Below are 57,671 nucleotides of genomic sequence, written 5' to 3' on the forward strand. Positions count from 1 at the left end.
GTGATGCCTTGCAGGTAGCCAACATCGCGCTTGGACTGGCGCCCGACGATCCCCTGTTGCTCCACAGCCTCGGCACCACGTATACGCAATGCCACGCTCACGAGCGGGCCGCCGCGGCGTTTCGCCAGGCAGCCACGCTGGCGCCGAACAACCCCGCATACCGCTTCAGCTTCGCCACGTCATTGATCTTTTCCGGCGAGGTTGCCCAGGCCGAGGCTGAGCTGGAGGCTTGCCTGGCGCTGGCACCGGGGCACTGGCACGCCCACGCCACGCTTTCGCGCATCCGCCGCCAGACCCCGGCCCACAACCACATCGACAGACTGCTCGCGCTGGCCGCGGAAGTCGGCGATGAGCCGGTGGCCTCGATGCATACGCACGTGGCGCTCAGCAAGGAGTACGAGGATCTCGGCGATTTCGCGAAAGCCTTCGATCACCTGGTGATAGGCAAGTCCGCGGTCAAAGCGGCCACCGGCTACACGGTCGATCGCGACCAGGCCATCGTGGACGCCTTGATCCGCGCGTTTCCCGAACCACGACCGCAACCGGCGGGCCACCCGTTGGCCGAGCCCATCTTCGTGATGGGCATGCCGCGCAGCGGCACCACGCTGGTAGAGCGCATCCTCTGCAGCCATCCGGAGGTCTACGCCGCCGGCGAACTGGAGAACTTTGGCGTCGCGCTGGAACGCCTCTCTGGCGCCAACTCACCGGTGATGCTGAGCCCGGATGTGATCCGTCGCGCCGGCAGTATTTCGTGGGAAACCCTGGGCGAGGTCTACATCGCCAGCACGCGCCCGGCGACCAGCCTGAAACCGCGTTTCATCGACAAGCTGCCGCACAATTTTCTCTATGCCGGCTTCATCGCCAACGCCTTGCCGAACGCCCGCATCATCTGCCTGCGGCGCAATCCTCTGGACAGCTGCCTCAGCAATTTCCGCGAGCCGTTCTCGGAGACGTCGCCGCTGCATGGCTACTCGTTCGACCTGCTCGACACCGGCCGCTATTACGTATTGTTCGACCGCCTGATGGCGCATTGGAAAAGGGTCCTGCCCGGTCGCATCCTGGAAGTGGATTACGAAACCCTGGTGGCCACGCAAGAGGCCAGCACACGCCAGCTGCTGGAGCATTGCGACCTGCCATGGAACGACGCCTGCCTGCACTTCGAACGCAACCAGGCGCCGTCCACCACGGCCAGCTCGGTGCAGGTGCGCGCGCCCATGCATCGCGACGCCGTGAGGCGCTGGACGAAGTACGAGGACCAACTGAAGGACTTGCGTACCCTGCTGAGCGATGCAGGGATCGATTGCGACCGCTAGCCTTGAACCCGGCGGTCGATCAGACCGTCTGCTGCAGCATCTGCCCCTGCTGCAGGATCGGCTCCACCAGCCAGTGGTCGGCCAGCAGGAACGCGAACAGCGCCATCAGGTAGACGATCGAATAACTGAACACCTTCATCGCGAAGCGCTCGTCGGGCGGGTTCAGCAGGCGCACCGCGTAATACAGGAAGGCCCCGCCAAGCACGGCCGCGCCGCCCAGGTAGATCAGCCCGCTCATGCCGGTCAGCGCCGGCAGCAGGGTCACCAGCACCAGCAGCACGGTGTAGAACAGGATGTGCCAGCGCGTGTAGACCACGCCATGCGTCACCGGCAGCATCGGCACCTGGGCGCGCGAGTAATCGTCGCGGCGGAAGATCGCCAGCGCCCAGAAATGGGGCGGCGTCCACACGAAGATGATCAGGCACAGCTGCAACGCATACGGGTGCAGCGAACCGGTGACGGCGGTCCAGCCCAGCACGGGCGGAATCGCGCCGGCCAGCCCGCCGATCACGATGTTCTGCGGCGTCGCGCGCTTGAGAAACGCGGTGTAGATCACCGCATAGCCGATCAGGCCCGCGAAGGTCAGCACCGCAGTCAGCGTGTTGACCAGCAGCACCAGCACCACCATCGAGGCGATGCCCAGCGCCATCGCGAAGACGAACACCTGACGCGGGTTGAGGTTGCCAGTGGCCAGCGGCCGGTTCGCGGTGCGCACCATCACCTTGTCGATGCGCTGGTCGATCAGCTGGTTGAATGCCGCCGCCGACGATGACGCCAGCCAGATGCCCAGCGTGCCGAACACCAGCGCACGCCATGGCGGCATGCCGGGCACGGCCAGGAACATGCCGATCACCGCGCAGAACACCAGCAGCGCCACGATGCGCGGCTTGGTCAGTTGCAGGTATTGGGATAAGGACAGCTTCACGGGCAACTCGGCAACGGGCGACTGCCTAGTGTAATGCCTGACGATGCCGGCGGCATGGCGTGTGGCAGTTCAATCCCCACGCACCGGTTCGTCCGCGGCGACCGCAGCCCGGCGCTGGGTGCGCGCCAGCGTGGCCAGCAAGGCGAACAGCAACAGCGCCGCCATGCCGTTGTGCGCAGTGGCCACGGGCAACGGCAGGCCGAAATGCACGTTGCTGATGCCCAGCAGCACCTGGCAGACCAGGGTCACCGCGATGGCGATGCCAAACCCGCGCAGGCCCTGCCGCGACGCCTTGAACGACAGCCATGCCAGATAGCAGAACACCACCAGCGCCCCCAAGCGGTGCACCAGCTGGATCGCGCTGCGCGCCGGCAGATCCAGCACGCCGCCCTCGTAATTGACGCCAATGCCGCGCCACAGGATGAAGCCCTGCTTGAAATCCGTCGCCGGCATCCATTGGCCAAGGCATTCGGGGAACGAGCCCGGGCCGTAGCCGCAGGCCAGCGCCGCGTAATTCGCCGAGGTCCAGCCGCCCAGCGCGATCTGGCAGGCCAGCAACACCACGCCGATCACCACCAGCTTGCGCAGGCTGGCCAGGCCATTGTCCGCCGCGCCCACGCCGGCAAAGCGCAGCGCCGCCCAGGCCAGCAGGCCGAACGTGGTCATGCCGCCGAGCAGGTGGCTGGTCACCACCACCGGCTTCAGCAGCAGGGTCACCGTCCACATGCCCAACATGGCCTGGAAGATGATCACCGCCAGCGCGAACACGCTGATCTTCCACGCGCCCGGCCGATGCAGGCCCAGCGACGCAAACAGCGGCAGCGCGATGGCACAGGCGGCCAACGCGGACGACCACAGGTGTTCGCCCTGCATGTACATGCCCACGCCGACGGCCGCGAATGCGGCGCCGGTAACCACCGCCGCCAGCGCGCGGCGACGGCGCCAGCTGGCCAGCAAGGCCAGCACGAGCACCATCACGCCGAGCGTGCCGGCAAGAAAGCGGTGCACCTGCTCACGCCAGGCCTTGTGCGCCTCGTAGGGACGATCCGGGAAACTGGCGTCGGCATGCGCCACCGCCTGCGCGTGCTGCGGCCAGGTGACCTGGCCATAACAGGTCGGCCAATCCGGGCACGACAGGCCAGCGTTGGACAGCCGCACGAAGGCGCCGAACATCACCAGCCCGAACGCGAACAGGGCCGCAAAGGCCGCCAGCCAGCGCAACCATCCCTTCATTCGCAGCGACATCACTTGACCACCTTCTGCAGATCACGCGCCAACCCGGGGCCATCGAAGCCGGCGGGGTAATACGACAGCGCGGTGCCGTTGGATTCCACCAGCACCACGCTGAGGCTGTCCGGCGCGGACGGGCGGAACTTGGCCAGCTTGTCGCCCACGTCGTTGCCCAGCAGCCAGAACGGCTGCATCGCCTCGCGGCGTTGCGGGTCGGCCGGCGGCGCACCGAGATAGAGCAGGCGCAGACGTCCCTGGTTGCGGTTGAGCATCACCCGCGCCTTGGCCAGGCCGGTGAGCAGGTCGAAACACTGCGCTGCGCAATCAGGCCCCGGCAGCGCCACCAGGGTCATCCGCGGCTTGCTGTCGCGCCAGGCATACGGATGGCCATCCGCCAGTTGCACGTCGAGCTTCTCCGCCACGAAATTCCGCTGCGGCACGATGGGCTCGCCGTTGCCCTTGGTGCCGGGCTGCCACCCCGCCAGGGTCAGCAAGCCGGCCACTAGCATGGGCGCGGCAAACACCAGCGCGATCAGCACCAGATACAGTCGGCTTCGCTTGCGCGAATGGGGCGACGAAGGGGAGCGGGTTTCATTCATGGTCAGGCATCTTCAAGGGGAGCGGCGGCGCTTGTCGCGATTCAACACCAGCAGGATCGCCACCGCCGCCAGCGCAAACGAGAACCACTGGAACGCATAGGCGCGATGGCGCGCGGGCGTCATCGAAAGTTCAAGCGAATGCTGGCGGATGTAGCCGGAAGCGGGGTCTGCATCCAGCGCCAGCACGCGTGGAAACAGCGGGCGACCCAGATCGGCGGCGAGCTCGGTCGGGTCGAGAAAAATGCTTTCCTTCGGCCAGTGCGTCTGCCGCGCCAGCGCGTTGCCGCCCATCTCGAAACCAACCGGCGGCGGCGGCACGTACAACCCCTGCAGCGTGGTTTCCTCTTTCGGCAAGGCTGGCAGCGTTGGCGTGGCGCCGTTGGCGCCGGGGTGCAGGAAGCCCGCGTCGACCAGCAGCAAACTGGTTTCACCCTCGACCGCAAACGGTACGAACACCTCGACGCCACCGCGATGATCGTGGTGCGGGTTGTCCAGCAGATAGATGCGATCGAGCAGATAGCGGCCGCGAGCGCGAACGCGCGGAAAGCTGTCCGTCGGCGGCCGCACCGCGACGCCGGCAAAGTCCTGCGGCGCGGCCGAAACGGATGTGGCATAGCGCCGCAGAAGCGCTTCCTTGTAGTCGGCCCGATGCAGCTGCCAGACGCCCAGATACACGAACAGCGCCGCTCCGGCCACGGCAAGCAGCAGCGCCCACCAGGGCGGACGACGCAGCCGCATCATGCGGAACGCCTGCCGTCGGTGGTTATACTGGCGATGTCGAATTCCTTCGGATCAATCACGTGGAAACCATCTACAAATATGCGCTGGTGGTGATGCTGCTGGTGGTGATTTTCAGCCTCGGCCAGGCGCTGTACTTCATGATGACCGACAAGGACGACGACAAGCGCACGGTGTGGGCGCTGACCCGGCGCATCGGCCTGTCGATCGTGTTGATCGGCATGGTCGCGTTCGGCATCTGGATGGGATGGCTGCAACCGCACGCCGTCGGCGGCTGATTGTACTGCCCCCGCGGCGCCCGCGCGCCGCACGCGACATTCGCGCACGCTTTCGCAACGCACCCACCCCACACGCACGAACCGCCCCTTGCAGAACGCGCCGGATCACCGGCCAAAAAAAACCCGCCGACATGGCGGGTTTTTTCATGCGGCGGATCTGTCGTTCAGAGGATGTAGACGAACAGGAACAGGCACAGCCAGACCACGTCGACGAAGTGCCAGTACCACGCCACCGCCTCGAAACCGAAGTGGTGATCCTTGTTGAAATGACCTTTCAACACGCGGAACCAGATCACCAGAAGCATGATCGTGCCCAGCGTCACGTGCAGGCCGTGGAAACCGGTCAGCATGAAGAAGGTGGCACCGTAGACGCCGCTGCGCAGGGTGAGGTTCAGCTCGTTGTAGGCCTCCATGTACTCGTGCGCCTGGAAATACAGGAACGTGGCGCCGAGCAGAACAGTGAGGCCCAGGAACAGCAGGATCTTGCCGCGTTGCCCCGCGCGCAGCGCGTGATGGGCGATCGTCACGGTGACGCTGGAGGTGAGCAGCAGCATCGTATTGAGCAGCGGCAGGCCCCACGCCGGCACGGTGCGGAACGCGCCACCGACCTGCTCCGGGCCGCCGCCACCATTGGCGCCCCAGGAGGCGACGTAATCGCTCCAGAGGAACTGGTGGGTCAGTACACCGTGGCCATGGCCACCGAGCCACGGCAGCGAGTACATGCGGACGTAGAACAGGGCACCGAAGAAGGCGCCGAAGAACATCACTTCGGAAAAGATGAACCACATCATGCCCATGCGGAACGAGGTGTCCACCTGAGCGTTGTAGCTGCCAGCCAGCGATTCGTTGATCACCGAGCGGAACCAGCCGAAGAACATGCCGATGATGCCGATCACGCCGATCGTCAGCACACCCTTGCCGAAGCCGGCTTCGCCGGGGCCGGCGTTCAACCAGTGCGCGGCACCGAACACGGTGATGAACATGACTACTGCGGCCACGATCGGCCAGTAGCTCTTGGTCGGAACGAAATACGCGTCGTGCTGCTGACCCATGGTGAGACCCCGTGGATTTCTCTTGATGACTTTTGCCCCGTCGTGCCGCCCGGGGAACTGCATGCCGGTCAGTAACCGACCGGTTGAAAGGAAAGATGTGGCAACCGCTACTTCATCAGCAGGATCTGCACGAACGACAGCGCGAAGAACACCAGCACGATGACGAGAAGTATCTTCACGGTGCGATTCACACCCTTGCGGCTTTCGTCGTCTTGTTGATGCTCGCTCATGTCCTCGGCTCTCTTTGCACCCTTGCAGCCACGAAGGCGCAAGGGTGCGGGAAGAATCAGTCGTTCACGTGGCCGTGGGCCAGTTCTTCGTCACGAACCACCGGCGGCAACTCGAAGGTGTGATACGGCGCCGGCGACGGCACGGTCCACTCCAGCCCCTTGGCACCTTCCCACACGCGGTCGGTGGCCTTCTTCTTCGAGAAGAACACGCAATGGATCAGCACGCCGATGAAGATCAACTGCGAGGCGCCGAACAGGAAACCGCCGATCGAGCTGATCATGTTGAAGTTGGCGAACGCCACGTTGTAGTCGGGGATGCGGCGCGGCATGCCGGCCAGGCCCAGAAAGTGCTGCGGGAAGAACAGCACGTTCACCCAGATCACGCTGTTCCAGAAATGCACCTTGCCCCAGAACTCGCTGTACATGTTGCCGGTCCACTTCGGCATCCAGTAATACGCGGCGGCGATGATCGCGAACAGCGCACCGGTCACCAGCACGTAGTGGAAGTGCGCCACGATGAAGTAGGTGTCGTGATATTGGAAGTCGGCCGGCACCAGCGCCATCATCAGGCCGGAGAAGCCGCCGATGGTGAACAGGATGATGAAGGCGATCGAGAACAGCATCGGCGTCTCGAACGTCATCGAACCGCCCCACATGGTGGCGACCCAGTTGAACACCTTCACACCGGTCGGCACCGAGATCAGCATGGTGGCGTACATGAAGAAGATTTCGGCGCCCAGCGGCAGGCCCACCGCGAACATGTGGTGCGCCCACACGATGAACGACAGGAACGCGATGCAGGCGATCGCGAACACCATCGCCTTGTAGCCGAAGATGGGCTTGCGGGCGAAGGTCGGCACGATTTCCGAGATGATCCCGAACGCGGGCAGGATCATGATGTAGACCTCGGGGTGGCCGAAGAACCAGAAAATGTGTTGATACAGGACGGGGTCGCCGCCGCCGCCCGGATTGAAGAAGTTGGTGCCGAAGTACTTGTCGGTGAGCAGCATCGTCACCGCGCCGGCCAGTGCCGGCATCACGGCGATCAGCAGGAACGCGGTGATCAGCCAGCTCCACACGAACACCGGCATCTTCATCAGGTCCATGCCGGGCGCGCGCATGTTGAGGATGGTGGCGATGATGTTGATCGCGCCCATGATCGAGCTGATGCCCATCAGGTGGATCGCGAACACCACATACGCCAGCGAGTTGCTCTGCAGCGACAGCGGCGGGTACATCGTCCAGCCACCGGCCGGGCCACCGCCGGGCAGGAACAGGGTGGACAGCATCAGGATGAAGGCGAACGGCAGGATCCAGAACGACAGGTTGTTCATGCGCGGCAGCGCCATGTCCGGCGCGCCGACCATCAACGGGATCATCCAGTTACCCAGGCCCACGAAGGCCGGCATGATCGCGCCGAAGATCATCACCAGCGCATGCATGGTGGTCAGCTCGTTGAAGAAGTACGGCTGCATCAGCTGCAAGCCGGGCTTGAACAACTCGGCACGGATGCCCATGGCGAACGAGCCGCCGATGAAGAACATCGTCAGCGCGAAAACCAGATACAGCGTGCCGATGTCCTTGTGGTTGGTGGACATGCACCAGCGCTGGAAGAAACTTTTCGGCGCGCCGTGGTGATCGTCGTGCTGATCATGGGTGGCTGCGTAGGACATGGCCGTGCACCTCTAACCTGAAATATTGAATGCGACTGCGTGAAACTGCGGAGGGCGAAAAGAGTGCGGAGCGATCAGCCCTGCCCGCCAGCGGATACCGGTGCGGGTGCGGCCACTTGCGCGGTCTGCGGCGCCGCTGCCGGCGCGCCGGAAGCGGCTTCCTGCGCGGCCAGCCAGGTGGCGAAATCCGCCTTGGACTTGACCACCACCACGATCGGCATGAAGCCATGATCCTGGCCGCACAGTTCGGCGCACTGGCCGCGGTACGTGCCCGGCGTGGTGAAGTTGGCCCATGCCGAGTTGACGATGCCGGGGATCGCGTCGATCTTCCAGCCGGTTGCCGGGACCCACCATGAGTGGATCACGTCGCCGCTGGTGATCACGAAACGGATCTTGGTGTCGACCGGAACCACCAGCGGCTTGTCGACATTCAGCAGGTAGGTGTTTTCGTCACCGACCTTGACCGCGTACGGGTCCATGCCCGAATCGAGCTGGCGGGTGTCGTCGCTCTGCTGGTCCAGCTTGGACATGAAGCCGACCTTGGCGACCGGCTTGCCCATGTAATCGACGTAGTCGTAGCGCCATTTCCACTGGTAGCCAGTGACCTTGACCGTCATCTGCGAGCCGGTGGTGTCCGCCCACGAGGTGACGCCGGTGGTGGCAAGCCAGGCCAGCGTGATCAGGATCAGCACCGGAATCGTGGTCCAGACCACTTCGACCATGGTGTTGTGCGACCACTTCTCGGCCACGGCGCCGCGTGATTTGCGGAAGCGGAACATCGCGACGAACATCGCGCCGAACACCAGCAGGCCGATCACCGTGCAAACGGCCAGCGAGATGTTGTTCAAGTGATATGGCACCGGAGACCAGGTGCTCGCGCCGCGAGTCAGGTTCAACTGCCAGGAGTGCGGATTGGCCTGGGCGGCGCCACCGAACAGCGCGAGCGCGCCAATGGTCAGTGTGGTGAATGCCCGCCTGATGCCGTGATGCCTGATGCTGCCAGATGTCATGTCTTGCACCTTTGTTGTACCTACTTGCGCGGCTGGCCGTGAATGGCGGACAGCAACACCATGAGTTTCTTCGACAGCTCGGCACGCTCCTGTTCGGCCAGGAACGCACCAATTTCCAACGCGTTTCCGTGCGATGCCAGCAAAAGCCGATGGCGTCCTTCGCCCGGCTCCAGCACCACGCGCACCCAGTACGACTGGAATCGCGTGCAACGCCGCCCAGGCAGCGATTGCACCTCCAGCGACGATTCGTCGAGGGTGATGCGTTCGCCGCGATCGCCAGCACGCCAGGCCACGCTCAGCGCGCAGGCCACGGCGACCGACTCGATCACGGCAAACAGCGGGGCAAACACATTCCCCTGCCACACGCCAAGCCCCGCCGACATCAACGCCAGAACCACCAGAGCCACGATGAGCCGTACCAGCCCCCTCCGGCTCAGCATGCGATTGGGCCGAAGCCACATCGTCACGCACGGCAGCCCGGCGGCGGTTGGTCGAAGCACGATCATGAACATCCGGCGCGCCTGGAACGACGGAATGATAGGCCGCGGCGAGGCAGTGGGCAAGAATGTCGCACCCTGCTGACCTGGATCAGCCCGAAAGACGCGCCGTCGCGCAACGCCAATAGCGCCCGGCGTCGCCCGTCAGGCGCATGCATGACAGCACGCCATACCCCCCCTTTTGGCAGGGGTCCGGGCGGTCATGCCGCGGCGTACAATCCGGCGATTCCCGCCCCTCCCCGGCGGATTCCCCAGCATACCTGCGGTCCTTCCGTGAACTACCCTCCCCCTGCATCACCCATCCTCAGCCCCGAATTGCCGGAGACTGTCGAACCCGCCCGCGCCCGCATCACCGCCGCCTGGCTGCGCGACGAAACCGAAGCGGTGAACGACCTGCTGGCGCAGGCCACGTTGCCGCCAGTCGAACGCGAACAGGTGATCGACGTCGCCGCCGGCCTGGTCACGCGCGTGCGTGCGCGATCGAATGACCAGAGCGCAATCGAATCCTTCATGCGCCAGTACGACCTCTCCTCCGAGGAAGGCGTGCTGCTGATGTGCGTGGCCGAGGCATTGCTGCGCATTCCCGACAAGGGCACCGCCGACAAGCTGATCCGCGACAAGCTGGGCGACGCCGACTGGAAAAAGCACCTGGGCCAGAGCGAGTCGCTGTTCGTCAACGCCTCCACCTGGGGACTGATGCTGACCGGCCGGCTGGTGAACCTCAGCGAGGACACCCGCCATGACTTCGCCGGGTCGTTGCGCCGGCTGGTGGGCCGCGCGGGCGAGCCGGCGATCCGCCTGGCGGTGCGCCAGGCGATGCGCATCATGGGCCACCAGTTCGTGATGGGCCGAACCATCGACGAAGCGCTGGACCGTTGCGCGAAGAAGGAAAACGCGCGTTATCGCTATTCGTACGACATGCTCGGCGAATCGGCGATCACCGCCGAAACCGCCGAGCGCTACCAGGAGGACTACCGCCGCGCCATCGCCGCCATCGGCGCACGCGGCCCGTTCGCCAACCACACCGACGCGCCGTCGATCTCGGTGAAGCTGTCGGCGCTGTACCCGCGCTACGAAGTGGCCAAGCGCGAGCTGGCCCGTCGCGCGCTCGGCGAAAAACTGCTGGAGCTGTCGCAGCTGGCGATGAAGCACGGCATCGCGTTGTCGGTCGATGCCGAGGAGGCCGATCGACTGGAGCTGTCGCTGGACATCATCGGCGACGTCTTCGCCCACCCGTCGCTGGAAGGCTGGAACGGCCTGGGCATCGTGGTGCAGGCCTACGCCAAGCGCACCCCGTTCGTGATCGACTGGCTGATCGAAACCGCGCGCGCTGCCAACCGCCGCTGGTACGTGCGCCTGGTGAAGGGCGCCTACTGGGATGCCGAAATCAAGCGCGCGCAGGAAACCGGCCTGGCCGGCTACCCCGTCTACACGCGCAAGCCGAACACCGACGTGTCCTACCTGGCCTGCGCGCGTCGCCTGTTCGATGGCGGCAGCGAGCTGATCTATCCGCAGTTCGCCACCCACAACGCGCACACCATCGCCGCCGTGCATCACATCGCCCAGGGTCGCGCGTTCGAATACCAGCGCCTGCACGGCATGGGCACCGACCTGTACGCCGAGGTGATCGGGCCGGACAACTTGAACGTGCCCTGCCGCGTGTACGCGCCGGTGGGCACGCACGAAGACCTGCTCCCCTACCTGGTACGCCGCCTGCTGGAAAACGGCGCCAACACCAGTTTCGTCAACCGCGTGGTGGACGAGAGCGTGCCGGTGCGCGACCTGGTGGCCGACCCGTGCGAGACGGTGCGCGCGTTCGCCTCGATCCCGCATCCGCGCATTCCCCTGCCGGTGAATCTCTACGCCGAGAGCACGGCGCTTGCGCAGAATCCCAACGCTGTCTCCAGGAAGAATTCCATGGGCGTCAACTTTTCCAACGACAACGAATTGAAGGCGATGGCCGAGGCGGTCAACGCGCATACCGGTCCGTGGACGGCCACACCGCTGGTGCCCGGCGCCGCCGCCGGCAACGTGACCGTGCCGGTGACCAACCCCGCCGACCGCCGCCAGAGCCTGGGCAGCTACCTCAGCGCCGATGCCGCCACCGTCGACAAGGCGCTGAACAACGCGCTGGCCGCGCAACTGGGCTGGGACCGCCTGCCCGCCGCCAGCCGCGCCGCGATCCTCGAGCACGCCGCCGATCTGCTGGAAGCGCGTCGCGGCGAATTCATCGCGCTGTGCGTGCGCGAGGCGGGCAAGAACCTGCCCGACGCGATCGCCGAAATCCGCGAGGCGGCCGATTTCCTGCGCTACTACGCCGCCATGGCGCGGCGCCTGTTTGGCCAGCCGGAGCAACTGCCCGGCCCCACCGGCGAAAGCAACCAGTTGTTCCTCAACGGCCGCGGCGTGTTCGTCTGCATCAGCCCGTGGAATTTCCCGCTGGCGATTTTCCTGGGCCAGGTCAGCGCGGCACTGGCCGCGGGCAACGCGGTGATCGCCAAGCCCGCCGAGCAGACCAGCCTGATCGGCTACCTGGCGGTGAAGCTGCTGCACGAAGCGGGCGTGCCCGCCGAAGTGCTGCAGTTCGTGCCGGGCGATGGCGCCGTGGTGGGCGTGGCGCTGACGAAGGACCCGCGCGTGTCCGGCGTGGCCTTCACCGGCTCCACCGACACCGCGTGGGCGATCAACCGCGCGCTGGCCGCGCGCAACGCGCCGATCGCCGCCCTGATCGCCGAAACCGGCGGCCAGAACGCGATGATCGCCGACTCCTCCGCGCTGCCCGAGCAGATCGTGAAGGACGTGATGGCGTCCTCGTTCCAGTCCGCCGGCCAGCGCTGCTCGGCCGCCCGCGTGCTGTTCGTGCAGGACGACATCGCCGACAAGGTCGTGGCGATGCTGGCCGGCGCGATGGCCGAGCTGGAGGTGGGCGACCCCGGCCTGCTGTCCACCGACCTGGGACCGGTGATCGACGAGGACGCGCTGAAGATCCTGGTCGACCATGCCGCGCGGATGGATCGCGAGGCGAAGAAAATCGCCGAGGTGACGCTCGATCCCGCACGCACGGAGCACGGCAGCTTCTTCGCGCCGCGCGCCTACGAGATCGCATCGCTCGATGTCCTGCAGCGCGAAATCTTCGGCCCGGTGCTGCACGTGATCCGCTGGAAGGCCAACGACCTGGCCGGCGTGGTGGCACAGATCAACGCCGCCGGCTACGGCCTCACCCTGGGCATCCACAGCCGCATCAACGATACCGTCGACTACCTGGCCACGCACACCCGCGTGGGCAACTGCTACGTCAACCGCAACCAGATCGGCGCGGTGGTGGGCGTGCAGCCGTTCGGTGGCGAGAACCTCTCCGGCACCGGCCCCAAGGCCGGCGGCCCGCATTACCTGCTGCGTTTCGCCACCGAGCGCACGCTGACCATCAACACCACCGCCGCCGGCGGCAATGCGTCGTTGTTGACCATCGGCGAGTAAACAGCCACGTGTCGCGTTGCCGACTGGCACGCGACACGTCGGCTCGGCCTCAATCCGGCAACGGTTCCAACGTCAACGGCTCGCGTTCCACCGGGAATGTCGCCCACAGCTCGGCCATGCGCTGGCCGCTGATCGGATGGCGGAAATCCGGTGCGATATCGGCGATCGGCCGCAGCACGAACGCGTGCTTCAACTCCTTGCGCGGCAGTTGCAGGTGGCCCGGACCGTCGATCACCAGCGCGTCGTAGAACACGATGTCCAGATCCAGCGTGCGATCCGAATAACGCGGGCCGTCGCGGCGGCGGCCGTGGCGATCCTCCAGCGCGTGCAGCCAGTCGTTCAGCGCGGCCGGCGACAGCGGCGTATCCAGCCCCACCGCCAGGTTCACGAAATCCGCGCCATCGAAACCCACCGAGCGGCTGCGGTACGCCGGCGATACCGTGATCGGGCCGAACGCCTGCCGCAATTCCGCCAACGCGGCGGGCAGGTAGTGCTGCGGCTCGATATTGGAGCCCAGGCTCAGATAGACACGTGCCATCAAGCGGGCCGCTCGCCGCGTTCGATCCGCACGCCCACCGCATGCGCGCCGCGCACCGCGCCCGGCTTGGACAATTTCAGCCGCACCCAGCTCACCCCGAATTCCTCGCGGATGATCGCCGCGCAACGCTCGGCCAGCGTCTCCACCAGGCCGAAACTGGACTCGCCCACGTAGGCGCTGAGGCGCTTGGCGATGTCCTTGTAGTTGAGCGTCTTCTCGATGTCGTCGTCGGCGGCGGGCACGGTGTTGTCGAACGCCATCTCCACATCCAGCGACAGGGTCTGGCGCACGCGGCGCTCCCAGTCGTAGATGCCGATGACGGTATCGACGCGCAGGTCCTCGATGAAAACGATATCCATGGCGGTGACCACTGATGACGGTAGCCGCACAGGGTCGGTCAGTGCGCGGGCGGATGCAAGCGTGGCGATGCATGCTCTTCGACTCCGCTGCGCTCAGGGCCATCGGCGTGTAGCGCTGCAATCCAACCACCGTTCTCCCTGAGCGTAGCGCAGCGGAGTCGAAGGGCCGCCAGCCGCACACCCAACGAGCGCGCGGCATAGATGCGATCATGCACACATGACTTCCTTCAACACGCTCCCGCTCAAACCCGCCCTGCTCGCCAGCGTGGAAACCCTCGGCTACACCGAAATGACCCCGGTACAGGCGCAAAGCCTGCCGCCGATGCTCGAGGGCCGCGACGTGATTGCGCAGGCGCAGACCGGCAGCGGCAAGACCGCCGCGTTCGGGCTGAGCCTGCTGCAGGCGATCGACGTGGATACGATCCGGCTGCAGGCGCTGGTGCTCTGCCCCACCCGCGAGCTGGCCGACCAGGTCAGCAAGGCGATCCGCAAGCTGGCCGCCAACATCCCCAACGTGAAGCTGCTGACCCTGTGCGGCGGCATGCCGCTGGGGCCGCAACTGGCCTCGCTCGCACACGACCCGCACATCGTGGTGGGTACGCCCGGCCGCGTGCAGGAGCACCTGAAACGGCAGAGCCTGCACGGCGGCGGCATCAAGGTGCTGGTGCTGGACGAGGCCGACCGCATGCTGGACATGGGCTTCACCGAAGCCATCGACGACATCATCGGGCGCATCGCCAAGCATCATCAGACCTTGCTGTTCTCGGCCACCTACCCTGATGAAATCCGCGCCGTGAGCCAGCGCGTGCAGAACGATCCGGTGGAAGTGACGGTGGAAGCGCCGGCCGATGAAAAGCCGGCCATCGAGCAGCGTTTCCACGAAGTGGAGCCGGCGCAGAAGATCGACGCGCTGACCCAATTGCTGGGTGGCGCGCACGCCGAGCAGGCGCTGGTGTTCTGCAACATGCGCCGCGAGGTGGATGCGGTGGCGCAGGAGCTTGATCGCCGCGGCTTCTCCGCGCTGGCCCTGCACGGCGACATGGAACAGCGCGATCGTGATGAAGTGCTGGTGCGTTTCGCCAACCACAGCTGCGCGGTGCTGGTCGCCACCGACGTGGCGGCGCGCGGCCTGGACATCGCCGCGCTGCCGCTGGTGGTCAGCTACGACATCGCGCACGATCCGGAAACCCACACCCACCGCATCGGCCGCACCGGCCGCGCCGGCCAGGCCGGGCTCGCGATCACCCTGTGCGCGCCGCGCGAGCGGCCGAAAGCCGCCAACATCGAAGAACTCAGCGGCGCGCCGCTGCCGTGGCGTCCGCTGAAAGTCGCGCCGTCGCGCGGCAAGACCCTGCACCTGGCACCGATGAAAACCCTGGTGATCGACGCCGGCCGACAGGACAAACTGCGCCCCGGCGACATCCTGGGCGCGCTCACCGGCGAGGCGGGATTGGCGGCGAAAGACATCGGCAAGATCGACGTGTTCGCCACCCGCGCTTATGTGGCGATCAGCCGCGCGCTGGCGAACAAGGCGCTGGAACGGCTGCGCGCTGGCAGGATCAAGGGGCGGAATTTCCGGGTAAGGCCGTTGGGGTGATGAGAGCCGCGAACGAAGGCCTGTCCTTCGCTTCCCGACAACAGAGAAGCCCGAAGGGACCTTAATCTCCTCTCCCCATTGGGGAGAGGACACAGGAGAGGGGGCGGTGCTTGCGGAGAGGTCGGGCGGAGCTTTTCGGCGTCGTGAATGGCTTCGTTGAAGCTTCCCGCGGCGTGTCCCCCTCTCCCTGCCCTCTCCCCGCCAGGGAGAGGGTATTACGGCTTTTTTGGGGGCTGAGGTGCAGCGGTTACGGTTCTGATTTGCTGCGCGCCTGTTCCTGCAACCACTGCGCGGCGCCGCGGCCGGCGATCAGGCCACTGGCGAAGCAGGCGGTCAGCAGGTAGCCGCCGGTGGGGGCTTCCCAGTCCAGCATTTCGCCGGCGCAGAACACGCCGGGGCGCGTGCGCAGCATCAGCGCCCCGTCCAACGATTCCAGCCGCACGCCGCCGGCAGTGCTGATGGTTTCGGCCAGTGGGCGCGGTGCGCATAGCTGCAGCGGCAGCGCTTTCAACTGCACGGCCAGCGCGACGGGGTCGGCCAGGGTGGGCTTGTCGGTCAGCTCGAATACCAGCGCCGCCTTGGCGCCATCGAGCCCTGCCCGCCGTCGCAGCCAGTCGCCGATGCTGTGCTTGCCGCGCGGTGCCGCCAGCCGTTCGGCCAGCACGCTCTGGCTGTAGCCGGGGACCAGATCCAGCATGAGCTGCGCTTCGCCGCGCGTGGCCAGTTGCTCGCGCAGTTCGGCGCCGATGGCATAGATGAGACTGCCCTCGATGCCGTACTCGCTGATCACGCACTCGCCCTGGCGCGCGTGCGTCTGCCCGGCGCGATCGCGCCAGTGCACCACCACCGGTTTCAATGGCGCGCCGGCGAAACGCTGGATCAGGTATTCGCTCCAGCGCACCTCGAAACCGCCGTTGGCCGGTTGCAGCGGCGCCACTTCGGCGCCGAGTTGTTCCAGCGCGCCGACCCAGGCGCCGTCGGAACCCAGCCGTGGCCAACTGGCGCCCCCCAACGCCAGCAGCACGGCATCGGCTTGTCGTTCCTGTTCTCCCGCGGGTGTGGCGAAGCGCAGTGCGCCGGAGGCGTTCCAGCCCAGCCAGCGATGGTGCATGTGAAAGCCCACGCCCGATTCGCGCAGGCGCCGCAGCCACGCGCGCAGCAGCGGGGCGGCCTTCATGTCGCGCGGGAATACCCGACCGGAACTGCCGACGAAGGTTTCCACGCCCAGCCCGCGCGCCCACTCACGCAGCGCGTCGGCATCGAACGCCGCCAGCCATGACGCCACGGCGTGCTGGCGTTCGCCATAGCGCTGCACGAAAGCGGCCAGTGGCTCGCCGTGGGTGAGGTTGAGGCCACCCTTGCCGGCGAGCAGGAATTTGCGCCCGACCGAACCCATCGCGTCGTACACGTCGACTGCCACGCCCGCCGCGACGGCGGCCTCCGCCGCCATCAATCCGGCGGGGCCGCCGCCGATGATGGTCAGGTGCGGTGAATGGTTTTCTTGCGTCATGCGTCCATGGTCGCACGAGCGCCCGCGATGGCATCCGTGCCATCAACATCAGCGTTGCTTGGGCGCAACGGCGCCCGCGGGATCAATGACCGGCGGTGGATGCCGGTGCCGGCTCGCTGCCCTTGGCGCTGTCGTCATTCATCGGCATGGCCGGGCTGGCCGGGCTGTCGCTGGTCGGGCTCGAAGCGCTGACGGCGCCGCGCGTGTAGACGATCTGCTGGTCACCCTGGCAATGCCCCACCACCTTGCCCGACGCTGCCTCCTGCCCCGCCGGCACGACGGCCAGCGTGTAGTCGGCCACGCCGTTGGCCTTGATCTTGGCGTCGATATCCGCCTTCACCGTGTCGCAGGACGCGTGGGCAAGCAGCGGCATCATCGCCAGCGCCAGTACTCCCAATCCGATACGCATGTTCATGGCGACCTCTCCTGGGTGGAATCTCGCCATCAGACGACAGCCGCGATGAACGCCGCGTCTAGGAACGTTGCATGACCTGGCCACGCCTGCGCATCACGGTGCAGGCGGATGCACCGTTCCGCCGGACTGGAATCGCGCCGGCTCCGGCGCATGCAGGCTGAAACCTTGCGCGTGGCCGACGCCCATCGCAGTGAGCACGCGCAGCGTTTCCTCGTCGGCCACCCACTCGGCCACCACTTCCAGCCCCAGCCGCTGGCCGATGTCGGCGACCGCACGCACGATGGCGTGGCTGACCGGGTCGGTGAGCATGTCGCGGATGAAGCTGCCATCGATCTTGATGATGTCGATCGGCAGGTTCTTCAGATACGCGAACGACGACATGCCGACGCCGAAATCGTCCAGCGCGGTCTTGCAGCCGACCTGGCGCAGTTGCTCCATGAAACGGGCCACGCGCGACAGGTTGCGCACCGCCACGGTTTCGGTGATCTCGAAACACACCCGCGACGGCGCCACCCCGTGTTTCTTCAGCAAGGCGATGATCAGGTCGGCCAGCGCGTCGTCCTCGACGCTGGCGCCGGACAGGTTGATCGTCGCCAGCCGCAGGTCGGCCCCAGCCGGGTGCAACTGGTCGAAATGCGCCAGCGCGGTCTCGACCACCCAGCGATCGAGCATCGGCATCAGGCTGTAGCGCTCGGCCGCGGGCATGAACACGCCCGGCAGCACCAGCGCGCCGGAATCGTCACGGAAGCGCAGCAGCAACTCCACCCGGGGGCCCGAGCCGGGCCGCGGCGACAGCGGTATCAGTTCCTGGTAGACCAGCACCAGACGCTTTTCATCGATGGCCCAGCGCAGGCGATTGGCCCACTCCATCTCGCCGCGGCGACGCGCGGCCTCGTCGTCGCGCTCGGAATAGAAATGCACGCGGTTGCGGCCCAGCTCCTTGGCCATGTAGCAGGCGGTGTCGGCGCGCGCCAGCAGGTCCTTCATGGTCATGCCCGGCTGGTCGATCATCACCACGCCGATGCTGGCGCTGACCGTGTAGCTGCGCTGCTCCCACACGAAGATCCACTCGTCGATGCAGTGGCGCACGCGCTCGGCCAACGCTTCGGCGTCCTCGCGATCGCGCACGCCCAGCGCCAGCACGCCGAACTCGTCGCCACCCAGCCGCGCCAGCACGTCGGTGGCCGAAAGCTGCTTGTGCATGGTGGCGGCCAATTGCGCCAGCAGGTGATCGCCGGCGATATGGCCGGAGGTGTCGTTGATCAGCTTGAACTGGTCCAGGTCGATGTACAGCAGCACCGCCATCGGCGCACCGGTTTCGGTGGCGTTGAGGATGCTTTGCAGGCGGCTCTCGAATTCGCGCCGGTTGTACAGCTCGGTCAGCGCGTCGTGGCTGGCCTGGAAGCTCAGCATCTCGTTCAACTGCCGCTGTTCGGTGACGTCGATCGCCACCATCAGCAACTTGTCGGCGCCGTCCAGAACCACCTTGGAGATGGCCACGTCGGCCCAGAACCGGTAACCCTGCTCATCGCACAGCTGGGCGCTGAGGCGGTGGAAATCGCGTTGGTCCGGTTGCCCCATGTCGGGATACAGACGCGGGTCCTCGAACAGGTCCGACAGCCGCCGCTCACCCACGTTTTCGCCAAGCCGCTCGCGGGACGCGCGGTTGGCATAGGTGATGGCGCCGTCATGCCCGTCGGCCAGCAGGACCAGCGCCGGCAGCAGATCGTTCAGCGCGCGAAAGCGCTCTTCGCTCTCGCGGTAACGACTGGTCATGTGCCACGCCAGGGCGATCGCCCGCTGGCGGGTGCTGGCGATGGTGAACACCAGCATCGCCAGCAGGATGCTGGCCAGCACGCCGACAGGCAGCGCCGAGTCGCCCAGGTCGAAGCCGGCCCGGGCGGTCGCGCGCGGTTGCAGGTCCAGGCGCCACACCCGCCCGCCATAGGCAAGCCGACGGTGGAAATCCTTGTCGTCATCGACCTTCGCCGTCGCGGCCGAGTCGAACAGAAGTTGCTGCCCGGCATCGGTGACGTCGGTGATGCGCACGCGGAACATCTGCGTGACGTCTTGCGAAATCGCATTGCCGATCAGGCCGCTGACCCGAAACGACACCGCCAGCGACCCGGCCTCGCGCCGACGCCGCTCCTCCACCGACGCCGGTGGCGACCCGGGGTTGAAGATCGGCATGCGCAGGGTGATGCCGTCGTTGCGCGGCAACGCACCCGTCTGCTGCGCCAGCCGGAACGGGGCCGACAAGGTGGGCAGGTCGGTATCACGCGAGGCGATCACGCCTTGCAGGTTGTTCGGCTGCGCGTTGATGTCCAGCCCGGCCAGGGCGGCATTGCCCGACAGCGGTTGCACCCAGGTAGTGACGTAGTGGACGCCATCCGCCTTTATCTCTTTTCGCGCATAGGCAAGCGCCTGCAGCGAAGGGAAGCGGCGGCGTGGCTGCAGGTTGGCGTAGATGTTGGCGAACTCCTGCTCGCTTACCTCGTCGGAGGAAAGGAACAGGCTCTGCACCGCGCGCAGCAGGCTTTCCGCCGCATGCAACTGCGTTATCAATGCGACCGAGCTCTTGTCGACCAGGGCGCTGCGGGTGAGCTCCAGCGCGGCTTGCTCCCGCTGGATCTGCTGGTAACGCAGCAGCATCGTCAGCGCCAGGCCCAGCAACAACGCCAGCAGGCTCCACCCGTAAGCGGAGGATCGCCGAGGCCCCGGCGCGGGCATACCCCGATCCGGGCCGAAGACTGCGGTGTCCGGCGCTGCTGGAGCAATGGAGCGTTTGGTTGTACGCAAGACGTCCCCCATGGATAGCCATGGCGTGATCGATGGTACAGATAACCACGCAGCGCGAACACCGCAGTTGACCGGCCACGCAGCCCGGTGAAGGTCGCCAGAATTCCTCGACAATCGTCAGCGCGGGCGAGGTTTGGCGCGATGGGTCGGTGGCGCCGTCCATGGATCGTCCGGCCACGGGTGGCGCGGATAGCGACCTTTCAGTTCGCGCCGGACCTCGGGATAGGTGCGCTGCCAGAAACCGTGCAGGTCCTGGGTCACCTGGATCGGCCGGCCGGCCGGCGACAGCAGATGCAGCGTGACTGGAATGCGTCCACCACCGATGCGCGGCGTGTCGGCCAGGCCGAACAGTTCCTGCAGTTTCACCGCCAGCACCGGTGGTTCGCCGGGCACATAGTCGAGCCGCCGCTGCTGGCCACTGGGCACGGTGAGGCTTTCGGGCGCGTGCTGGTCCAGCGCCTGACGCTGCGCATGATCGAGCATCGCCGACAGCGCCTGCGACAGCGTGTCGGCGCGCAACGCATCGAGCCGGTGCACGCCGTCCAGATACGGCGCCAGCCACTGTTCCAGCGTGGCCAGCAACGCGGTGTCGGCAACGTCGGGCAGACCCAGCGCCGGCATCCATGCGCGCAATGCCTGCATGCGGGCGCGCAAGCGGCGCGCCGATTCACTCCACGGCAGCAGGTCAAGCCCGCCGTTGCGCACGGCGGCGAGCAAGGCCGGCAACGCATCGCGCGCGTCCACCAGCACGCTGCGGCGCTCCAGCACGATGGCGCCGAAGCGGCGTTCCTCGAACGCCTCCACTGCACCGCGCTCGTCGTTCCAGCGCTGCGTGCGCTGGCGGGTGAATTGTTCCGGGTAATCGCGCTCCAGCACGTCCGGATCCAGCGGTGCGGCGGCCAGGATCAGGCTGTCGCGCGCCTCGTGGCGCAGATCCAGCGCCACCAGCCATGGTTCGCCATGCAGGGCGGTGTTCTCATGCAATCGTGCACCACGGCCGTTGGCCAGCGTGTAGCGCAGCGGATCGCTGCCGCTGCGATGCGCCACCCGATCGGGAAACGCGTGCAGAAGGAGGTCGCCGACGGCATGGCTTCCCGGCGTACCGCTGGCGGACGTATGGACGTCCAGACGTCTGCGCCAGCCCTTGCTGGCCTGCTCGATCGCGGCCAGCGCGCCGGCATCCACCGCGCCCCGCGCCAGCGCGCCGCGCCGGTCGCGCCAGGCATGCAGGGCGGTGACCCGGTCGCGGAAATCATCGCTGCGCGACTGCTCGCCGCGCAGCGGCGAGCGCGCCTCCATCAGCGCCAGCAGGTCGGCGATCAGCGGACGCAGCGTGGCCGGCGCGCGCAAGGCAGCGGCGCCCAGCCGCGGCGTGGCACCCAGTTCCAGCAGGTCGCGGCCCAGCGCGGTGATGCGGTGGTCGTTGTCCACCGCCGCCAGGGCGCGCAGCAGTTCGCGCGCCTGCGCCAATGCACCGGGCGGCGGCGGGTCCAGCCACGGCAGTGCGGCGCTGCCCCATGCGGCCAGTTCCAGCGCCAGGCCGGACAGGTCGGCCTGCGCGATCTCCGGCGTGCGCGCGGTTTCCAGCCGCCTGCTCTGCGGCCACAGCCGGTACGCCGTACCCGCGGCCACGCGGCCGGCACGGCCCGCGCGCTGGTCGGCGGAGGCCTGCGAGATGTTCACCGTTTCCAGGCGGCTGAAGCCGGAGTTCGGATCGAAACGCGGCTCGCGCGCCAGCCCGCTGTCGATCACTGCGCGGATGCCCGGCAGCGTGATGCTGGACTCGGCCACGTTGGTGGCCAGCACCACGCGGCGCGTCCCCGGCTCCGCATCGCTCAAGGCCGCCTGCTGTTCGGCCAGCGAAAGCTCGCCATGCAGCGGCACGATCTCCAACGCGGGGTAGTCATCGGCCACCGCTGCCAGCAAGGCCTGCGCCCGCGCGATCTCGCGCCGGCCGGGCAGGAAGGCCAGCACGTCGCCGGCGTTCTCCTGCAGCGCCAGCCGCGTCACCCGGGCCAGCTGCTGCTCCACGCTCTCCTGCGCGCGCGCGGGCGGATGCACGATGTGCACGGGAAAACTGCGGCCGGGGCTGGTGATGCGCGGCGCATCCAGCCACTGCGCGATGCGCTCGCCGTCCAGCGTGGCCGACATCAGCAGCAGCCGCAGGTCGGGCCGCAGGGTGGCCTGGATGTCCAGCGCCAGCGCCGCGCCCAGGTCGCCGGCCAGATGCCGCTCGTGGAATTCGTCGAACACGATCGCACCGATGCCGGCCAACTCCGGATCGCGCTGGATCAACCGGGTGAGGATGCCCTCGGTGATCACCTCGATCCGCGTGGCGGGACCGACCTTCGCCTCGAAACGGATGCGATAGCCCACCGTCTGCCCCACCGCCTCGCCCAACTGCTGCGCCATGTATTGCGCCGCCGCGCGCGCCGCGATGCGGCGCGGCTCCAGCATCAGTATTTTTCCACCCGCCAACCACGGCTGGTCGAGCAACGCCAGCGGCACCTGCGTCGTCTTGCCCGCTCCCGGCGGCGCCTCCAGCACCAGCCGCGGATGATCGGCGAGCGAGGCACGAATGCCGGGCAGCAGCGGAGTGATGGGAAAGACGGTCATTCAGTGAATGATAACGGCGAGGGGTGTGGCTACCCCGCGCCCCGCCTCAACGCTGGAAGAATCCGTAATTCCCTCTCCCCTTGGGGAGAGGGCTGGGGAGAGGGGACACGCCGCGGGGAAGCCCCAACGAAGTCGCCCACGACGCCGAGAACCCCGTCACCAACTTCACCGCAAGCCCCGCCCCTCTCCTCAATCCTCTCCCCGCAGGGGAGAGGAAGCGAAGCTCACTCGCCGCGGCTACGAGCTACTTCGCCCGCAGCGGCGCCAGCGATTCGAACTTGCGCTGGTACTCGTCGGTGACTGGCCGTGCGTCCTTGCCGCTGGTGATCACGCGGGGTGATCACCAGCGGTTCGGTACGGTCGCAATCGGTCCTGCCGAACAGGCGGCCGAATCGGGGCCAAGGACTATTTCCCGCCAGCCATGCACTGCGTCATCCACCGGCGCGCCGTTTCCGCGCCCCCGGTGTCGCCCAGATGCGTGCGTACGCTGGCGATGAGCTGCCAGTTGCGTGCGCACAGCTCGCCATCCTGCGGGCCGTTGCGCCAGGACTCCAGCGCCAGGCGCTGCGCGGTGGCGTAATCGGCCCGCGCCAGCGCGGCGGCAGCCTGATCAGTGAGCTGCCCGGGCGTCATCGGCGGCCTGGGAAGCGGCACGTCCGCCGGCGAGGCGGCCGGCGGTGGTGGCTGTCGCGCCCGCTCGGCACGCAGCGGCGCGAGGGATTCGAACTTGGCCTGGTATTCATCGGTAATGCGCCTGGCGTCCTCGCTGGACCCGATCACGCGCGGCGTGATCAGCACGATCAGCTCCGAACGGTTGCGATGGCGGTCGGTGCTGCCGAACAGACGCCCGACCAGCGGAATGCGGTTGAGTCCGGGGATGCCCGTGTCCGTGTTGCCCTCGTCCTGGCGGATCAGGCCACCGAGCAGCACGGTCTGACCGCTCTGCACGCCGACCTTGGTGGAGATCTCCCGCTGCTGGATCGTGTAATTGCCGTTGGCATCCTTGGTGCCGGGCACGCTCACCTGCTGCTTGATGTTGAGGTAAACCAACCCGCCGGGATTGATCCGCGGCTGCACGTCCAGAATCACGCCGGTGCTGATGTATTGCACCTGGCCGATGGTGGTCGGGGCGCCGTTGGTGACCGAACCCAGACCGGGGGTGAAATAGGTCTGATTGACGGGGATCTGGTCGCCTGCCTGGATACGTGCCACCTGGTTGTTCATCACCACCAGCGAAGGAGCCGACAGCGTCTTGACGTTGCCGTTTTCCTCCTGGGCATGCAGCGCGACCTGCAGGTTGTTGTTGAGGAAGGAGTAGAAGAACGAGTCTCCCGTCGGGTTGTAGATCATGCCGCCCTTGCCCAGCGCCCACTGCCGCCGGTTACCGGGCTGGCCGGGGTTGATGCCGCCGCTGCTGTTGGCGGCACCGCCAGCCAAGCCTTCCAGGTACCACTGCACCCCGAACTGGAACTGGCCGGTCAGCTGCACTTCCAGGATGCGCGTCTCGATCTGTACCTGGAGCGGCACCGTATCCAGCCGTTTGATCGCCGTCTCGATTTCCGACCACTGCGTCGGCCGCGCACGCACCAGCAGCTGGTTGTTGGCATCGACGGAGGAGATCCGGATCGAACCATCGGACGAGTTGAACTGCTGGTCGTTGGCGGCGCTGGTGGCATTGGCCAGGCCACCGCTGTCGCCGAACCCGCCGCCGACGTTGGCGCCGCCGGTGCCCGTACCGTTGTCGTAACCACTGCTCCCCAGGCTGCCGCTTGCACCACCCATGGCTGTGCCGTTGGCGTTGTCGGCGTTGCCCAGCGTGCCGGCGGTCAGCCCCGGGCCGACCTCGCCGCTGTTGCCACCGCCACCGGGCGAGGCGTTGGTGTAGATCTGCGCCAGGTAGCGGGCCAGGTCCGAGGCCTTGATGTTGCGCACGTCATATACGAACAGTTGCGGCTCGTTGCCGCCGCCGCGGTCGATGCGGGCGATCCAGTCGCCCACTTCGCGCAGGTAGTCGGGTTGGGTGCTGATCACCACCAGTGCATTGGTGCGCTCGATCGGGATGAAACGCAGCATGCCGGCCAGCGGCGTGTCGCCCTTGGGACCGAACATGCTGTCCAGTTTCGGCATCAGCTCACCGACGCTGGCGCGCTGCAGGCTGAATACGCCCACGGACATGCCGCGCAGCCAGTCCACGTCGAAGGTGCGCACGGTGCGTTGGTAATTGGCCAGCTCCTGCGAGGTACCGGACATCACCAGCAGGTTGCGCGCCGGATCGACCAGCAGGATCGAATCCGGCCGCGCGAACGGCTTGATCAGTTTCTGCATCTCGGTGGCCGAGATGTAACGCAACGGAAACAGCCGCGCCTGCAAGCCGCCCTGCGGTGCCGATGCGCCCAGGCTGGGTACCAGGTTGCCACCCAGCGCATCCTTCGCCGGCAGCACCACGTAGCTGCCGCCGCGCTGTACCAGCGCGTTGCCGGTCCACGACAGCAGCGTCTCCAGGATCGGCAGCGCCTCGCTGGTATCGACAGGCTCGGCGGTGGAGAACGAGATGTTGCCCTGCACGCCCGGCACGATGGTGTAGTTCTTGTTGAGCAGGTCGCCCAGGATCGCCTTCACCACCGCCTGCACCGGTTGGTTCTCGAAATTGAAGGTGACGCCCTGGGGCCCGGCCGCCGATGCGCGTGGCGTGGCCAGGCCGGAGGGGCGGATGAACTGGCCGCTGCCCTGGTTCAGTTGCGGGCGCACCGCCGAGGCCGCATCCGGCACCCGGGTGGTTGGCAGCGGCAGCGGTGCGGGTACCGGATCGTACGTGCCGGCCACAGCCTCGCGTTGCAACGCGTTGTCGTCGCGTGGTTGCGGCAGGCTGGAGCAGCCCACCAGCCATACCGCCAGGGCGAGCGCCAACGCGCGTAGCAACCGCCGCGGCGGTGCATGTCTGTGCGTGCGATGCATGCTCAGTGTTCTCCTTCGTGAACCGCGGCAGCCTGGGCGGCACGGCGTTTCTGGATGATCTGGCGCAGCGCGCGGATGCGTTGCGCCTGGGTATCGTCGGGCGCGCGGCCCGCAGCGGGAGCATCCGTCGCGGGTGTCGAGGCCGGCTCGGCAGGCACCACGTCCGGTCCCGTGGCCGGTGCGTTGGCGTCGATCGGTGCCCCGGCAGGCAAGTGCAGCTCCACGCGGCCGTTGGTGGTGTCGAAGACGGCCGAACGCGGTTTCACCTCGACCAGGGTGACATTGCCGCCCGGCGCGGATTCACCACGGTGCAGACGCAGTTCCCGATCGTCCTGGCGATCATGCAGCAGCACCATCTGCAGGGTGGGCGTGAGGATGACGCCGGTGAGTTGCAGTTCGCCGATGCTGCTGCCCTGCACGGCCTGCGCGGCGGGTCGGCGCTGGGGATCGAACAGCGGGCGCTGCCAGATCACCGCGAACTGGCTGCGCGGCACCGGCGGCGGCAACGGCGCCGTGCGATCGGTCAGCGGCGCTGGCTTCGCGGATTGCACCGCGGACCATCGCGGCTCGTTGCCCCATCCGCCCAGCAAGGCCAGCCACAGGCCACCGAGCGCTGCCAGCGCCAGCGTCATGATCGGTGTCAGCCGACGCTGGCCGGCGGCGTTCATGGTTGCACCTGCGCGGCGGTTGCACGTGCGGGGCGCACATAGCCGGATACGGTGAACTGCACCTCCAGCGGCGCGCGACGATCCTGCTGCACCGCCACCGGGTTGCGGTAGATGCTGAGGTCGTCGATGAACAGGTAGGGTGTGCCCTGCTCCAGCGCATGCAACACCGCGGCCAGCGATTCGATCGAACAACTCAGGCTGATGCTGGCGGCGGCCTTGCGATACGGCTCGCCGGGCGTGGCCGGCGGGTTGGCGATGGGCGTTTTCTGGCTGACCACGCAGCCGCCGTCGGCGGTCTGCGCGCTCACCACATCGACTACGCGCTGCATCAACCCGGCCGCCGCGGTATTCGTGTCGTCTTCGGGCAGGAAGGCACTGCTGGCGGCCTGCCCCGCGCCCAGCGCGGCGATGCGCTGCTGCAACCGCGGTTTTTCGGCAATCGCGGCGGCGTATTGGGCGTGGGTCTGTTGCAACTCGTCGATCCGCGCATCGATCTGCCGCAGCGGCGCCACCAGCCACCAGTGCAGCAGCAAAACATAGGCCAGCACCAACGCCAGCAGCAGCAACAGCACGGCGCCGATGCGACGCTGGCGCGCAGTGGCGGGCACCGGCCTCATGGCGCACTGCCGCTGGCGGCGGGTGCGTTACCGGCGGCGGGCGCCTGCCGCCATTGCGCCACCAGGTAGAACCGCTCCTTGCCGGTGGTGGCGTCGGGCTGGATCGCGCCCTGGAAGGCGGCGCCGGTGATCAGCGGCGAACCTTTCAGCGCATCCAGCAAACCGGCGGCCCGCTGACTCTGTCCCTGCAGGCCCACCTGGCCAGCGGCATCGATGCTCAGCCGTTCCAGCCAGGCACTGTCGGGCAGGCGTCGGGTGAGGTCGGCCAGCAGCGCCAGCATGGTGGGCGAGCGCTGTTTGCGTTGCACCAGGAAACCGGCGGCACCGGCGTTGTCCTGCAATTGCTGGCGCAGCGCCACCACCTCCTGCGCATCGGTGCGCATGCTTTCGACCTGCGCCTGCATGCGGTTCAGTACCTGCCGGCGGTTGTGCAGGTATTGGCCCAATGCCAGCAGCAACAATACGACGCAGGCGGCGGCGAGCATGCCGTTCAAGCGGCGTCGCGGATCGGCGCGGCGTGGGCGGCGCGTGGGCGGCAGCAGGTTGATGCCCAGGCGATGATCACCCTCGGCCAGATCCACCGCATCGATGACGATGCCGCTGGCGGCCAGCCGCGCCAGCAGCGGGTCGAGCTTGCGCCGCGGCGTGACCAGAAGCTCGGCCCGGAAATGGCCGGCCGGGCTGGCCGTGACGGGCGCCAGTTCGCGCACGGCGTAATACACCTGGTCGACCGTGAACGGCGTCTGCCGATCCATCTCGAACGCCATCACTTGGGCCAGATGCCCACGCGCGGCCAGCGGCAGGCTGACGGCACGCTGCAATACCTCGTGCGGATCCAGCAGCAGCAAGAGGCGACGGTCTTCGCGATCCACGGCCTGCAACGCGGCATGCATCGCAGCCTGTTGCGCCGCGGCGTCGTCACCGGCGCGCCAGCGGGCCAGCGGCTGCGCCTGCCCCATGCGGTACAAGACCCAATCCTGTTCGTCGCGCCGCAAACCATGCCATACGGCGCCAGAGCCAACCCAAGCACGCCAGCGCGGCGGCAACACCGTCTGCAATTCGGCGCCCCACCATGCCAGGAAGGCCGGTACGCGCGAGCCCTGCCATGCCTGGCGCACGCGCTCGCGTCCCAACGGCGGCGATGGCGGCAGCGTACTCATTCCGGATCTCCCTCCTGCCAGCGCAGCACTGCGTAAGGTGGTCCATTGCTACGCTCCGCCTGCCATCGGATGGTGGCGCGCAACACGGCCCGTGTACCGTCTGCTAGCGTAGCTTGCGAACGCACGCTGTGGGTAACACCCATGCCCACCGTCAACGCCGGATCATCCACGTTGCGCTGCCTGGCCGCGATGATTTCCTGCATGCGCGCCGTGGTCATGCCGGGGATCGCGGCCAACGCCAGCGAAGTGGCGACATTCGGGTCCGGGCTGGGCTGGCCCGACCACAGCGTGAGGTGAGGGGCCAGCTTGCGATACAGCGCGGGGGTCATCCCCAGCACCATCTGCAACTCCTCGACGCTGGCGAACGGCCCGTAGCGCGGCGCGTAGTGCCGCCCCGCCGCCGCGTAATCGGCGGCATCGCTGGCGACGCCCTCGAACGCGGATCGGGTGCGCCATGCCACCACGTGCGCCGCCAATGCCTGGGCGTCCCCTGGTGCCATTCCCGCGGCCTGGAACAAGCCCTGCAACACCGCTGGCGTGGCGCTGTTCAAATCCACCTTGCCGCTCTCGTCCACGGCACGAATCCGCACCTCGGCGCCGTCGTAAGACATCGTGTACAGACGGCCATCACCGATCCAGCGCTGTTTGGCGCGCGTATCGTGCAACCCGCGCAAGGCGTGCATGAGGCCCGCCTCGGCGGCGTAATGGGCGCGGGTCTGCGCCAGTTGATGGCGCGCCAGCACCGCCTCGGTATGCACCACGGCGGCGTAACCGCCCAGCAGCACGGCCAGCAGCGCGCACGCCCACAACACCAGCAGCAAGGCCACGCCGCGTTGCCGTCGAGGTGATGGACATGCGCGCATCACTGCGTCCCCATGCGACGGATCGGGAGGGTCGACGCATCGCGACGGGTATCGCCAGCCTCCACGCGCAGCGGTACCTCCAGTGTGGGCCAGGGCACCATGCCATCCAGCTGCAATTCCACCCGCACCAGCCGCGGCAACACGCGGCCATCGGGCCAGCTGGCGAGCCACGGCGTGGCGCGCCCCCGCACGTCGACGCCGCGATAGCTGAAACGGCCGGCACGCACATGATCGACCAACACCTGCGGTTCACCCACCGGCTGCGGCTCACTGCCATCGGGCGGCAACAAGGTCAGGCCAAGTTCCAGCCGGAAGCCGCCCGTGCCGTCATCAACCAGGCGCAAGGTTTGCAGCTGCGGCCCCAACTGGCCGAGGTAACCCGGCAACGGCGCTACGTAACGCAACCGCTGCGGCGCGCCATCGACAACCAGCGGCGCGCCGTGGTCATCGTGATCAATGGTCTGATTCAACGCCTGCGCCAGCTCGCGACGCAACAGCTGCTGCGCCGCGCGCACCTGGTCGAGCCGGTCGACCCGCGTATTGCCGGCATGCACGCTGCGCGTGGCAATGTGCACGCCGGCGTAGACACCCAGCATCAGCAAGGCCAGCAAGGCCAGCGAGGCCAGGACTTCCAGGAGGGTGAAGCCTTGTTGGAGCCGGGATTGGGGATTCGGGATTCGGGATTTGTTAGAGCAACGGCACCTTTCGGCAAGCCGTGAGGTTGGCGTAACACCTTGGGCTTGGGCGTCGAGCGCTTTCCGAATCCCGAATCCCGAATCCCCAATCCCGGGCGCGCCTCGCCAAACTCCGGTTCTCATCGCACCAACACCGCGCCCAATCATGGCTTCGGCGCCATCGGATTGGCATCCGCGCCAGTCGAGAGCAGACGCAGGGTGCGGAAATTCGCCGTGTGCGGATGTGCGGCAACACCCCAACTGACCTGCAGATCCAGTTGGTAGAGCTGCAGCGGCGTCTGGTCATTGGCCGTAGCGGCAGCGTTCCATGGCGTCACGTCCAGTTGCCACTGGAATTTGCGATTGAAACGACCGGCACTGTGACCCGGGCGCAGCGGCTCAACCACGTACACGCTGTCGAGCTTGCTGCGCGCCCACATCGCCGCCTCACTGGCATCGGCCGCCTGCCCGGTGAGACCGATGGCGCCACCGACGACCTGCATGAGTACTGCGAACGCGATGCCGAGCAGCGCAATGGCGGCCAGGACTTCGAGGAGGGTGAAGCCGTTGGCGCGCGCAGCGCGCCTGGGATTCGGGATGACCAGACATTCGTCTGTTGAAAGCCGGGATTCGGGATTCGTTAGAGCAAAGGCGCCTCCCGGCAAGCCGTGGCGCTGAGGCTGTGCCAGCGGGCTGGGTGCCGAGTGCTTTTCGAATCCCAAATCCCAAATCCCGAATCCCGGCTTCATCGCACCACCACCGCGCCCGTCAGCCACGCCACATCGATGCGCCATTGACGCTCACCGCGCTGCACCACGATGTGGCCGCCGGTGGAGCTGCCGTCGGGAAAGAAGCGGATGCGGCCGGTGTGGTCGTCGGGGGCATCTTCGCGGGCGCTGGTGATGCTCAACTGCATGCCGGGCGGCAGTTGCACGCTTTGCCCGCGGGCATTGCGCCAGCGGTTGTCGCGGGTATCGAGGTCGAACACCTGCGCCTTGCCGCGCACGATCGCCTGGGCGCGGGTGGCGCGCAGCGCGGCGGCCAGGTCGGCGCTGGCCGCTGCGGCACGGGCGCCGGCCAGGCCCTGCGTCACCGAGAATGCCACCGCCGCCGTGGCCACGCCGATCAGCAGGATCACGGCCAGCATTTCAAGGAGGGTGAAGCCACGGGCGCGCGAAGCGCGCCGGGGATTCGGGATTGGGGATTGGGGATTCGTCAGAGCAAACGCGCTTGTCGGCAAGCCGTGGCGTTGGCGGCCCGCCGGCAGCTTGGGTGCCGCGCGCTTTCCGAATCCCCAATCCCCAATCCCGAATCCCGGCTTCATTGCCAGCTACCCACATCCTGGCTGTAACCGTCGCCGCCGGGCTTGCCGTCCTGGCCATAGAAGACCAGGTCGAAATTGCCGTGTTCGCCGGGCACGGTGTAGCCGAACGCATGGCCCCAGGGATCCAGCAACTGCGACGGCTTGACGTACGGGCGCTGCCAGTTCGGCGCGTTGGCGGGCTTGGTCACCAGGTCCTGCAGTTGGCGCGGCGGTGAGCCGTTGTCCAGCGCATAGCTGTCGATGGCCTGGCCCAGCACCTGCAACTGCACCTTGCCCGCGCCGTACTTGCCCTTGTCCACACTGTTGCCCACCTGCCGCACCACGATGGTGCCCACGATGCCGATCAACACGATCACGGCCAGCATTTCCAGGAGGGTGAAGCCTTTGGCGCGCGAAGCGCGCCCGGGATTCGGGATTCGGGATTCGGGATTTGCAAAAGCGCTCCACGTCCAAGCTCGTGATATTGCGCTGACTTCCCGGTGTGCCGGAAGCCGCTTTTGCTCTGACGAATCCGCAATCCCCAATCCCGAATCCCCGGTCTGTTCACCCATGTCTCTCTCCAGATTCATTGAATATTGCTGGTCAAACTCAACAGCGGCAGCAGGATCGCGGCCATGATGATCGCCACCAGCACCGTCATCACGATGGTCAGCGCGGGCACCAGGGCGGCCAGCAGGCGGTCGATGGCGCGGCGCGATTCGATCTCGAAAGTGTCGGCCACTTTCAGCAGCATGGTGTCGAGCTGGCCGGCTTCCTCGCCCACCTGCACCATCTGCAGCGCCAGCCTTGGAAACAGGGCCGGTTGCGCCAGCGCCAGGCTCAGGCCGGAGCCGCCCTTGACCTGCTCGTGGGCGCTGGCCAGCGCCGCATCCAGTGCGCGGTTGCCGGTGACCTGGCGCGCGATGGCCAGCGCGCTCAGCAGCGGCACGCCGTTTTTCAGCAGGGTGCCCAGGGTGCGGGCGATGCGCGCGGTTTCCACTTTCAGCAGCAGCGGGCCGATCCAGCGCAGGTGCAGCAGGCGGGCATGCCACGCCAGCCGTGCCTGCGGATCGCGCAGCCGCGCGCGCCACGCCAGCGCGCCACCGATCAGCAACAGCGCGATCAGCCACCACCACGCCTGCAAGGTATTGCCCAACAGCAGCACCGCGCGGGTGATCCAGGGAATCGGCACCTGCATGTCCTGGAAGATCGGCACGAATTGCGGCACCACGTAGGCCAGCAGCAGCACCAGCGAACCGAGCACGCCCACCAGCAGGAACGCCGGGTAGATCAGCGCGTTGATGACGCTGCCACGCAGTTGCTGGGCGCGCTCCAGGTAGTCGGCCAGCCGGCGCAGGGTTTCCTCCAGCGAACCGCCGGCCTCGCCCGCGCGCACCAGGCTCACGTACAGGCGGGGAAACACGCCGTGCTCCTCGTCCAGCGCCGAAGACAACGTATTGCCGCCCCGCACCCGCTCGCGCACGCGCTCGATCAGTTTCCTGGCCCGCTCGCTTTCGGGCAAATCCAGCAGGATGCCCAACGCCCGGTCCAGCGGCTGGCCGGCGCCCAGCAAGGTCGCCAACTGATGGGTGAACTGGGCCAGTTGGTCGCCGCTGAACGGGCCGCGGGCGAACAGGGCCGAGACGCCAGCGCCACCGTCGGCCGTATCGGCCGGTTGCGCTTCCAGCGGGGTGTGGCCCTGATCCTGCAGGTGGCTGATCACCTCCTCCACGCTGGTCGCTTGCATCTGGCCACGCAGGGGTTCCCCCGCGCCAGTGATGGCGCGGTATCTGAAAAGGGTCATGGAACCCACTCCCCGCACGGCGCCGCGAACTCACCCAGAAGCGAAACTGCACGGCACGTTTGCCCCCTCTCCCCGTGGGGGAGAGGGTTGGGGAGAGGGGCCGGGGCTTGCGGGGAAAGCGGATAGGAAACTTTCCCGCAGCGTGCGTCGCTTCGTTGAGCTTCCCCGCGGCGTGTTTTGCTTCGATGAGCTTCCCCGCGGCATGCCCCCCTCTCCCTGCCCTCTCCCCGCAGGGGAGAGGGGATTACGGCGCTTTTCAGCGGTGAGGATGTTTGCCGATCAACCCTCCTGCGTAACACGCAGCACCTCCTCCAGCGTGGTCACGCCGGCGACGGCCTTGGCGATGCCGTCTTCGTACATGGTGCGCATGCCTTCGGCGCGGGCGGCGTGTTCGATGGCGCCGGCGTCAGCCTTTTGCATCACCAGGCGGCGCAGCGGGTCGGTCATGGGCAGGAATTCCATGATCGCCTGGCGGCCGCGGTAGCCGCTGGGGTTCGCGGTGCTGCTGCCCGGTTTCCACAGGCGGATGGGGCGCTGGTCGGTGTATTTCTCCAGCTCGAACTGGGCGATGACTTCGGGCGCGGGCTCGTACGCCACGGCGGTTTCCGGGTCGAGCGTGCGCACCAGCCGCTGCGCCAGGATGCCGTTGACGGTGGAGCCGAGCAGGTAGTCCTCCACGCCCATGTCCAGCAGCCGGGTGATGCCGCCGGCGGCCGAGTTGGTGTGCAGGGTGGACAGCACCAGGTGACCGGTGAGCGCGGACTGGATCGCGATGCGGCAGGTTTCCAGATCGCGCATTTCGCCGATCATGATCACGTCCGGGTCCTGGCGCACGATCGAACGCAGCGCGCCGGCGAAATCCAGCCCGATCTGCGGTTTCACCTGGATCTGGTTGATGCCTTCGATCTGGTATTCGACCGGGTCCTCGACGGTGATGATTTTCACGTCGGGCGTGTTGATCCGCGACAGCGCGGTGTACAGCGTGGTGGTCTTGCCCGAGCCGGTGGGGCCGGTGACCAGCAGGATGCCGTGCGGGCGCTGCAGCACGTCGACGAAACGCTGCTGGAAGCTGTCGGTGAAGCCCAGTGCTGCGAAATCGAACACCACCGATTCGCGATCCAGGATACGCATCACCACCGACTCGCCGAAGCTGGTCGGCATGGTGGACACGCGCAGGTCCAGCTCCTTGCCCTGCACCCGCAACTGGATGCGGCCATCCTGCGGCAGGCGACGCTCGGCGATGTTCATGCGCGCCATGATCTTCACCCGCGAGATCACCGCGGCGGTGGAGGACGCGGGCGGCGCCTCCACGTCGTGCAACACACCGTCGATGCGATAGCGCACTTTCAGCTGGTTTTCGAACGGCTCGACATGGACGTCCGAAGCACGCTGCTCCACCGCGCGCTGCAGGATCAGGTTGACCAGCCGAATGACGGGAGCCTCGGAGGCCAGGTCGCGCAGATGCTCGACGTCGTCTTCCTCGGCCGCACCGCCGTCGAGGTTTTCCACGATGGTGCCCATCGCCGAACGACCGCTGCCGTAATAGCGCTCGATCAGGCCGTCGATGTCCGAGCGCAGACCGATGCGCAACGCCACCGGCCGCCCCGCGGCCAGCTCCACCGCCTGGCGCGGATAGGGATCGGCCGGATCGGCCACCACCAGGGCCAGCCCTGTTTCGTCATGCACCGGCACCACGTGCTGCTGTTTGAGGAAGCGCAGCGACACTTCCAGCTCCGCTGGCGGCAACTCCGGCGCATCGCGCGCGGCCAGTAGCGGCACCTGCAGCAGCTCGGCCCAGGCTTCGGCCAGGTCGCGCTCGGACACCAACCCCAGCCGCGCCAGCAAGGATGTCAGCGTGCCCTCGGGCGACTCCTCGTGCAGCCGCCGGGCGCGGCCCAGGTCGGACTCCTTCAAGCGCCCCCGTGCCACCAGCAACGCGCACGCCTGCACGTCGTCGACGGCCGTATCGCGTGGTTGCGCAGGGCTGGACAAGGCCGACATGGGTTCCTCCGGTGGGGCAACGCTCCAACGCGCCGCGAACCCGCATTGGTAGCACAACGCGGCGGCGGCGGCGATGGCATGGGTGTTGGCGTTGCAGCCTGATGAAGGCGACCCGACCCAGCCGCTGGCTGACGGCTGGGGAATCGAAAGAAGCGGCGGGCTCGCCGGGTGCGAGCCCGCCTGGTTCAACGGTGAATCAACGCGGCGCCCGGAAGCTGCCCACCACGTTCATCCCGGTAAACGCCGTCTCGCCCACCACGGTCACGTACCAGCTGCCTGCCGCGGGGCGCGGCACCACCACCGACTCGCGATTGCCCGGCCGTGCGGACTTGTAGTCATAGTCCGAGGCGCCGCCGGCGGCGCCGGCCTTGACGTACATCGACACGTTGCCGCGCCCGCCATCGGCGCGCAGGCTCAGCGTATGCACGCCGGCCGGCACCGACAGCATGTAGACGGTGCTGCTGCCGGTGCTGCCGGACTGGCCCATCAGCGGCACGCCGTTGGTCAGCACGGTGGCGTCGCCGTCGCCGACGGCGGCTCGCACCGCCGCGTCGGCATCGACGATGCCGGCACCGATGCGGCGGTTGGCCGGCGGCTTCACGCTGGGCGCGTGCGCCGTTTGCTGCAAGGTGGCCAGCACCTCGGCCGGCGTCATCAAGGCCATGCCGGCGGCCAGCCGCGCGCTCTGCATCAAGGCCACGACGCCAGCCACGTGCGGGGTGGCCTGGGAGGTGCCGGCATAGCCGCCGTAAAGTGTGTCGTTGGGCACAGGCGTGGTGGCACCGCTGTTCAGCGCCTGCCAGATGAAGCCGTCGTTGACCGGGGTGCCGCTGTCGGCATCGTTTTCGTACACGCCACCGCCGGGTGCGGCGATCTCCACCGCCTTGCCGTAGTTGGAATAGAAGGCGCGCCTGCTGGTGATGCCGGTGGAGGCCACGGTGATCACGCCGGGGCAGCTGGCGGGCGAGGTTTTCGAGGCATCGATATCCTCGTTGCCCGCCGCCACCACCACCACCGCGCCCAGCGCGTTGGCCGCGGCCACCGCCTGCGCCGCCGGATCCTTGGCCTTGCATGTGCCGGGGCCGCCGAGGCTGAGGTTGATCACTTTCGCCGGGTGCGTGTTGTCCGGCACGCCGTCCACGTGGCCGCCCGCCGCCCACACGATGGCGTCGTTGATGTCGCTGTCATAGCCGCCGCAATGGCCGAGCACGCGCACCGGCAGGATCTTCGCGCCGTGGGCGATGCCGGCCATGCCCCGCGCGTTGTTGGTGAGCTCCGCACCGGCGGTGCTGGCCACGTGGGTGCCGTGCCAGGAGCTGTCTTCCGGCGGGTGGGTGGCGTCAGTGCATTCGGTGAGCCAGGGCTCCTCGGTGGTCCAGTCGCCAGTGTCCCAGCCGCCCGGCACGCGGCCGTCGGTGGCGCGGCCGGAGACGAAACTGTCCACGATGAAGTCATAGCCGGCGTCGCCCAGCGAGGTGTCCACGTCCACGTGCGTGGTGATGCCGGTATCCAGCACGGCGATCACCACGCCGGTGCCATCGGCCAGGTCCCACGCGTTGTTGACGTTGGTGCCGCCCAGGTTGGGGTAACCCCCGGCGGTGACGGTGCCGTCGGGCGCTTTCAGGTTCCACTGGTATTTGGCGTAGTAGGTGTCGTTCGGCGTCACGGTTTGCGGTTGCAGCAGCGTCGAGGCCGCCACGTCGCGCACGCGATGGCGCATCACGTCGGGCACCACGTAGGCCACCGCCGGGTCGGTCGACAACTGACGGATCAGCGCCTCCGCCTCGGTGCGGTCGAGCGACCGCGACGTGCGCAACAGGTCGCCGCCCACTGCCAGCTTGCGCTGGAAACGCATGCTGACCGAGGCCGGTGCGCCGGCGACGCTACGCCCGGCGCGCACCAGCCCGGCCCGGTTCAGCGCCGCGGTGGCGGTCTGCACGGCAGCCGCGTGGTTGGCGCGCTCGCTGCTGCCCTGGCGGTAAGTGACGATGAAGCGGTTGAATGTTGGCTGGCCCTGCAGCGAGGTGAGATCCATCCGCGCCGGATCGCCGGTCGGCGAAACCGCGGCGGCAAAGCTGACCGTGCTGGCCATGGCGGCGGCCAGCGCAGCGGCGAGTACTCCCCTGCGAAAAACGTTGTTGTTCATGTGAACTCCCAGACGGTGGTGATCGCTGTATCAAGCGGATGGCCGCTGCGTTGCCGCATGCGGAGGGCTGCTGTTGGCGAGCGGCGGCCCGCGGATGACGCCTTCTCCCGGCACCGCGCGGCTCGTCGTGCCGGGCGACAAGGGATACGGGTGGGCTGCGTGCCGCGAGCGTGGTCGATACGCCGCCAACGGCAAACGACGCCACCGCGAAGGCCGCGGAACGATGCGCAACGACAGGCATGGCCGGGCCATGAGCAGGAAAGCCGACGACAACCGGGGACGACAACGCGCCGCGATGACCACGGCCGCCACCGCCCGGACTGTCAGTCAGCTCTCAGCGCAGCAGCACCATGGGTCGGCGGCGAAGGGTTTGCGATACGGCGGAAACGGAAACCTGGCTACGCATGATGTCTCTCTCCCAGACAACGGTATGCGGCTCGACACGAAAGCCGTCGGACGACGCCTCGTGCACTCTGTTGCAACCCCGAATGCCGCTTGCGATGCACGACCGCGCGAACGCTGTCGACCCCTTCACCGCTTGCGGTACCGGGTTTTTATACGCAGCCCACCGTGATGAATCTGCATGCAGGTTTTCACGTCTTCCTGCACTTGCGCCGCCGCACCGGCACGCCACAATGGGCGTTTTGCCAGGACGCGGATCGCATGGATCTTGTCGACATCGGCGCCAACCTCGGCCACGAATCGTTCCAGCACGACATGGACGCGGTACTGCAACGCGCCGCCGCCCAGGGCGTGAATCGACTGGTGGTCACCGGCGCCTCGCGCGAAGGCAGCGAGCACGCGCTGGCATTGGCCACCACCCATCCCGGTCGCCTGTACGCCACCGCCGGCGTGCATCCGCACCACGCCATCGACTACGACGACGCCACTGACGCGCGACTGCGCGAGTTGTCACTCGACCCGATCGTGCGCGCCATCGGCGAAACCGGGCTGGACTACAACCGCAACTATTCGCCGCGCGATGTGCAACTGCGCGTATTCGAACGCCAGCTGCAGATCGCGGCCGATCGCGGCATGCCGCTGTTCCTGCACCAGCGCGACGCCCACGCCGATTTCCTGGCCCTGCTGCGCCGCTACCGCGACCGCGTGCCGGCCGCCGTGGTGCATTGCTTCACCGACACCGCCGACGCCTTGCGCGACTACCTGGCGCTGGACTGCCACATCGGCATCACCGGCTGGATCTGCGACGAACGCCGCGGCATGCACCTGCGCGAACTGGTGCGCGAGATTCCCGCCAACCGGCTGATGATCGAAACCGACGCACCGTACCTGCTCCCGCGCACCGTGCGACCGCCGCCCGCGCACCGGCGCAACGAACCGATGTACCTGCGACACATCTGCGAGGAGATCGCCCGCGACCGCGGCGAGAGCGCCGAGGTGACGGCGGCGAACAGCACGGCCACCGCGGAAGCGTTCTTCGGGCTGGCGGGCCTGTAAGGCGGCTCCGATGTGGGAGCGACTTCAGTCGCGATGCTTCTTCTTTGGAGCTCCAGAACAAGAGCATCGCGACTGAAGTCGCTCCCACAAAAAAGTCGCGCCTACAGAAGTCGGTTCTACCGTTGCAACACGCGGGTCTGGCCAGGCGCCAAACCCTCCAGCGCGTAGTCGCCGATGCGCACGCGGATCAGCCGCAACGTGGGAAAACCCACCGCCGCCGTCATGCGCCGCACCTGGCGGTTGCGGCCTTCGCGCAGGGTGAGGCTGAGCCAGCTGGTGGGGATGCTTTTGCGGAAGCGCACGGGCGGATCACGCGGCCACAGCCAGTCGGGTTCGGCCGCGTATTCGGCCAGCGCCGGCAACGTGGGGCCATCTTTCAGCGTGACACCACGGCGCAAGGTCGCCAGTGCGGCGTCGTCGATTCCGCCATCGACCTGCGCCAGGTAGGTCTTGGGCTGCTTGTGGCGCGGGTCGGTGAGGCGGTGGGCCAGCTTTCCATCGTCGGTGAGCAGCAGCAATCCCTCGCTGTCGTGATCCAGCCGTCCAGCCGCATAGACGTCCGTTTGGCGAACGAAACCAGCCAGCGTGGGCCGGCCGCGGTCGTCGGTGAACTGGCACAGCACGCCGAACGGCTTGTTGAGGGCGATCAGCATGCGGTGCGACGACTCAATGCGTGGCGGCGGCCGGTTTGACGAAACGCAAGGTCATGCGATCGGACTCGCCGACGGCCTGGTATTTCGCCCGATCGGTATCGCCCGCCAGGGTGGGCGGCAGCGTCCATACGCCCTTGGGATGGTCGTGGTCGTCGGCCGGGTTGGCGTTGATCTCGCTGCGCTCATCGAGCTTGAAACCGGCGTCGGTGGCCAGCTTGATGACCGCGGCGGTGGGCAGGTAGCCGCTGCTCTTCACCGCCGCCAGGGTGGCGCCGTCAGCGGCGCGGTGATCGACCACGCCCAGCACGCCGCCCGGCCGAAGCACCGCGTAGAACGCCTTGAACATCGCCGGCGCGGTGTCGGCCATGACCCAGTTGTGCACGTTGCGGAAGGTCAGCACCAGGTCGGCCGAGGCGGGCGCGCCGAACACCGGCTTTTTCGGATCGAAGCTGACGATGGTGGCGTTGCCGAAGTGCGCCGGATCGGCCGCGAATTTGCGCCGCAGCTTGCTGTCGTCGGTGCGTGCCTCGCTGTTGCTCGACGGTGCCTGCTCGGCGGCAATGTAGTGGCCGTTGTCGTGCAGCAGCGGCGCCAGCAGCTCGGCGTACCAGCCGCCGCCGGGGGTGATCTCGATCACCGTCTGGTCGGGCTGGATGCCGAAGAACTGCAAGGTGGCCTTGGGGTGGCGCCAGCTATCGCGGGCGCGATTGGCCTCGCTGCGCCAGCTGCCCGCCAGCACGTCGTCGAGCTGGCTCGCGGTGAAGTCGCTGGCGCTGGTGGGTGGCACCAGCGCATCGCCGGGTTGATCCAGCTCGGGCTGGTCGGGCTCGGCCGTGCCCGCCGCAACCACCTGCGCGCTGGCTCCCAGCCAGCTGCCCGCCAGCAACAGGGCGAGAAGCAGGCCGAACTTCTTCAAGTACGTCATCGACATAATCCTGATCCCGCAGCTGTGGCGTCATGCACCGCCGGTGGGTGATGGGTGGAGATTTCGTGCGTGCGGGCCGGGCATCAGGAGCGTGGGTGGTAGAAATCTTCCGGGCTGCGAAAGTTCCTACCACCCACACTCCTGAACCCGTGGGGAAGATGAATCCGCCCCGCCAGCGACAAGGATAATCGGTTCACCATTTTCTTGTACGCGGGCGTGACGATGCCGTTTACATGCATGGCGGGCGCCTGCCGCTTACCATGACCGTATCGCGCTGCCACCACCGCAAGCGCATTGAAGGAAACCTTTCCCCCATGTCCACCCAGCGAATGTTTCGTCGCGGCCTGCTGTTGCCCACATGGGCACTGGCCACCACCGTTGCCGCCACACCACAAACCACGCCGCAGGCCGAGCTGGCGCCGATCACCGTTACCGCCACGCGGACGGCGCAATCGCCGTTCGACGTGGCCGCCTCGGTCGACGTGGTGGCCGCGCCGGCCAGCGGTTCGCTGGATGTGAACGCGTCCGAGTTGCTGCAGGGCGTGCCCGGCATCCTGGCGCGCGACCGCCAGAACTATGCGCAGGACACGCAGATCTCGATCCGCGGCTTCGGCGCGCGTGCCACCTTCGGCATCCGCGGCGTGCGCCTGTACAGCGACGGCATTCCCGCCACCATGCCTGACGGCCAGGGCCAGGTGTCGCATTTCAATCTCGATGCCGCCGACCGCATCGAGGTGCTGCGTGGGCCGTTCTCGGCGCTGTACGGCAACGCGTCCGGCGGCGTGGTGCAGTTGTTCAGCGCCGAGGGCACCGACCCGCCGCAGGTGCGGCTGGGCCTGGCCGGCGGCAGCGACGGCTTGCTGCGCGCCACGCTCAACGCCCGCGGCGTGCAGGGGGCGCTGGATTACAACCTCGACTTCAGCCATTTCCGCACCGACGGTTACCGCGACCACAGCCGCGCGCAACGCGAATCGGGCAACGCGGTGCTGGGCTGGAAGCTGGATGAGCACCGCAAGCTGACCGTGGTGCTGAACACGATGAACCTGCCAGGCGCGCAGGACCCACTGGGGCTCACGCCCCGGCAATTCCACGACAACCCGCGCCAGGCCGACGATGCCGCCACCACGTTCAACACGCGCAAAAGCGTGTCGCAGCAGCAGGCCGGCCTGATCTACGACGACCAGCTCAGCGACGCCAGCCACCTGCGCCTGATGGGCTATTACGGCCAGCGCAGCGTGCTGCAATACCTGTCGATTCCCGCCGTGGCGCAGATCAGCCCGCTGAGCGCCGGCGGCGTGGTCGACCTGGGCAACGAATACGGCGGCGGCGACGCGCGCTGGACCTGGGCCAGCGCGCTGGCCGGGCGGCCGTTCGAGCTGACCGTGGGCGCCAGCTACGACAACCAGCACCAGCACCGGCGCGGTTACGAGAACTTCGTCGACGACACCGTGGGCGTGCGCGGCGCACTGCGCCGCGACGAGCAAGACCGCGTCCACGATTTCGACCAGTACGCCCAGGCCAGCTGGCGCGTGGCCGACGCGTGGACGGTGATGGCCGGCCTGCGCCACAGCGAGGTGAAGTTCGCCACCGACGACCGCTACCTCACCGCCAGCAATCCCGACGACAGCGGCCGCGTGGACTATGCGGCCACCACGCCCGTGGCCGGCGTGCTGTATCGCGTTTCGCCCACCGCGCACCTGTATGCGTCGTACGGCAAGGGTTTCGAGACGCCCACGTTTTCCGAACTGGGCTACCGCAACGACGGCGACAGCGGGCTCAATTTCGGCCTGCAACCCTCGCGCACGCGCAGCGCCGAAGTGGGCCTGAAGCTGCGGCCGCGGCCGGGCACGCAGGCCGATATCGCGCTGTTCCGCGCCGACAGCCGTGACGAAGTCGCCGTGGCCACCAGCCTGGGCGGTCGCACCACCTACCAGAACATCCCGCGCGCCCGCCGGCAGGGTGCGGAAGCGTCGCTGACCACGACGCTCGCCCCGCGCTGGAAACTGCAACTGGCCTACACCTACCTGGACGCCCGCTTCCGCTCGCCGTTCCTGGCCTGCGCCGGCCGCTGCTCCGCGCCGAATACGCCCGTCGACGCGGGTGCGCGGATCGCCGGCGTGCCACGCTCCAACGGTTACGCCGCGCTGCATTTCGGCGGCGAAACCGGCTGGCAGGCGGATCTCGACGGCCGTTACATGGCCACCGTACCCACCGACGACCTGGGCACCGTAGAAGCACCGCCCTACGCCGTGTTCGGCGCCGGCATGGGCTACGTCGTCGAAGGCGGCCACTGGCGCACGCACGCCTTCGCCCGCATCGACAACCTGGCCGACCGCCGCTACGTGGGCTCGGTGATCGTCAACGACGGCAATGGCCGTTATTTCGAGCCCGGTTCAGGCCGCACCTTCCTGCTGGGGGTGGATCTGCGCTGGCAGCCGTAACCCGCCACATTCAAGGCCGGCCAACCGGCGCCGTTAACCACAAGGAGCTTCTGCCGTCCGTCCAACCATCGTGCCGTCGCTGTCTCCTCAATCTACACGGCTCAACCTTTGGCCATGCACAACACACTGAACACGCGGGGCCATGGCCTTACGCTGGTCGAACTCATGATCGTGCTTGCCGTGGTGGCGCTGCTCACGGTCATCGCGTTGCCCACCTATTCACGCTACATCGATCGCGTGAGGACCAGCCAGGCCGTGCAGTTCATGACAACGACGTCGCTGGGCCTCGAGGCTTATTACGCCCAGCACCTGAGCTACCCCGCCAGCTTGTCCGAGATCGGCATCAAGGACGCCGTCGATCCCTGGGGAAATCCCTACCAGTACCTGCCCATCGACATCGATCCGCCGCCGAACACGGGGAAGGTGCGCCGGGACAAGAACATGAATCCGATCAACACCGACTACGACTTGTACAGCGCCGGTCCGGATGGTCGCAGCCAGACCCAGCTGACGGCGCGTTTTGCCCGCGACGACATCGTGCGCGCCGGCAATGGCAGCTACGTCGGCAAGGCCCGGGATTTCTAGGTACGCGATGCGTACTTACCTGCGAGGAAAGGTCAGCCGGCGGCTCATCCTTCAGTTCGTGCTGGCCGCGCTGGTCCCCATGAGCGGCGTAGCCTGGTATGCCTACCACCAGGTCAGCACGCTGCTGTTGAACTCGGCTTACGAGCACCTGCGCGCCGACAGCAAGTCGTTCGGCATGGCCGTGATCGAAAGCCTGAACACTCATGCCAGCGCGCTGAAGCAGCTTGCGCAAACGGGCGTCGGCAACGCGCAGGCGGTGACCCGATCCGGTTTCACCGGCACCTCCCTGCAGCCGCTGGCAGCGCTGACGGTGGAGCAACGGACCCGGCTCGGCCATGGCGGCGTGGTGCTGCGACTGGCCTCCGGAAGTCCCGTCGAACTGGTCGCTCCCTCCGCCTCGCCGGGCACGGCCCTGGTCGGGGAAATCGAAGCCGCCTCGTTGTGGACCAACGATTTCTCCCCCGAGCGTTACTGCGTTCTCGATGCCGATCTTGCGGTGCTCTTCTGCACCCCCGGGCTGGTGCCGCCGGACAGGCAGATGCTGTATTCGGTCTTGGGTACGGGCACGGGTGGCACCGTGCGCTGGAGCCATGCCGGGGAGGATCTGCTGGTGGGCCTGTGGCGCCCCAAGTTCCTGCCCGCGTTTGAAAGCCCGGGTTTCGTCATCATGCAGGTTGCGTCCCGCGCCGACGCCCTGCGCACGCTGAACAACTTCCGGCATTTTTTCCCGATCACCTTCCTGCTGGCGTTGATCCTGGCCGCCGCCCTCGCGATCAGGCAGGTGCAGCGCCAGATGAAGCCGCTCAACCTGCTCACCGACGCGAGCCAGCGACTGGCGGCAGGCGACCTGGGCGCCCGCATCGAGCTGGCTGGCAACGACGAGTTCACCGAGTTGGGCGAGACGTTCAACGACATGGCGGGCAACCTGGAATACAGGTTCCACATGCTCGCCATGCTGAGCGAGCTCGACCGCGCCATCATCAGCGCCTCCGGCATGGAGCAGCTCGCCAGCGAGGTGCTGCGGCATGTTCGCAAGGCAATCCCCTGCGACGGCGCCGGCCTGCTGGTACCCAGCGGCGAGCAGGGCCATTACCTGCTGACCTGCGGCCCCGGACACGCTGCTGGCTGCGTGCGCACGTCGACCCGAAAAATCGATCTGACCCGGCTCAGCCCCACGCAACCGGCCACCATCCTCCCGCCCGACAGCCTGCCGCACGAATTCCTGGATCGGCTTTGCCCCGCCCCGCCGGCGCAGTTGATGGCCTTCCCGATCCGCCACGGTGATCGCCTCGGGCACGTGCTGCTGCTGGCCCACGCGAAGCGGCCCGCACCCACCGACGACATCGTGCAGGGCGGCCGGGCGTTGGCCGACCGGCTGGGTATCGCGCTCTCCAGCCTGGCGCAGGAGGAAAAGCTTCACCACCAGGCCCACCACGATTCACTGACCGACCTGCCGAACCGCGTGCTGCTGCGCCAGCGCTGCGAGCAGGCCATCGACCGCGCGCAACGCGAGCAGACCTCGGTCGCGCTGATCCTGATCGATCTGGACAACTTCAAGCAGGTCAACGACACCCTCGGCCATGCCGCCGGTGACGAGCTGCTGCTGCAATGCGCGAGCAACCTCAGGAAGCGCCTGCACCAGGACGACACGCTCGCCCGGCTGGGCGGCGATGAATTCGTCCTCCTGCTGCAAGGCCTCGCGAACGGCGAGGAGCGCACCGTCCTCGACGAACGGTTGCGGGCATTGATGAGCGACCTGTCCGTACCGATCACCGTGCACGAGTACCGGATCAACACCCCGGCCAGCATGGGCGTGGCGCTTTATCCCGCGCATGCCGGCCACTTCAATGAGCTGCTGCAGATGGCCGACGCCGCCATGTACAAGGCCAAGCGCGAGCAGCGGGGCGGGTTCCAGTTCTATTCGAACGAGCTCAACACGCAATCGAAAGCCCGCTTCGACCTGACCCAGGAACTGCGCCGGGCGGTCCAGAACGACGAGCTCGTGCTGCATTTCCAGCCAAAGGTCGATGCCCGCACGCGGGAAATCGTGGGTGCGGAAGCGCTGGTGCGCTGGCTCTCGCCCACGCGCGGGCTGGTGTCACCCGGCGTTTTCGTGCACCTGCTCGATGAAATGGGGTTGGGCGTGTGGCTTGGCGAGTGGGTGCTCGACCGCGCCTGCGCGCAGATGCGGGAGTGGCAGGACAGCGGCCAAGTCTCGATTTCCGTCTCGGTCAACATGTCGCCCGCCCAGTTCGAACGGACGTCCATCCTGGAAGTGGTGCGGGCGAGCCTGGAGCGCTATCAACTGGACGCCAGCTGCCTGGAAATCGAGATACTGGAAGCCACCGCGGTCAATGACTCCGACAAGGCAAGGCAGACCCTGGTAGCGCTTCGGGCGGAAGGCATTCGGGTCGCGCTCGACGATTTCGGCACGGGCTACTCGTCGCTCGTCTACCTGACCCGCATACCGGCCGACGTGCTGAAGCTCGACCAGGCCTTCATCCGAAGCCTTCCCGACGACCCGCGGCAGCAGGAAATCGTCCGGCACATCATCGCCCTGGCCAAGACCTTGTCGTACACCGTGGTCGGCGAAGGCGTCGAGGACGAGGCCCAGCTGTCGGTTCTCGTCGCGATGGGTTGCGACCTTGTGCAGGGTTACCTGATCGGCCGCCCCGTCCCCGCGGACGAATTCGCCGGGCGCTGGCTGCGCTGAGGAGCCAGCCGCCCTTTCGTCAGTAGCGGATCACCGACCGGATCACCTTGCCTTTGTGCATCAGGTCGAATGCGCGGTTGATGTCGTCCAGCGGCATCACCTCGGTGATCATCTCGTCGATCTTGATGTCGCCCGCCATGTAGCGGTCGACGTAGCCGGGCAGCTGCGAGCGGCCTTTCACCCCGCCGAAGGCCGAGCCGCGCCACACCCGCCCGGTCACCAGCTGGAACGGCCGCGTGCTGATTTCCTGCCCCGCGCCGGCCACGCCGATGATGATCGACTCGCCCCAGCCCTTGTGGCAGCACTCCAGCGCCGAGCGCATCACGTTGACGTTGCCGATGCATTCGAACGAATAGTCCACGCCGCCGTCGGTAAGTTCCACGATCACCTGCTGGATCGGCGTGTCGGGGTAGTCCTTCGGGTTGATGAAGTCGGTGGCGCCCAGCAGTTTGGCCATCTCGAACTTGGCCGGGTTGGTGTCGACCACCACGATGCGGCCGGCTTTCGCCATCACCGCGCCCTGCACCACCGACAGGCCGATGCCGCCCATGCCGAACACCGCCACGCTGGCGCCCGGCTCCACTTTCGCCGTGTTCAGCACTGCGCCGATGCCGGTGGTGATGCCGCAACCGAGCAGGCACACTTTGTCCAGCGGCGCGGCCTTGTTGATCCTGGCCAGCGAGATCTCCGGCAGCACGGTGTATTCGCTGAACGTGCTGGTGCCCATGTAATGCAGCAGCGGCTTGCCGTTCAACGAGAAGCGCGAGGTGCCGTCGGGCATCAGGCCCTGGCCCTGGGTGACGCGGATTTTCTGGCACAGGTTGGTCTTGCCCGAGCGGCAGAATTTGCACTCGCCGCACTCGGGCGTGTACAGCGGAATCACGTGGTCACCGACTTTCAGCGAGGTGACGCCTTCGCCCACTTCCTCGACGATGCCGCCGCCCTCATGGCCCAGGATCACCGGGAACATGCCCTCCGGATCGGCGCCGGACAGGGTGAACGCATCGGTGTGGCAGACGCCGGTGGCGACGATGCGTACCAGCACCTCGCCGGCTTTCGGACCGGCAACGTCGACCTGTTCGATCGACAGCGGCTTGCCTGCTTCCCAGGCGACGGCGGCGCGTGATTTCATGATGCGGCTCCTCGATGCGGTGCGGATGCGTTGAACGCTCCATGGTACCCGCTCGCCGCTTCAATCCTCGACCGCGCCGCAGCGGCTCGTGGCCGGCAGTTGCCGGCAGTAATCGTCCGCCTCGGCCAGCAGCCACTCGCGGAAAACCTGCAGGCCGCGATGCTCCAGCGAACGCGGCGGATACACCAGCCAGTACGCCTCGGACACCGGCAGGTAGTTGTCGCCCAGCACCTGCAGGCGGCCCGCGTCGATCAGCGACTTCGACGTCACCATCCGCCCCAGCGCCACGCCGAGACCTTCCAGCGCCGCGTGGCGCAGCGCATCGAGGCTGTCGAATTGCGCCACGTAGCGCTTCGGCGGCGTGCCGCCGCGATGCTCGAACCAGTCGAGCCAGCGCCGGGACGAGGCCGGCTCACCCAGCAGCGGCCAGCACGACAGGTCGCCGGGATCGGCATCACCCACCTGCGCGATCAGCTCGGGCGCCGCCACCGGTGCGATCCACTCACCGAACAAGCGCTCGCTATGCAAACCGGGCCACTCGCCACGGCCATAACGCAAACCGGCATCGACCGGCTCGCGTGCGAAATTGACCAGGGTCGAACCCGACTGCAAGGTCAGCTCCAGCTCCGGATGCACCGCCACCAGGCGCGGCAACCGCGGCACCAGCCAGCTCGACATGATGCCGGGGCTGGCGCTGAGCGTGAGCGCGTCGTGGTGGCGCGTGCGATATGCCGCCAGCGCCTGCTCGATGCCATCGACATGCCCGCCCACCGCCTCCAGCAAGGCGCAACCCTCCACCGTCAACGTGACGCCGCGCGGGCCGCGCTCGAACAGACGCCGATCCAGCCGCTCCTCCAGCTGTTTCATCTGGTGGCTGAGCGCGCTCACGGTGAGGTTCGCCTGCGTCGCCGCGCGCGACAGGTTGCCCAATCGCGCCACCAGCACAAACTGTTGCAACAAGCCCAGCGGAAGCTTCGCCATATTGAATTTCCCTCAAGCCTGGCTTGCGAATATATCGCTTTTTGGCGGCCCTTACCGCGCGTACCTTGAACGCCTCCCAAGTCGTTGCGCCCCCGCGAAGGAGCTTCTCATGAGTTCGCTATGGAAGGATTTGCTGTTTCTGCATGGCCACCTGACCCACGCCCAGCTGATCTGGTCCGACGTCGAAGAGACCACGAATCAGGACGCCGCCACCACGAACAAGCCGAGGCCCGACGCACTGAAGTGCGGCGTGGCGTGCTGCGCGGTGACGACCGCATTGCCGCGCATTGCAGCGCCGCGCTGAGCGGCCACCATTCCGGGCCTGAGCGTCGGCCGCACCGCGACCAGAGTCGAAGCGCCCCGCTGAGTGTGAACACCCGCCAGAACACCGGCGATTTCGCAGCAAATGACCGCAAACGTCCAGCCCGATCATGGGTACGATTTGAAACTGGGTGCCGCAATGGCCACACTTGGGCCTCCCCACGTTTCGTTCGGACGTCTCCATGTCATTACGCCCGCTAGGCAACTCGCCGCTTTCCATCGCCCCGCTCGCCTTCGGCGGCAATGTGTTCGGCTGGAGCGCCGATGAAGCGCGTTCATTCGAATTGCTGGATGCCTTCGTCGACGCCGGCTGCAACCTGATCGATACCGCCGACGTGTACCCCGCCTGGGTGCCGGGCAACCAGGGTGGCGAGTCCGAGGCCATCATCGGCCGCTGGCTCAAGCGCAGCGGCAAGCGCGACAAGGTGGTGATCGCCACCAAGGTCGGCAAATGGGCCGAGCAACCGGGCCTGTCGCCGGTGAACCTGCAACAGGCGGTGGACCGCTCGCTGCAGCGCCTGCAGACGGATTACATCGACCTGTACCTGGCGCACGAGGATGATGCCAGCGTGCTGCTCGCCGACACGCTGGGCGGCTTTGCGCGGCTGATCGAGCAAGGCAAGGTGCGAGCCATCGGCGCCTCCAACTACAGCGCCATCCGTTTCGCCGACGCGCTGGCGGCGGCCCGCGAACACAACCTGCCCCGCTACGAAGTGCTGCAACCGGAATACAACCTGCTCGAGCGCACCGGCTACGAAAACGAACTGGAGCCGCTGATGCGCGCCGAGAACATCGGCGTGATCAGCTACTACGCCCTGGCCAGCGGCTTCCTCAGCGGCAAGTACCGCGACGAGGCGGATCTGGCCAAGAGCAGCGCCCGCGCCAGTGCGGTAAAGCGCTACCTCAACCCGCGTGGCCTGCAGGTGCTGGCCGCACTGGACGCGGTGGCCGCGACACACCAGGCCACCGTGGCCCAGGTGGCGCTGGCCTGGCTGATCGCCCGCCCCAGCATCACCGCTCCCATCGCCAGCGCCACCACGGTGACGCAATTGAATGACCTGATCGGCGCCGTGAAGCTGCAGCTGAGCGCGGACGAAATTGCGGAGCTGGATCGCGTCAGCGCCTGACGCTTCCCGTACCTGTAGGAGCGACTTCAGTCGCGACGCTTTTGCTCTGGAAGCCCGGCGAAGAGCATCGCGACTGAAGTCGCTCCTACAAGGGCGAGCTCACTCCACCGGCGCCTCGATCGTGTAACCCTCGGCCCGCAGTTGCGCCAGGTAGCCGTCGGGTTTCAGCAGCTCGTCCATCGACAGCATGGCGAAGGTCTGCCGGTTGGTTTCCAGCGCCTTGCGCGCCGCGGCCAGCCAGGTGGCTTGTACTTTCTCGGGGATGTCGTCGATACCCAGCTGGCGCGCAAAACCCGCGTCCGCCAGCGCATCGATGCAGGCCTGGCGGCGGTTGCTGTCGGGCAGTTCGCGCAGCAACTGCAGGTCGCCGGTGGCCCAGGCGTTGGCGCGGGCTTTCATCGACGGCAGGTCATGCTCGATCGCATCCAGCGTGCGGCTCATGCACATCACGTCGTTGGGTGCGGCCTGCTTGAACGCCTTGATCGCCGCCCGCGGGTGCTCGATCGTCACCGGATACTCGACCGCGGTTTCGGCCACGCCATGCTGCTTGGCCAGCGCATCGACGGCAGCCTTCACGCCACCGGAATTGCTGAGGCCATTGGCCTTGATCGCCGCCTTGTACAACTCCTGCGCGGCAAAGATCGGCCGCCACCGCTCGACGCTGCGCTTGTCGCTGAGATAAGTCTGCTTCAACGCCTGCCAGCGCGCGTAGGTGGGCGCGGACAATACCTGCTGCAAGGTCTTGCCATCCTCGTTCTTGCGCGCGCTATAGGCCGACGGCAGCAGAAAGAGCTTGCCCAGCCAGCCGGTGTCCACCTTCATCTTCACCGAGGGCGGCAGCAGGATCTGCTGCGCGGATGCGATCACCGATTCCACCTCCCGCGACTGCCACGTCATGCCGCGCGGCAGCGGCGACAGCGTGCCCAATATCCACAGCTCGTGATCACCGCGCGACACCCGCCACATGCCCGGCCCCGGCTGCACGCCGGTGACCAGCACGGCGGGGAGATCGGCCACGTTGGTCGATGACGGCGGTGGTGGCGCGGCGCGCAAGGGCGCGCCCGCCATCAGGGCGATCAGGGCGATCAGGGAAATCGCTGGGCGCAGGCGCATGGGAGGTTCCAGCCGGGGAGTGACCATTGTGTCAGGGGAAGGCTGACTGGGGGCCTTTTCGCGGCGTGAGCCCTCTCCCCCTGCCCCTCTCCCGCAAGCGGGAGAGGGGTTTGCTCCTCGGTCCTCTCCCGCTTGCGGGAGAGGACCGAGGAGAGGGCCCTTGCTTCTGGAAAACCCACCCCACACCCCAAAAAAGAGGCGCCCGAAGGCGCCTCTTTTCAACAAGCCGTAAAGACGGCCATATGCGCTACCCGATCAACCCTTCGAAAGCGTCGCCAACGCCGCATTGAACGTCGCGCTGGGACGCATCGCGCGGCCCACCTTGTCCATATCCGGGTGGTAATAACCGCCGATGTCCACCGCCTTGCCCTGCGCGCCATTGAGCTCCGCCAGGATGGCCGCTTCGTTGTCGGCAAGTGCCTTGGCCAGCGGCGCGAACGTCGCCTTCAGCGCGGCATCGTCGTTCTGCGCGGCCAGCGCCTGCGCCCAGTACATTGCCAGGTAGAAATGGCTGCCGCGATTGTCCAGCTCGCCCACCTTGCGCGCGGGCGACCTGTTGTTGTCCAGCACCTTGCCGTTGGCCTGGTCCAGTGCCCGCGCCAGCACCCTGGCCTGTGCGTTGCCGGTCTGCTCGCCCACGAACTCCAGCGAGGCCTGCAGCGCCAGGAATTCGCCCAGCGAATCCCAGCGAAGGTAGTTCTCCTCCACAAACTGCTGCACGTGCTTGGGCGCGGAGCCACCGGCGCCGGTCTCGAACAGGCCGCCGCCGGCCATCAGCGGCACGATCGACAACATCTTGGCGCTGGTGCCCAGCTCCATGATCGGGAACAGGTCGGTGAGGTAATCGCGCAGCACGTTGCCGGTGACCGAGATGGTGTCCTGGCCCTTGCGGATGCGCTCCAGGGAGAATTTCGTGGCGGCCACCGGATCCATGATGCGGATATCCAGCCCGCTGGTGTCGTGATCCTTCAGGTAGCGCTCGACCTTCTTGATCACCTGCGCATCGTGCGCGCGCTGCGGGTCCAGCCAGAACACCGCCGGCGTGGACGAGAGCCGCGCGCGACTCACCGCGAGCTTCACCCAATCCTGGATCGGTGCGTCCTTGGCCTGGCACATGCGCCAGATGTCGCCGGCCTCAACCTCGTGCTGCAGCAGCACCTTGCCGGCGTCGTCGATCACCTTGACCGTGCCGTCGCCGGCAATCTGGAAGGTCTTGTCGTGCGAGCCGTATTCCTCGGCTTTCTGCGCCATCAGGCCCACGTTGGGCACGCTGCCCATGGTGGCCGGATCGAACGCGCCGTGCGCCTTGCAGTCCTCGATGGTCGCCTGGTACACGCCGGCGTAGCTGCGGTCGGGGATCACCGCCACGATGTCCTGCAGCTTGCCTTCGGCGTTCCACATCTTGCCGGAGTCGCGGATCATCGCCGGCATCGAGGCGTCGATGATCACGTCGCTGGGCACGTGCAGGTTGGTGATGCCCTTGTCGGAATTGACCATCGCCAGGGCCGGGCGCTGCGCGTATTCCGCCTGCAGGTCCGCCTTGATCTGCGCCTGCTGATCCTGCGGCAGGCTGCCGAGGCGGGCGTACAGGTCACCGATGCCGTTGTTGGGGTTGAAGCCGATCTGCTTCAGCGCGTCAGCGTGCTTCGCCAGCGCATCGCGGTAGAACTCGCTGACCGCCACGCCGAACATGATCGGGTCGGAGACCTTCATCATGGTGGCTTTCAGGTGCAGCGAAAACAGCACACCCTTCGCTTTCGCATCCGCCACCTGGGCGTCGATGAAAGCGGCCAGCGCGCGCTTGCTCATCACCGCGCCGTCGATGATCTCGCCTTCCAGCAGGGCGGTTTTCGCCTTCAGCACGGCATGGCTGCCGTCCTTGCCGAACCACTCGATGCTGACGTTGCCGGCGCGCTCGATCAGTGCCGATTTCTCGGTGCCGTAGAAATCGCCGTGATCCATGTGTGCCACGCGGGTTTTCGAATCCGCGCTCCACGCACCCATGCGATGCGGATGCTTGCGTGCGTAGTTCTTCACCGAGGGCGGCGCGCGGCGATCGGAATTGCCTTCGCGCAGCACCGGGTTCACGGCGCTGCCCTTGACCTTGTCATAGCGCGTACGGACGTCCTTTTCTTGCGCGTCCTTCGGCTCGTCCGGATAGTCCGGCAGCGCGTAGCCCTGCTGCTGCAGTTCCTTGATGGCCGCTTTCAACTGAGGCATCGAAGCGCTGATGTTGGGCAGCTTGATGATGTTGGCCTCGGGCGTATTGGCCAGCTGGCCCAGCTCGCCGAGGTCGTCGGCGATGCGCTGGTTGTCCTTCAGCGCCTCGGGAAACAGCGCAATGATGCGGCCCGCCAAAGAGATGTCGCGCGTCTCCACCGCGATGCCGGCGGTGCCGGTGAAAGCGTTGATGATCGGCAGCAGCGACTGCGTGGCCAGAAAAGGAGCTTCGTCCGTCAGCGTGTAGATGATCTTTGGCGTGGAAGACATTGTCGGTTGTGACCTCTCTGCGACGACAGTTCAGGGATGGGCGCCAGCGCGATCGGCGACGCGCGGAAAAGCCCCCCATTGTCGCGTTTTCGCCCCACAGGGGAAAGCGCAGGCGACAACGCACAGGAATTCGGCCGCCCGCGGTGCTGGATCGGGCGCAGGCTGCAGGCGGCTCGTGGAGCAAAGCGCGCATCGTACGCAATCGCGCCGCGCCATTTCAGCGATGAATCATGCGCCACGCTGAATCGCAGCAGTCACGCAAATCGCCTGCTTCACGGCTTGGGCGGGATATTCAACATCTGTCCCGGCTTGATTTCGTCCGGGTCAGTGAGCTGATCACGATTAGCCGCAAAGATGCGCTCCCACGCATTCGCATCGCCGTAAACGGCCCGCGCGATACTCGACAGGCTGTCGCCCGCGGCCACCATGTATGCACCGGTTTCATCCACCGTGGCACTGACCTGAGATGACACGCCACTGAAATCGGCTTTCGCCGCCGGCGGCATCTTTGCCGCCTGCTCCCGCACGACGCGGCGCGAATCGAAAAGACCGGGCTTGTTGTCTTGGTTGCCCATGACTCACTCCATCGGAAAGCACCTGTGATACCGGTGCTGTGGTCAACAGGTCGTGAGTTGGCCCGTGTGACCTTCCGCTGCGCCGACGGCTTGGCTCTCGGCACCTTCCATCACCTCACGCACAGCCTTCACCGACACAAATCCGGCGCTATCGAAAGCAGGACTGCCATGCAGGCGCAGCCACCGCAGCGGCCTCGTCTGCGCAGCGTCTGGTGGATGTTCGCGAAGCGCACCGCAGGCAGCTGCGACATAAAATGTCAAAGTGACGATTCCATCACCGAAAGCGTGCAACACTCCCATAATCTCGGGGAATAGCGTGGGGGCGAATATGCAGATCGCGACCGTCGGAAAATGTTTCCGCATTTTCAGCCATGTCGTTTTGCTGTTGATGGCGGCTGCCATCATCTATGCGGCGTACATCATTTTGAAATACTGGTCCCACATCGCCGTCTGAGCCGGAGCACCTCATGAACAAGCGACAGACCCGGCTGTTTGCCATTGTTGGAACCCTGCTGGTGGGGCTGCTGTTTCTCGGCATGACGTTCGACACCCTGCGCCAGATTCCCAAGCTGTCCAATGCGCAGGACATCTCGCCAGAAGTCACCCTTGGAAACAAGGTGTGGCACGAGAACAATTGCATCAATTGCCACACGCTGTTTGGCGAAGGCGCCTACTACGCACCCGATCTGACCAAGATCACGCAGCTTCGCGGTGAAGCTTATCTGCGCGCCTATATGCACGACCCGTCAAAATTTTACGACGAGCAGAAAGTGCGCCGATTGATGCCCACGCAGAACCTGAGCGATGCCGACATCACCGGCCTGATCGCGTTCCTCGATTGGGTCAGCAAGGTCGACAACCAGGGCTGGCCGCCACGGCCGTTGCTGGTCAGCGGCTCGTCTCTGCCGGGCATGGCCGCGGTAGCGCCAGCTGCTGCGGACAAGGCCACCGGCGCTCCGGGCACGCAGGCCACGACGCAAGCTGACAGCCCCATCGCGCAAGGTGAAACGCTTTTCCATGGCGCGTCACCACCTTGCGGTGCCTGTCACTCAACCGCACCGGGCGTGGATATGGCCGGGCCATCGCTGGCTGGCATTTCCGCACTCGCGGAAAAGGCGATCGCTTCGGGTGCGTACAAGGGCGAGGCGAAGGACGCGGCCGGTTTCATCCGTGAATCGATCCTGCATCCCAGCAAGTATCTGGAGCCCGGCGACATGTATTCAGCCGGCGGCACCTCGTTCATGCCGGACACGTACGCGCAATCACTGACGCCCGAGCAGGTCGATCATCTGGTCGCCTACCTCTCCACCCTGAAGTAAGCCCCGTACCCTCCGCTGCCGCGCAGCGCGGCAACAGATGCCATCGCAGTGATGGTTCCGCAAACCGATTCGACGGAGAGGCACCATGCGTTACAAATCCCAGTCAGTGGCCTATTGGTACTTTGCCGTCGCCATGGCGTTGTTCGGCCTGCAACTGGTGTTCGGCCTGCTCTCGGCGGCGAAATATCTCGGCCCCGATCCGCTGCTGTACATCCTGCCCTTTGATGTCACCAAGACCATCCACACCAACCTGCTGATCGTGTGGGTGCTGACCGGCTTCATGGGCGCCACGTACTGGATGGTGCCGGACGAATCGCGCACCGAGTTGTATAGCGTCAAGCTCGCACTGTGGCAGCTGGTGCTGTGGTCGGTGATGGGTCTGGCCACGATCTTTGGTTACCTGTTCCGCTACGGCACCGGCAACAAATTGCTGGAGCAACCGCTGCCGTCGAAGATCGTCATCGTGATCGTGATGCTGATGTTCCTCTACAACATCTTCATGACGATCAAACGCTCCGGTCGCTTCACCACGACCGAAGGCGTGTTGATGGGTGGTCTGGGCCTGGCTGCCCTGCTGTATCTGCCGGCGTTGCTGCATTACCAGAACTACGTCGTATCGATCTTCTTTCGCTGGTGGACGATCCACCTGTGGGTGGAGGGCGTGTGGGAAATGATCCAGGGCGGTTTCCTCGCGTACCTGCTGATCCGTTTGTCCGGTGCCGATCGTGAAGTGATGGAAAAGTGGCTGTACGTGATCGTCGGACTGGTCTTCATCGCCGGCATCATCGGTACCGCACATCATTACTACTGGGTCGGTGTGCCGCATTACTGGTTGCCGATCGGCGGTGTTTTCAGTGCGCTGGAGCCGGTCGCACTGGTCGGCATGGCCGTCTACGCGTACTACGCCATTCGCCGCTCCGGCATGCAGCACCCCAACGTGCTCGCCTTGCACTGGACCGTCGGCAGCGCCGTGTTCACGCTGTTTGGTGCCGGTCTTCTGGGGTTGGCGCACACCTTTCCCAGCGTCAACAAGTGGACGCACGGCACGATGATCACCGCCATGCACGGCCACGCCGCGTTCTACGGCGCGTACGTGATGATCGTGCTGGCGATGATCGTCTACGCATTACCGTCGTTGACGTCCGGGCGGCGCGAGGCGGGGTCGCCGATCGGCTACTGGGCGTTCTGGATGCAATTGGGTGGCATGTTCGGCATGACGCTTTCCTTCGGTACCGCCGGCATCGCGCAGGTGTATCTGGAGCGCATCCTGGGCCTGGGTTACCTCGATACGCAGCTCAAGATCCAGATCCACTTCGTGATGCTGATTGCGACGGCCTCGGTGTTTGTCCTCGGCGTGATCTTGTTCATCTACGACTTCTTCCGTTTCCCGCCAAACTTCGTCGTCAACGACGAGGCCAGGCAGCGCAAGCTCGAACCTGTCGCACCCGATGCCTGACTCCCCCGTCATGACCGATCACGGTGCCGCCGATACCAGCGCGGCACCGTTCTACCTGCCCTCCGGCAACGAAGTAGCGGTGTTCGAGCAGTGCCATGCGCACAAGCTCGCGGTGATGCTGAAAGGGCCAACCGGCTGCGGCAAGACCCGCTTCGTCGAATACATGGCATGGCGCCTCAAGCGGCCGTTGATCACGATCTCCTGTCATGACGATCTCAGCGCCAGCGATCTGGTGGGCCGCTTTCTGATCCGCCATGACGGCACAGCCTGGCAGGACGGCCCACTGACCCGTGCCGTGCGCGAAGGCGCCATCTGCTATCTCGATGAAGTGGTCGAGGCACGCCAGGACACCGTTGTGGTGCTGCATCCGCTGACCGATTACCGACGCATCCTGCCGGTCGACAAGACCGGCGAAACACTCGAAGCGGCGCCCGGTTTTCAGCTGGTGGTGTCGTACAACCCCGGTTATCAACGCATGTTGAAAGACCTGAAGCCCAGCACGCGGCAGCGCTTTGTTGCGCTGGACTTCAACTTTCCGCCACTGGCCACCGAGGTCGCCATTGTCGAACGCGAGGGTTCTGCCGATTACGCCACCGCGCATGCACTGGTGACGCTGGGGCAACGCCTGCGCGGGCTGCAGGATCGCGGCCTGGCCGAAGTGCCCAGCACGCGTTTGCTGATCGCGGCGGCGTGCTTGATTGCCAGTGGCATTCCGGTGCGCGACGCGTGTTACGCCGCCATCGTCTCGCCGTTGTCCGATGAAACCACGCTGGTCGGCGCGATGCACGATCTGGTGGACGCCACCTTCGTCTGATGGTGCGCCCTGCTGGCGGTGGCGTCCGAGGGTTGCCGCATGGCTGAAGCTGAAGATGTCATCATGGATGCCGTACGCCACGCGACGATTTACTCGCGTGCGTTGTGGCGGCGCCACCGGCCGCCCGTGGCGCAGGCGCCACCCCTGGCGCTTGCCGACGTGGCACCCCGACTGGACTTGCTGATTTCCGCACTGTGCGACCGCAGCTTCGCCCTGCGCGTTGCGCAGACACCGTCGCCACCAAGCTTTCTGGCGTTGCTGGTGCATCGTCGGCACGGGCCACGGCACCGCATCGCACTGCCCGCCACGGACGGCCTATCGATCTGGCTGCCGACCCATCTCGGACGCCTTTCGGCGGACACCGCTTCGCTGTATTACCGCGCGCTCGCCTTGCTGCAGGCGACCCGCGCCATGCGCGGCGCGGCCGCCCACGCACCCGACTTGCGCGACCCGCTTTTGCGGGATCTGTACCTGCTGCATGAAGCCGCCGCCGCCGACAGCGAGCTCACGCGTACCCTGCC

Annotated in this window: 49 protein-coding genes (2 of these 49 cut by a window edge); 14 read left to right on the forward strand and 35 right to left on the reverse strand. The window is 66.7% G+C overall.

Annotation, left to right across the window (positions count from 1 at the left end; all coding sequences use genetic code 11):
* Nucleotides 1–1,313, forward strand: partial view of a sulfotransferase gene (locus tag ASD68_RS10610; protein ID WP_082546035.1) — the 3' portion only. The gene continues 286 nt to the left of window position 1, outside the view; only the last 1,313 of its 1,599 coding nucleotides appear in the window; its start codon lies off the left edge, out of view; it ends in the stop codon at nt 1,311–1,313.
* A 19-nt stretch (nt 1,314–1,332) separates the two neighbouring features.
* Here ASD68_RS10610 and cyoE read toward each other — a convergent pair whose 3' ends face one another.
* The 4 genes from cyoE to ASD68_RS10630 form a co-directional block, all read right to left on the reverse strand.
* Nucleotides 1,333–2,238, reverse strand: a complete 906-nt coding sequence (gene cyoE / locus ASD68_RS10615) for a heme o synthase (RefSeq protein WP_200945368.1) — start codon at nt 2,236–2,238, stop codon at nt 1,333–1,335.
* Between the two features lie 69 nt (nt 2,239–2,307).
* Nucleotides 2,308–3,483 (reverse strand): COX15/CtaA family protein, encoded by a 1,176-nt coding sequence (locus tag ASD68_RS10620; protein ID WP_056606509.1) that lies wholly within the window; start codon nt 3,481–3,483, stop codon nt 2,308–2,310.
* Entirely contained in the window at nt 3,483–4,067 is a 585-nt protein-coding gene (locus ASD68_RS10625) for a hypothetical protein (RefSeq protein ID WP_056082749.1), read from the reverse strand. The genes ASD68_RS10620 and ASD68_RS10625 overlap by 1 nt, the downstream gene beginning before the upstream one ends.
* A gap of 12 nt (nt 4,068–4,079) precedes the next feature.
* A complete protein-coding gene (locus ASD68_RS10630) occupies nt 4,080–4,808 on the reverse strand; it encodes an SURF1 family protein (RefSeq protein ID WP_056606512.1) in 729 nt (242 codons plus the stop codon).
* 59 nt (nt 4,809–4,867) lie between these two features.
* On the opposite strand from ASD68_RS10630, the gene ASD68_RS10635 reads away from it, so the two are divergent.
* Complete coding sequence (locus tag ASD68_RS10635; RefSeq protein ID WP_082520216.1) at nt 4,868–5,083, forward strand: twin transmembrane helix small protein; 216 nt, start codon at nt 4,868–4,870, stop codon at nt 5,081–5,083.
* 164 nt (nt 5,084–5,247) lie between these two features.
* Here the strand turns inward: ASD68_RS10635 and ASD68_RS10640 are convergent, their stop codons facing one another.
* The 5 genes from ASD68_RS10640 to ASD68_RS10655 form a co-directional block, all read right to left on the reverse strand.
* On the reverse strand, nt 5,248–6,135 hold the full coding sequence (locus ASD68_RS10640; protein ID WP_056606515.1) for a cytochrome c oxidase subunit 3: 888 nt from the start codon (nt 6,133–6,135) through the stop codon (nt 5,248–5,250).
* Between the two features lie 107 nt (nt 6,136–6,242).
* Nucleotides 6,243–6,365 (reverse strand): hypothetical protein, encoded by a 123-nt coding sequence (locus ASD68_RS17390; protein WP_255357426.1) that lies wholly within the window; start codon nt 6,363–6,365, stop codon nt 6,243–6,245.
* A gap of 56 nt (nt 6,366–6,421) precedes the next feature.
* The gene (ctaD, locus tag ASD68_RS10645; protein WP_056082757.1) at nt 6,422–8,038 is read right to left on the reverse strand and encodes a cytochrome c oxidase subunit I; all 1,617 of its coding nucleotides are present in this window, start codon (nt 8,036–8,038) and stop codon (nt 6,422–6,424) included.
* Nucleotides 8,039–8,112: 74 nt separating this feature from the next.
* Nucleotides 8,113–9,048, reverse strand: coding sequence for a cytochrome c oxidase subunit II (gene coxB / locus ASD68_RS10650; protein WP_056607504.1), 936 nt, complete (start codon nt 9,046–9,048; stop codon nt 8,113–8,115).
* A gap of 20 nt (nt 9,049–9,068) precedes the next feature.
* Nucleotides 9,069–9,509 carry a DUF2244 domain-containing protein gene (locus ASD68_RS10655; protein ID WP_056084176.1) on the reverse strand — a complete coding sequence of 147 codons (441 nt, stop codon included), beginning with the start codon at nt 9,507–9,509 and terminating at the stop codon, nt 9,069–9,071.
* A 336-nt stretch (nt 9,510–9,845) separates the two neighbouring features.
* Between ASD68_RS10655 and putA the strand changes: the two genes are divergently transcribed.
* Entirely contained in the window at nt 9,846–13,022 is a 3,177-nt protein-coding gene (gene putA / locus ASD68_RS10660) for a bifunctional proline dehydrogenase/L-glutamate gamma-semialdehyde dehydrogenase PutA (RefSeq protein ID WP_056607506.1), read from the forward strand.
* Between the two features lie 49 nt (nt 13,023–13,071).
* On the opposite strand, the gene folK is transcribed toward putA, so the two are convergent.
* Together folK and folB are read right to left on the reverse strand one after the other, a co-directional pair.
* Nucleotides 13,072–13,560, reverse strand: a complete 489-nt coding sequence (gene folK, locus ASD68_RS10665; RefSeq protein WP_056606518.1) for a 2-amino-4-hydroxy-6-hydroxymethyldihydropteridine diphosphokinase — start codon at nt 13,558–13,560, stop codon at nt 13,072–13,074.
* Nucleotides 13,560–13,919: a dihydroneopterin aldolase gene (gene folB / locus ASD68_RS10670; protein WP_056082762.1), complete on the reverse strand. Its 360-nt coding sequence runs from the start codon at nt 13,917–13,919 to the stop codon at nt 13,560–13,562. Before folB ends, folK begins: the two co-directional genes overlap by 1 nt.
* A gap of 217 nt (nt 13,920–14,136) precedes the next feature.
* Between folB and dbpA the strand changes: the two genes are divergently transcribed.
* A complete protein-coding gene (dbpA, locus tag ASD68_RS10675; protein ID WP_056606521.1) occupies nt 14,137–15,516 on the forward strand; it encodes an ATP-dependent RNA helicase DbpA in 1,380 nt (459 codons plus the stop codon).
* A 247-nt stretch (nt 15,517–15,763) separates the two neighbouring features.
* On the opposite strand, the gene ASD68_RS10680 is transcribed toward dbpA, so the two are convergent.
* The 16 genes from ASD68_RS10680 to ASD68_RS10755 form a co-directional block, all read right to left on the reverse strand.
* Entirely contained in the window at nt 15,764–17,026 is a 1,263-nt protein-coding gene (locus ASD68_RS10680; protein WP_056606524.1) for a TIGR03862 family flavoprotein, read from the reverse strand.
* A gap of 82 nt (nt 17,027–17,108) precedes the next feature.
* Nucleotides 17,109–17,441, reverse strand: a complete 333-nt coding sequence (locus ASD68_RS16635; RefSeq protein WP_200945369.1) for a DUF1161 domain-containing protein — start codon at nt 17,439–17,441, stop codon at nt 17,109–17,111.
* Nucleotides 17,442–17,534: 93 nt separating this feature from the next.
* Nucleotides 17,535–20,171, reverse strand: coding sequence for an EAL domain-containing protein (locus ASD68_RS10690; RefSeq protein ID WP_056606527.1), 2,637 nt, complete (start codon nt 20,169–20,171; stop codon nt 17,535–17,537).
* Between the two features lie 186 nt (nt 20,172–20,357).
* Entirely contained in the window at nt 20,358–22,856 is a 2,499-nt protein-coding gene (gene hrpB, locus ASD68_RS10695) for an ATP-dependent helicase HrpB (protein WP_056606530.1), read from the reverse strand.
* 405 nt (nt 22,857–23,261) lie between these two features.
* Nucleotides 23,262–25,811: a type II secretion system secretin GspD gene (gene gspD, locus ASD68_RS10700; protein WP_056606533.1), complete on the reverse strand. Its 2,550-nt coding sequence runs from the start codon at nt 25,809–25,811 to the stop codon at nt 23,262–23,264.
* Between the two features lie 2 nt (nt 25,812–25,813).
* Nucleotides 25,814–26,479 (reverse strand): hypothetical protein, encoded by a 666-nt coding sequence (locus ASD68_RS10705; protein WP_056606536.1) that lies wholly within the window; start codon nt 26,477–26,479, stop codon nt 25,814–25,816.
* Nucleotides 26,476–27,096, reverse strand: coding sequence for a type II secretion system protein GspM (gene gspM / locus ASD68_RS10710; RefSeq protein WP_056606539.1), 621 nt, complete (start codon nt 27,094–27,096; stop codon nt 26,476–26,478). The genes ASD68_RS10705 and gspM overlap by 4 nt, the downstream gene beginning before the upstream one ends.
* Nucleotides 27,093–28,256, reverse strand: a complete 1,164-nt coding sequence (locus ASD68_RS10715) for a PilN domain-containing protein (RefSeq protein WP_056606542.1) — start codon at nt 28,254–28,256, stop codon at nt 27,093–27,095. Before ASD68_RS10715 ends, gspM begins: the two co-directional genes overlap by 4 nt.
* Nucleotides 28,253–29,083 (reverse strand): type II secretion system protein GspK, encoded by an 831-nt coding sequence (locus ASD68_RS10720; protein ID WP_235578716.1) that lies wholly within the window; start codon nt 29,081–29,083, stop codon nt 28,253–28,255. Before ASD68_RS10720 ends, ASD68_RS10715 begins: the two co-directional genes overlap by 4 nt.
* A gap of 35 nt (nt 29,084–29,118) precedes the next feature.
* On the reverse strand, nt 29,119–29,796 hold the full coding sequence (locus ASD68_RS10725; protein ID WP_056607507.1) for a prepilin-type N-terminal cleavage/methylation domain-containing protein: 678 nt from the start codon (nt 29,794–29,796) through the stop codon (nt 29,119–29,121).
* Between the two features lie 161 nt (nt 29,797–29,957).
* Nucleotides 29,958–30,542, reverse strand: coding sequence for a type II secretion system protein (locus tag ASD68_RS10730; RefSeq protein WP_200945371.1), 585 nt, complete (start codon nt 30,540–30,542; stop codon nt 29,958–29,960).
* Nucleotides 30,539–30,991, reverse strand: a complete 453-nt coding sequence (locus ASD68_RS10735; protein WP_082546068.1) for a GspH/FimT family pseudopilin — start codon at nt 30,989–30,991, stop codon at nt 30,539–30,541. Before ASD68_RS10735 ends, ASD68_RS10730 begins: the two co-directional genes overlap by 4 nt.
* Nucleotides 30,992–31,113: 122 nt before the next feature.
* Nucleotides 31,114–31,533 carry a type II secretion system major pseudopilin GspG gene (gene gspG, locus ASD68_RS10740; protein ID WP_082546069.1) on the reverse strand — a complete coding sequence of 140 codons (420 nt, stop codon included), beginning with the start codon at nt 31,531–31,533 and terminating at the stop codon, nt 31,114–31,116.
* Nucleotides 31,534–31,682: 149 nt separating this feature from the next.
* Nucleotides 31,683–32,900, reverse strand: coding sequence for a type II secretion system inner membrane protein GspF (gspF, locus tag ASD68_RS10745; protein WP_056606555.1), 1,218 nt, complete (start codon nt 32,898–32,900; stop codon nt 31,683–31,685).
* Between the two features lie 279 nt (nt 32,901–33,179).
* On the reverse strand, nt 33,180–34,901 hold the full coding sequence (gene gspE, locus ASD68_RS10750) for a type II secretion system ATPase GspE (RefSeq protein ID WP_056606558.1): 1,722 nt from the start codon (nt 34,899–34,901) through the stop codon (nt 33,180–33,182).
* A 196-nt stretch (nt 34,902–35,097) separates the two neighbouring features.
* Nucleotides 35,098–37,047, reverse strand: coding sequence for a S8 family serine peptidase (locus ASD68_RS10755; RefSeq protein WP_056606561.1), 1,950 nt, complete (start codon nt 37,045–37,047; stop codon nt 35,098–35,100).
* A gap of 663 nt (nt 37,048–37,710) precedes the next feature.
* Here ASD68_RS10755 and ASD68_RS10760 point away from each other — a divergent pair.
* A complete protein-coding gene (locus ASD68_RS10760; RefSeq protein ID WP_056607511.1) occupies nt 37,711–38,505 on the forward strand; it encodes a TatD family hydrolase in 795 nt (264 codons plus the stop codon).
* 116 nt (nt 38,506–38,621) lie between these two features.
* Here the strand turns inward: ASD68_RS10760 and ASD68_RS10765 are convergent, their stop codons facing one another.
* Together ASD68_RS10765 and ASD68_RS10770 are read right to left on the reverse strand one after the other, a co-directional pair.
* The gene (locus tag ASD68_RS10765; protein ID WP_056606564.1) at nt 38,622–39,158 is read right to left on the reverse strand and encodes a pseudouridine synthase; all 537 of its coding nucleotides are present in this window, start codon (nt 39,156–39,158) and stop codon (nt 38,622–38,624) included.
* Between the two features lie 13 nt (nt 39,159–39,171).
* Nucleotides 39,172–40,083, reverse strand: coding sequence for a class I SAM-dependent methyltransferase (locus ASD68_RS10770; RefSeq protein ID WP_082546070.1), 912 nt, complete (start codon nt 40,081–40,083; stop codon nt 39,172–39,174).
* Between the two features lie 314 nt (nt 40,084–40,397).
* Between ASD68_RS10770 and ASD68_RS10775 the strand changes: the two genes are divergently transcribed.
* From ASD68_RS10775 to ASD68_RS10785, 3 genes are all read left to right on the forward strand, one after another.
* On the forward strand, nt 40,398–42,524 hold the full coding sequence (locus tag ASD68_RS10775) for a TonB-dependent receptor (protein WP_082546036.1): 2,127 nt from the start codon (nt 40,398–40,400) through the stop codon (nt 42,522–42,524).
* Between the two features lie 114 nt (nt 42,525–42,638).
* Nucleotides 42,639–43,109, forward strand: coding sequence for a prepilin-type N-terminal cleavage/methylation domain-containing protein (locus tag ASD68_RS10780; RefSeq protein ID WP_056606566.1), 471 nt, complete (start codon nt 42,639–42,641; stop codon nt 43,107–43,109).
* Nucleotides 43,110–43,116: 7 nt separating this feature from the next.
* Entirely contained in the window at nt 43,117–45,822 is a 2,706-nt protein-coding gene (locus ASD68_RS10785) for an EAL domain-containing protein (RefSeq protein ID WP_056606569.1), read from the forward strand.
* A 19-nt stretch (nt 45,823–45,841) separates the two neighbouring features.
* Here the strand turns inward: ASD68_RS10785 and ASD68_RS10790 are convergent, their stop codons facing one another.
* Together ASD68_RS10790 and ASD68_RS10795 are read right to left on the reverse strand one after the other, a co-directional pair.
* Complete coding sequence (locus ASD68_RS10790) at nt 45,842–46,954, reverse strand: S-(hydroxymethyl)glutathione dehydrogenase/class III alcohol dehydrogenase (protein WP_056606572.1); 1,113 nt, start codon at nt 46,952–46,954, stop codon at nt 45,842–45,844.
* A 60-nt stretch (nt 46,955–47,014) separates the two neighbouring features.
* Entirely contained in the window at nt 47,015–47,935 is a 921-nt protein-coding gene (locus ASD68_RS10795) for a LysR substrate-binding domain-containing protein (protein ID WP_056606576.1), read from the reverse strand.
* A gap of 109 nt (nt 47,936–48,044) precedes the next feature.
* Here ASD68_RS10795 and ASD68_RS10800 point away from each other — a divergent pair, with 109 nt between their 5' ends.
* Nucleotides 48,045–48,239 (forward strand): hypothetical protein, encoded by a 195-nt coding sequence (locus ASD68_RS10800; RefSeq protein ID WP_056082818.1) that lies wholly within the window; start codon nt 48,045–48,047, stop codon nt 48,237–48,239.
* Nucleotides 48,240–48,438: 199 nt separating this feature from the next.
* Nucleotides 48,439–49,383 (forward strand): aldo/keto reductase, encoded by a 945-nt coding sequence (locus ASD68_RS10805; protein ID WP_056606579.1) that lies wholly within the window; start codon nt 48,439–48,441, stop codon nt 49,381–49,383.
* A gap of 99 nt (nt 49,384–49,482) precedes the next feature.
* On the opposite strand, the gene ASD68_RS10810 is transcribed toward ASD68_RS10805, so the two are convergent.
* The 4 genes from ASD68_RS10810 to ASD68_RS16865 form a co-directional block, all read right to left on the reverse strand.
* Nucleotides 49,483–50,496 (reverse strand): TraB/GumN family protein, encoded by a 1,014-nt coding sequence (locus tag ASD68_RS10810; RefSeq protein WP_056606582.1) that lies wholly within the window; start codon nt 50,494–50,496, stop codon nt 49,483–49,485.
* A 255-nt stretch (nt 50,497–50,751) separates the two neighbouring features.
* Entirely contained in the window at nt 50,752–52,986 is a 2,235-nt protein-coding gene (locus ASD68_RS10815) for an NADP-dependent isocitrate dehydrogenase (protein WP_056606585.1), read from the reverse strand.
* A 272-nt stretch (nt 52,987–53,258) separates the two neighbouring features.
* Nucleotides 53,259–53,492 carry a LysM peptidoglycan-binding domain-containing protein gene (locus tag ASD68_RS10820; protein ID WP_235578736.1) on the reverse strand — a complete coding sequence of 78 codons (234 nt, stop codon included), beginning with the start codon at nt 53,490–53,492 and terminating at the stop codon, nt 53,259–53,261.
* Nucleotides 53,493–53,603: 111 nt separating this feature from the next.
* Nucleotides 53,604–53,963, reverse strand: a complete 360-nt coding sequence (locus ASD68_RS16865) for a hypothetical protein (RefSeq protein WP_156458381.1) — start codon at nt 53,961–53,963, stop codon at nt 53,604–53,606.
* 65 nt (nt 53,964–54,028) lie between these two features.
* Here ASD68_RS16865 and ASD68_RS10825 point away from each other — a divergent pair, with 65 nt between their 5' ends.
* From ASD68_RS10825 to ASD68_RS10840, 4 genes are all read left to right on the forward strand, one after another.
* Entirely contained in the window at nt 54,029–54,880 is an 852-nt protein-coding gene (locus tag ASD68_RS10825) for a c-type cytochrome (RefSeq protein WP_056606588.1), read from the forward strand.
* 85 nt (nt 54,881–54,965) lie between these two features.
* Nucleotides 54,966–56,336, forward strand: a complete 1,371-nt coding sequence (locus ASD68_RS10830) for a cbb3-type cytochrome c oxidase subunit I (RefSeq protein ID WP_056606591.1) — start codon at nt 54,966–54,968, stop codon at nt 56,334–56,336.
* 10 nt (nt 56,337–56,346) lie between these two features.
* Entirely contained in the window at nt 56,347–57,150 is an 804-nt protein-coding gene (locus tag ASD68_RS10835) for a CbbQ/NirQ/NorQ/GpvN family protein (RefSeq protein ID WP_056606594.1), read from the forward strand.
* Nucleotides 57,151–57,189: 39 nt separating this feature from the next.
* On the forward strand, nt 57,190–57,671 hold the 5' end (the start) of the coding sequence (locus ASD68_RS10840; protein WP_056606597.1) for a VWA domain-containing protein. 1,561 nt of this gene lie beyond the right edge of the window; only the first 482 of its 2,043 coding nucleotides appear in the window; it begins with the start codon at nt 57,190–57,192; its stop codon lies off the right edge, out of view.

The sequence above is a fragment of the Rhodanobacter sp. Root627 genome (assembly GCF_001427835.1).
Taxonomy (GTDB): domain Bacteria; phylum Pseudomonadota; class Gammaproteobacteria; order Xanthomonadales; family Rhodanobacteraceae; genus Rhodanobacter; species Rhodanobacter ginsenosidimutans.

Coding starts and splice junctions, on each gene's coding strand:
- ASD68_RS10760 (WP_056607511.1), top strand. CDS start 37,711: ATGGATCTTGTCGACATCGGCGCCAACCTCGGCCACGAATCGTTCCAG.
- gspD (WP_056606533.1), bottom strand. CDS start 25,811: ATGCATCGCACGCACAGACATGCACCGCCGCGGCGGTTGCTACGCGCG.
- coxB (WP_056607504.1), bottom strand. CDS start 9,048: ATGACATCTGGCAGCATCAGGCATCACGGCATCAGGCGGGCATTCACC.
- ASD68_RS10775 (WP_082546036.1), top strand. CDS start 40,398: ATGTCCACCCAGCGAATGTTTCGTCGCGGCCTGCTGTTGCCCACATGG.
- ASD68_RS10715 (WP_056606542.1), bottom strand. CDS start 28,256: ATGAGTACGCTGCCGCCATCGCCGCCGTTGGGACGCGAGCGCGTGCGC.
- ASD68_RS16635 (WP_200945369.1), bottom strand. CDS start 17,441: ATGAACATGCGTATCGGATTGGGAGTACTGGCGCTGGCGATGATGCCG.
- ASD68_RS10795 (WP_056606576.1), bottom strand. CDS start 47,935: ATGGCGAAGCTTCCGCTGGGCTTGTTGCAACAGTTTGTGCTGGTGGCG.
- ASD68_RS10705 (WP_056606536.1), bottom strand. CDS start 26,479: ATGAACGCCGCCGGCCAGCGTCGGCTGACACCGATCATGACGCTGGCG.
- ASD68_RS10620 (WP_056606509.1), bottom strand. CDS start 3,483: ATGTCGCTGCGAATGAAGGGATGGTTGCGCTGGCTGGCGGCCTTTGCG.
- ASD68_RS10680 (WP_056606524.1), bottom strand. CDS start 17,026: ATGACGCAAGAAAACCATTCACCGCACCTGACCATCATCGGCGGCGGC.
- dbpA (WP_056606521.1), top strand. CDS start 14,137: ATGACTTCCTTCAACACGCTCCCGCTCAAACCCGCCCTGCTCGCCAGC.
- ASD68_RS10830 (WP_056606591.1), top strand. CDS start 54,966: ATGCGTTACAAATCCCAGTCAGTGGCCTATTGGTACTTTGCCGTCGCC.
- ASD68_RS10655 (WP_056084176.1), bottom strand. CDS start 9,509: ATGTGGCTTCGGCCCAATCGCATGCTGAGCCGGAGGGGGCTGGTACGG.
- ASD68_RS10785 (WP_056606569.1), top strand. CDS start 43,117: ATGCGTACTTACCTGCGAGGAAAGGTCAGCCGGCGGCTCATCCTTCAG.
- ASD68_RS17390 (WP_255357426.1), bottom strand. CDS start 6,365: ATGAGCGAGCATCAACAAGACGACGAAAGCCGCAAGGGTGTGAATCGC.
- folK (WP_056606518.1), bottom strand. CDS start 13,560: ATGGCACGTGTCTATCTGAGCCTGGGCTCCAATATCGAGCCGCAGCAC.
- ASD68_RS10810 (WP_056606582.1), bottom strand. CDS start 50,496: ATGCGCCTGCGCCCAGCGATTTCCCTGATCGCCCTGATCGCCCTGATG.
- ASD68_RS16865 (WP_156458381.1), bottom strand. CDS start 53,963: ATGGCAGCCGCCATCAACAGCAAAACGACATGGCTGAAAATGCGGAAA.
- ASD68_RS10835 (WP_056606594.1), top strand. CDS start 56,347: ATGACCGATCACGGTGCCGCCGATACCAGCGCGGCACCGTTCTACCTG.
- gspE (WP_056606558.1), bottom strand. CDS start 34,901: ATGTCGGCCTTGTCCAGCCCTGCGCAACCACGCGATACGGCCGTCGAC.
- ASD68_RS10690 (WP_056606527.1), bottom strand. CDS start 20,171: ATGCCCGCGCCGGGGCCTCGGCGATCCTCCGCTTACGGGTGGAGCCTG.
- ASD68_RS10640 (WP_056606515.1), bottom strand. CDS start 6,135: ATGGGTCAGCAGCACGACGCGTATTTCGTTCCGACCAAGAGCTACTGG.
- ctaD (WP_056082757.1), bottom strand. CDS start 8,038: ATGTCCTACGCAGCCACCCATGATCAGCACGACGATCACCACGGCGCG.
- ASD68_RS10770 (WP_082546070.1), bottom strand. CDS start 40,083: ATGACGTACTTGAAGAAGTTCGGCCTGCTTCTCGCCCTGTTGCTGGCG.
- ASD68_RS10805 (WP_056606579.1), top strand. CDS start 48,439: ATGTCATTACGCCCGCTAGGCAACTCGCCGCTTTCCATCGCCCCGCTC.
- gspM (WP_056606539.1), bottom strand. CDS start 27,096: ATGAGGCCGGTGCCCGCCACTGCGCGCCAGCGTCGCATCGGCGCCGTG.
- ASD68_RS10780 (WP_056606566.1), top strand. CDS start 42,639: ATGCACAACACACTGAACACGCGGGGCCATGGCCTTACGCTGGTCGAA.
- ASD68_RS10730 (WP_200945371.1), bottom strand. CDS start 30,542: ATGAAGCCGGGATTCGGGATTTGGGATTTGGGATTCGAAAAGCACTCG.
- ASD68_RS10630 (WP_056606512.1), bottom strand. CDS start 4,808: ATGATGCGGCTGCGTCGTCCGCCCTGGTGGGCGCTGCTGCTTGCCGTG.
- ASD68_RS10815 (WP_056606585.1), bottom strand. CDS start 52,986: ATGTCTTCCACGCCAAAGATCATCTACACGCTGACGGACGAAGCTCCT.
- gspF (WP_056606555.1), bottom strand. CDS start 32,900: ATGACCCTTTTCAGATACCGCGCCATCACTGGCGCGGGGGAACCCCTG.
- hrpB (WP_056606530.1), bottom strand. CDS start 22,856: ATGACCGTCTTTCCCATCACTCCGCTGCTGCCCGGCATTCGTGCCTCG.
- ASD68_RS10790 (WP_056606572.1), bottom strand. CDS start 46,954: ATGAAATCACGCGCCGCCGTCGCCTGGGAAGCAGGCAAGCCGCTGTCG.
- ASD68_RS10800 (WP_056082818.1), top strand. CDS start 48,045: ATGAGTTCGCTATGGAAGGATTTGCTGTTTCTGCATGGCCACCTGACC.
- folB (WP_056082762.1), bottom strand. CDS start 13,919: ATGGATATCGTTTTCATCGAGGACCTGCGCGTCGATACCGTCATCGGC.
- ASD68_RS10625 (WP_056082749.1), bottom strand. CDS start 4,067: ATGAATGAAACCCGCTCCCCTTCGTCGCCCCATTCGCGCAAGCGAAGC.
- ASD68_RS10755 (WP_056606561.1), bottom strand. CDS start 37,047: ATGAACAACAACGTTTTTCGCAGGGGAGTACTCGCCGCTGCGCTGGCC.
- ASD68_RS10820 (WP_235578736.1), bottom strand. CDS start 53,492: ATGCCGCCGGCGGCGAAAGCCGATTTCAGTGGCGTGTCATCTCAGGTC.
- ASD68_RS10765 (WP_056606564.1), bottom strand. CDS start 39,158: ATGCTGATCGCCCTCAACAAGCCGTTCGGCGTGCTGTGCCAGTTCACC.
- ASD68_RS10825 (WP_056606588.1), top strand. CDS start 54,029: ATGAACAAGCGACAGACCCGGCTGTTTGCCATTGTTGGAACCCTGCTG.